A 57,671-nucleotide genomic window follows, 5' to 3' on the forward strand; every position below is an offset into this window, starting at 1 on the left:
GCCGTTGAAGACTACAACGTTGATAGGCAAGATGTGGAAGTGGTGTGAGCCATTAAGCTAACTTGTACTAATTACCCGTGAGGCTTAACCATACAACGCCAAACGCGTTTTATGTGATAGTTTAAGCAAGAAGTTAATAGACTAAAGTAGATACTTGAAGACTTTTATTATCAGAAATTCCAAATTTTAGTAAGCTCGATTAAATCGACCTTACACCAAATTTGCTTGGTGACAATAGCGTTTTGGACCCACCTGACCCCATGCCGAACTCAGTAGTGAAACGAAACAGCGCCGATGATAGTGTAGCATTTGCTATGTGAAAGTAGGACATTACCAGGCTCCAAATAAGAGAAACCCGTTACAGCGATGTAACGGGTTTTTTGCTGTTTGGGATTTAATAAAAAAACCAAGAGCCCATGCCGAACTCATTAGTGGCCGCTCTCGTACATCCTGTACTTCACGGCATTCGTATTCCTATACATCAAACAAAACAGCGCGAAGGCGAGCCCTGCACAAGGTCGCCCCGGCACAATGGTAGTGTCGCATTTGCTATGTGGCTCTCTACCGCTGTGGGCACTACGACATTCTACTGCGTAGCGCACCGAATCCAAATATAAGCAAGCCCGACTCAAAAGAGCCGGGCTTTTTTGCATCTGGAATAAAGTGAAAATACGGGTTCGAGGTATAAGGGTAAATGTGAGGCTAAGGTTTAACGATGAGCCTTAGCACTTTCTTATTTCACGTGCTGGATTGCCGGCAACCACGGTATTTGATGCAATGCTCTTAGTTACCACTGAACCCGCACCAACAACAGTGTTATCACCAATGGTAACACCAGCTAACACAATAACTCCCGCGCCAATCCACACGTTATTACCGATAGTAATCGGCGCAGTAAAGTTTTCTTTATTGAGCCGCTCTATGGGATTAACTGCATGAGATACGGCCAATAGTTGAACGTTTGGGCCAATTAAACAATCACTGCCAATGGTAATTGCACCCTCACTAATAGGGGCATCTAAAACAGTACAGTTAATGTTTATAAAAGTCCGATCACCTATATGCATTTGCGAGCCATAGTCACAATGAAAGCCCGCTTCAATAATTACTCCATCACCACAGTGTGAGCATAATTCTTTTATTCGCTTTAAATTACCTTTACTGGGGCTTTTATTAAATAAGCGGCAAATTTCGTGCACAGCTTTACGCTGCGCTAGATTCTCTTTACTAATACTATTAAATGACTGCATATCAATTTTGTTTAACTTAAATAATGGTGTCTAGCTTAACCTACTTTAAGCATGATGATAATTTGAATAAAACTGCTTTATTTTTATGCATTCACTTGCCATTTATTATGTTTCGTTTAAAATCCCCTAACTTTCGAAACGAAACTTAATAGCAGTTACTTAATGACCAAACGAAACACCCAGCAACGCCGTCATCTGATCCTTAGCCAAGTAAATGAGCTTGGTGAAGTGGCCGTTGAGACTCTTGCTGAACAGTTTCAAACATCAGAAGTAACCATTAGAAAAGACTTAACCGCGCTTGAAAAAAGTGGCTTGTTGCTGCGCCGTTATGGTGGAGCTATTGCGCTACCAAAAGAGATAGTAAGCGATGAGATCGATTCTAAGCGCAAAGTAGCGATTGCTAAGGCAGCAGCGGCGCTTATAAAAGATCATAACCGCATTATTATTGACAGCGGCCGCACTACTGCAGCGATGATCCCTGAGTTGGCTACCAAGCAGGGGTTAGTTGTTATGACTAACGCAATTAAAGTGGCAACACGTTTATTAGCACTTGAAAACGAGCCAACCCTTTTGATGACAGGTGGCACGTGGGATCCGCATTCAGAATCGTTTCAAGGGCAAGTAGCTGAAAATGTTCTATGCTCATATGATTTTGATCAGCTATTTATAGGTGCCGATGGCATTGATGTAGCGCGAGGAACAACCACGTTTAATGAGCTTGTTGGATTAAGCCAAGTGATGGCTAAAGCGGCGCGCGAAGTTATTGTGCTGGTTGAGTCAGAAAAGATTGGCCGAAAAATACCAAATTTAGAATTACCGTGGCAAACAGTAACCACATTAATAACCGACAGTGGCTTAGCAAGTGATAAGCGTGAAGCCATAGAGGCGTGTGGTGTAAAACTAATTTGCGCAGAGATTATGGAATAGCAACTACATCGTGAGTTGCTAGAATTAAAAAATTAATGGAGACACTATGTGTGGAATCGTTGGGGCTGTTGCAGAACGTCCAGTAAATAAAATCTTAGTTGAAGGCCTTAAGCGTCTTGAGTACCGTGGTTATGACTCAGCAGGTGTAGCTTTACTTGAAGGCAATACTCTTAATACAGTTAAAGCAGTAGGTAAGGTTGTAAACTTAGAGTCAGCACTTGAACAAGCTGGTGTTAGCGGTCACACAGGTATTGCACACACTCGTTGGGCAACTCATGGCGGTGTAACTGAAGCCAATGCTCACCCACATGTTTCAAGCAATCAATTGGCGCTTGTACATAATGGTATCATTGAAAACCACGCAAGCTTGCGTGCAGCACTTAAAGGCGACGGTTACGAGTTTTTATCAGACACCGACACTGAAGTCATGGTGCATTTAATTCATCAGTTACGTCAGCAGCACACGACTTTATTAGCGTCAGTTCAAGCAGCTGTTAAACAGTTTGAAGGCGCATTTGGTACCGTTGTGTTTGATAAAGCGAATGATAACGAAATTATTGTAGCGCGCTCAGGTAGCCCATTAGTTATTGGTTTAGGCCTTGGTGAAAACTTTATTGCCTCTGATCAACTTGCATTATTACCGGTGACTCGCAGCTTTATCTTCTTAGAAGAAGGTGATGTAGCGCGCATTACTCGCGACACAGTAGAAATTTTTGATGCCGATGGCAACGCGGTTGAACGTGAGGTTGTTGAATCAAACATCACACAAGATGCATCAGGCAAAGGTGATTACCGTCACTACATGCTAAAAGAAATTTATGAGCAGCCACTTGCAGTACGTAACACCCTTGAAGGACGTTTAAACGATGACCGCGTAGCGATTGATGCCTTTGGCGACAGTGCACAGCAAATATTTAAAGACGTAAAACACGTACAAATTATTGCCTGTGGTACGTCATACCACTCAGGTATGGTTGCTCGTTACTGGCTTGAGCAATTTGCAGGTGTTAGCTGTAACGTAGAAATTGCTTCTGAGTTCCGTTACCGTCAATCGTTTGTACACGAAAATAGTCTGCTAGTAACGATTTCACAGTCAGGTGAAACGGCTGATACTTTAGCTGCACTGCGTTTAGCTAAAGAGCAAGGCTATATGGGGTCAATGACTATTTGTAACGTACCAGGCTCATCGCTTGTACGAGAATCAGACCTTGCCTTTATGACCAAAGCTGGTGCTGAAATTGGTGTAGCCTCTACTAAAGCATTTACTACGCAGCTTGTTGGTTTGTTAATGCTTACTGCGTCTATTGCGCAAGAAAAAGGCTTAGATCAAAGCACGATTGTTAACGCTATTAAACTGCTACCAGCTAAATTAGAGGAAACGCTATTGTTGGCTGATGGTATTGCAGACCTTGCAGAAGAGTTTGCTGATAAGCACCACTCACTGTTTTTAGGTCGCGGTTCACAATACCCAATCGCGATGGAAGGCGCACTTAAGCTTAAAGAGATTTCATACATTCACGCTGAAGCATACGCAGCAGGTGAGCTTAAACACGGCCCATTAGCACTCATTGATGCCGACATGCCAATTATTGTTGTAGCACCAAACAATGAATTGCTTGAAAAGCTTAAATCAAACGTAGAAGAAGTACGTGCACGTGGTGGCATCATCTATGTATTCGCTGATAAAGATTCACACTTTGAGTCAGACGACACCATGCGTGTGATCAACGTAAACCACGTAGATGACGTAATTGCCCCTGTTGTATATACAATTCCACTACAGTTACTATCGTACTATGTAGCGGTCATTAAAGGCACTGACGTTGACCAACCACGTAACTTAGCAAAATCGGTTACAGTTGAGTAAAATCAACAGGTTATAGGTTTTGATTAATGTTAAAAAAGCGCTTAAGGCGCTTTTTTTATGCTTAAAACTCTGTTAGCTTAAATAACTCATTATTCTCTAAGGGATTAGTTATGCGTTTATTAACCGTTATTTGTTTTGTTAGCTTTTTTGCTTTTAGTTCACAAAATGCCTTTGCACAAGCTGGCATTAAACAGCAAAGTACAGATTACTCTGTGCACACGCACACTATTAAATCTACTGTTTTAAATGAAGAACGCACAGTTGTTGTACAGTTACCAAAGAGTTATCAAGCTGAGCCAAATAAGGTATATCCTGTTATATATCGCTTAGATGGGGCGGGTAATATATCGCTTGCTAGTGCTGTTATTGAGCGCTTACAAAATGATAATCGTGCGCCTGAGGTTATTATTGTCGCTATTAAAAACACTAATCGACTTAGAGATATGTATCCTACAGTGAATAAAGAGCCACAAGGGCCTGTCGGTGAAGGGGGCGGTGCTACAACGTTTTTAGCGTTCTTTGAACAAGAGCTCATTCCTTTAGTAAATAAGAACTATCGCACGCATGACTATAAGGTTATATCTGGCGCCTCTGCGGGCGGTGTATTTGCGCTATATGCTTTGCAGGCAAAGCCCGAACTATTTCAAGCGCATATTGCATATAGCCCTGCGGTTTGGTGGAATTATGGCGCATCGGTAAAAAGCACAAAATCGTTTATAACTAAAACGAAAGAACTTAACAATTACGTTTACATTAATATTGGCGAAGAAGCCGGCATAATGCGTGAAAGGTATGATGAATTACAGCAATCACTGCAATCACATAAAGTGCCAGGGTTACGCTTCTCTAGTGATGCGTTTGATGGTATCTCGCATAACTTAACCGCTGCTGCTGGCGTATTTAATGCCTACTACAACTTATTTTTACCTAAACAAATGCCTATAAGTGCTTTAACTGACGATGTAGCTTCTATTGATGGTTATTACAAAACATTATCTCAACAATGGGGCGAGCAGATATCTCCACCAGACCGTGCTGTTAGATTACTTGGTTATAACTTAACGGGCAGCAAGCAGTTTACCCGTGCTATTGAGGTGTTTAAGTACAATTTAAAAAACCACCCAAAATCAGTTAGTGCGATCTCTGCTTTATCTTATGGCTATGAGATGCAAGGTAATATTAGTCAAGCGCTGGCTCATATGGAATCTGCTTTAGCCATTGCAGATGACTCATACCCTTATATAAATTACTTAAAAGAAACAAAAGCTAGGTTACAGGTAGAGCTAGATAAGCGTAACTAGGGTTTTTAGTTACTGTTAAATAAAAACGACGCGCAAGCGTCTTTTTATTAGTTGTAGCTAAATATTATTTAAATCACTAACCCCTACTTAATACGTGCTAAATACGCTAAAATTACAGGCTACTTTTTTAGCAATAAGCCCGTAATAAATATGACCTCAGCCGCAAGCCCTAGCACGTTTACCGAACTTGGCCTTATCCCAGAGCTACTAGCTCGTTTAACCGAGCTGGAATATACCCAGCCTACGCCAATTCAAGCTAAGGCAATACCCAATGTATTAGCGGGCAGTGATCTTATTGCTGGTGCAAATACCGGCTCTGGTAAAACAGCGACCTTTGCATTACCGATATTGCAAAAAATATCACAAGGTGCACTCAAGCGAGATACCAAGGGTAACTATGTATCGGCGCTTATTTTGGTACCTACCCGTGAGCTTGCAACGCAAGTAGCTGATAATGTTAAATCGTATTCTGCTAACTTTAATGGCGCCATTAAAACGGTGGCGGTATTTGGTGGTGTGTCGGTTAATACCCAAATGCAGGCACTACGTGGTGGTGCCGATATTATCGTAGCAACCCCAGGGCGTTTACTCGATTTAATCTCAAGCAATGCGATTAAGCTTGATAAAGTTTCAACCTTAGTGCTTGATGAAGCTGATCGCATGTTAAGCCTTGGCTTTACCGAAGAGCTTGCTGAGCTATTGGCATTAATGCCGGCTAAAAAGCAAACCATGTTGTTTTCAGCAACCTTTCCAGAGCAAGTCACTCAATTAACGCAAGAGCTGTTAACTAACCCTGTTGAAATACAAGTTCAAAGCAAAGACGAAAGCACCTTAGTACAGCGCGTATTTACGGTTAATAAAGGCGAAAAAACCACGGTTTTAGCGCACTTAATTAAAGCGCATCAATGGCGCCAAGCACTTATTTTTGTAAATGCTAAAAAAGATTGTGAGCACTTAGCCAGCAAGCTTGAAAAACGTGGCGTTAACGCGCAAGTATTCCATGGTGATAAAGGCCAAAGTGAACGTACTCGGGTAATCGAAAAATTTAAAGCGGGCGAAATTGAAGTACTGATTGCCACCGATATTGCAGCCCGTGGTTTAGATATTGCCAAACTACCTGTGGTTATAAACTTTAACTTACCACGCAGCCCAGCTGATTACATGCACCGTATTGGCCGAAGCGGCCGTGCTGGTGAAGTAGGCTTAGCGTTATCACTGATTGATTATGAAGACTTTCATCACTTTAAAATTATCGAAAAGAAAAACAAACTTCGCTTAGAGCGCGAAGAGGTAGCAGGCTTTGCAGTAAATCAAGCCAACCTTGATGCGGCTGAGGCGCTAAAAAACGAAAAGCCAATGGCCAAGCCTGAAGGCTCAGGTAAGAAAAAGAAGAAAAAATCCAACCAAGAAGATGACGTATGGAGCGGCTGGAGAAAAAGATAAGCCTTAATACATATAAGTCATTAAACTCGAATTATTAAAAACCCTGCAAATTTGCAGGGTTTTTTTATTAGCTAATATTGCTATGCAGCAAATTAAAAATCAGTAGGTGCTGGTGGCACCACTAAAGGTTGCTTAGGGTTTTCTTTAAGCTCCTTTAATAACTCTTGTACTGCACGCTCTATTGATGGATCTTGGCCTTTATAAATAAGCTCTGGGCGGTCAACCACTTTAATATCAGGTGCAACACCTTCGTTTTCTATGATCCAGTTACCTTGTGTATCTAAAATACGGAATGTAGCAGCAATTACTTGTCCGCCGTCTACAAGGCTTGGGTTACCAGAAATACCAATTAAACCACCCCATGTACGGGTACCAATTAGCTTACCTAGACCAGCTTGGCGGAAGTAGTAAGGAATTGCGTCACCACCAGAACTTGAATAGCCATTTATTAGCATGGCTTTAGGACCATTGTGTGCAAACTGCGGTGTTTTAGTTGGCTCTACACCACGGCGTTTCCAATAGTTAAGCGGTTTACGCGCAAGCCAGGTGATCATATGCTCAGGAATAAAACCGCCGCCATTGTAACGGTCATCAATAATCATGGCGTCTTTGGTTGTTTGCGGCATGTAGTTTTTAAACATGGCGCGGTTACCCTCATAGGCTGTATTTGGCAGGTGCACATAGCCAATACGCCCACTTGATAGCTTATCAACGTAGGCTGCACGCGAATTAACCCAGTCTAAATAACGTAGGCCTTGCTCACTTGCTATCGGTTTTACAGTTATTTGCCATGCGCCTTTGCTACGCGGCTTGTTGTTTAGCACTAGCTCTACTTGCTCGCCTTGGGTGTTTTCAAGGAGTTCGTAAAAGTTAGCAACGTCTTTAACTGAGCGGCCATTTACCGCAATAATGTAATCGCCGTTATGTGCTTTTACACCTGTGGTGCCAAGCGGTGAACGGAAATCGTCATGCCAGTTTTCACCTTTAAAGATTTGTTCTATTTTTACATAACCAGATGGGTCGCTTGCAAGCTTAGCGCCTAATAAACCATGGTTTTTACGCTCTGCTTTAGGCATATCACCCGACTGCACATAAATATGGCCAGAGTTAATTTCACCGGCAATTTCGCTAAGAACATAATCAAGGTCGCTACGATGGCTAATGGCATCAGCCATAGGTTGGTATTTAGCTAAAATAGCATCCCAATCTTGTCCGTGATGGTTTTCGTCGTAGAACCAATCGCGCAGTGTGCGCCAACCTTCTACATACATTTGTTGCCACTCTGCTTGCGGATTAATTTTAAGCGTCATTTTGCTTAAATCGAGCTTATTTGCGTCTAAATCTTGTTTTGGCTTAGGTTCAATTAAGCTGTAACCGCCATCTGTATGTACAAGTAGGTGTTCGCTATTGCTTGAAATGGTGTAATTACTAACGCCTTTGGCGACTGTTTCTAGCTCACTGTTGTGATCGGTGCCTATAAGTTGTAATGCGCCATTAGCAAGAGTCAGTACGCCGTCTTTTACTGCGGTTAAGCTACGGTAATCGCCTGCTGGGGCATTAAGTGCGGTAACACGTTGCATAAAGTCATTGCTTTGCAGTGCATTTTTAACTTTCTTGTTGTCTTCTTTTTCATCTTCTTTATCTTGGACAATCGTGGCTTCGTCACTTTGTAAGGCAATAAGCGGTTTAACGCTATCGTTTACTGCAGCTGCATAAATACGGGTTGCTCGATTAAACATGTAATCAAACTCGTAGCTACTAAATGCCAGATTAAAGTCGCGCTCTGAGCTAAAGTAAAGGTATTGACCATCAGGCGAAAAAGTAGGGTTTTGCTCATTACTCATTTCGTCTGTTAAGCGCGTTACCTTTTTCTTTTTAAGGTTGTAGTGCCATAGCGAGGCATAACGGTTTTCGTTATTTTTAACAAATACAATGTCTTGGCTGTTAGGCGACCAAGTATATTGAGTAATGCCATCTTCGTCGTAAATACCGGTATCAATTTTGTGTTGCTTGCCCGATTTTGCATCTAACCACCAAAGTGTGTTGTTTTTATCTGAAAACAACAATTTAGAGCTATCTGGTGACCAAATGGGCGTAAAGCGCCAAATAGTGCCATTGCTAGTGAGTTGCTTAATAGCATTATTTTTACTGCGATCTTTTAAGTAAATTTCGTACTCGCCGCTTTCATCGCTCATGTAGGCTATGTAGCGCCCATTTGGTGACCAGCTTGCATCTATTTCGCGGCTTTTTTCTGTGTAAGATAAGTTGCGTGTAGGCCCTTGTTTAATTGGTACACTAAACAACTCACCACGGGCAGTAAATACAGCACGTTTACCATCGTGAGAGAGCGACATAGAATCAATAAAATCGCTAACATTTTTGCTATACGGCATTGCGTATTGGCGCACGCCAGCAATGTTAATGCTTAGCTTAGCGCTTTTTTGTGTTTTTGCGTCAAAGCGATATAAATAACCGCCGTTTTCATAAACAATCGCATTTGGGCCAGCTGAAGGCCAAAGTACGTCAAAGTTTTTATAGTTGGTAAGTTTTTTTGGTTCGCTGCCTTTACGGTACTGGTAAAGGTTTAGCGTGTAATCACGGTCAGACACAAAGTAAATATTGTCACCGACCCAAGTTGGTTGCTGGTCGGTTGCACGGTTTGTAGTTAGTTGTTCTGAGGTGTTTTTTTCTAAATCATAAATCCATACATCTTGCGCACGACCACCACGAGTACGTTTCCACGTACGAAACTCTCGGTCAATTGGCGTATAAACATACTTGCTGCCATCTGGAGATAGCATGCCGCCACCAGTTTCTGGAATCGCTAATGGCTGTTCAAGTCCGCCATCTGCAGGAACCATGTAAGGGCGGCCCATACGTTTCCCCCATGGTGTGCGGTTAGCTCTAAATACCACATTTTTACCATCGGCGGTCCAATCTAAAACGCGGTAATCAAAACCTCCACGCGGTGGCATTGGGCCAACGTCATTATAATAAGTAAGTTGCTTTAGGTTTGAACCGTCACTGTTGATCACATAAATTTGTCGGCTACCGTTATACTCGGCTGAAAATGCAATGCGCTTACCGTCAGGGGAAAACTTAGGAAATGTTTCAAAGCCAATATGGTCGGTTAAGCGTTTGCTTTCGCCTGTTTGCGTATTCGCAATATAAATATCGCCACTGTAGACAAAGGTAACGGTTTGGTTATGGATATCTGGAAAGCGGAGTAAACGAGTGTCTTTAGTCTCATAGGCCGATACACCCGGCGCGATTGCTGCAGCCAAGGCAAGAGCCAATGTTGTTAGTTTTTTCATGGAATTACGTCCTATATTAATAGCTATCCCATCATAACAATAAGGTGAAAAATAGCGATGCACTTACGATAAAAGGTCTGTTACAAAATGTGAATAAAAAAGGTTGGCAAAAAGCGCCAACCTTTAAGTAAATACAGATATGAAATTAATGTTCGTGTTCTTTTTCTGCAATACCTAACCAAGTGATCGCGGCTGGTGGGAATGTAAGTTCTAGTTCACCTTCAATCTCTAAGTCTTCTAAGTGTACTTGCACAACGTGTTGGGCTATTGGGTCGGCTACGTAAGCAAACTGACCATTTTGCGCTACTGTCATACTAAACTTCATGCCTTCAGGCATAGTTGTTACGTCTTCTTGTGTAATATCAACTTGACCTGCTAGCTCCCAGTGTATGTGATCGTCGTGCGCATGCGCCTCAAGCACATTTAAAAAGCCTAGGCTGTCTAAAACTAAAAAGTGCTCGCCATTCGCTGAGAAAGAGTAAGAAACAGCGCTTGCGCCATCGGCTAGTTGCCATTCAAATTCTTCCATTTCAGCTTTCGCAGGATTTATACTCACAATCACAGCAGGGCCGCCGCCGTGACCAGATGCAACACCAATAAAGGTTTCGCTGCCCTCATGGCCGTATATACTACCAATGCGTAAGTCGCCGACGGCATCAATATTTATTACTTTTTCAGCGTGGTATTCGTCATCATGCTGGTGGGCTAATAGCACACCGTCACTACAGCCGAACGCTACGTAATCATGGTTTTGTGCTGCGCCGTGCAAATCAGGGCATGTTAACTCTAACGTTTGTTCAAGTTCGTATTCGCCATCATGAAAGTGATAAACCCCCACTTGATCCGGCAGAACTTTAGCGTTTGATGTACTTTCGGCATCATCGCGGCGAATGGTCGCTAATAAATGCTCTCCACGAGGTTCTGCTACACCATGCATATTAATGTCGTAACTAATACCAGGTAAGGTCGCTGTTGAGTTTGTTATGTCGTTATCTGTTAATACTTCAACAGACGCAGTTGTGCCTGATGCTGCATCACCATCGTAAAATACCGCTAATTTACCATCGTGCTTTACCAAGTGAGTAGGGCGACTGCCGCTAGTTAGCTCATAACTGCTAAACTCAGGGCTTTGTTCGTAATCATGAAGGTGTGCGCCGTGATCTTCACGCCATAAGCCACCGTCTATAAAGCCGAGGTAATCTTGAGCGCGGCTAGCAATCACGGCATAACGAAAGTCAGGCGACGACGATAGCGTGTTTGAATCATTAGTAAGAGTGAATGTATCAAGAAGCTCATTGTCGTCTAAGTCGAAAAAGTTCGCTTCGTTGCTATCGCCAGCAAGTATCGCAAGCCTACCTAATGAATCAATAGTGTATTCATCACCGTGGTCGCCACCATCGCCATGATCGTGGCCGTCATCAGGTACTTCTATTGGGTCTTTTTCAACAATGTTTGTTTCTGCATCACCACAAGCGGTGATTAATGTGCTGCTTATTGCCAGTGCAATGAGTTTTAATTTGAATAGTTTAGTCATGTTAATTTCCTTTATTTATAATTTTTTAGCGCTTAAAAGTAACCGCGAATACCTAGTGCAAAGCTACGACCTGGACGTGGTGCTATATTCTTTAAAAATGAGCTATGCACGCGCGCTTCTGTGTCTGTTAAGTTAGTGCCACGTAGATACACAGACACATCTTGATTTAGCACTGATAAGTCATATGAAACGCTGGCATCAAGTATGGTGTAGCCGTTTGTGGTTGTTTCTTCTGGCGCGGTACGGTCTTGATCTTGATAACGAGTTACGTGAAGGTGCGCACTCAGCTTTTCTGTTTGATAGCTAAACTCAGTACCAAAACGTAGCGGTGGTGTGCGTGGTAAATCGCCACCATCTTTAAGGCGGGCGCGAACGTAATCTGAGAATAAATCAACTTTAAACTCATCGGTTAACTGCCATGCAAATTGGGCTTCAAAGCCATGCAAAATTACGTCATCTGTTTTAAATAAATAAACTGGGAGTTCAGATGAGTGATCATGCTCATCACCATGGTCGTGGCCGCTTTCGGCGTATAGGCCTGTGTCGATTTGGTAATAATAATTGTCTACTTGGTTGTAGAAAGCATTAAGAATGAAACCGATATCACCTTGGGTTTTACGAAACGTTAAATCAATATTGTTTGCTGTTTCTAGGTCAAGCGCTTGCTCAGATAAACCAAAATGTCCGTCTTCATGAATATCAAATAGTGCGCCTACTTCATAAGTACCAGTTCCAATGTGAGGGCCGAATGATAATAGCTCCGACACCGAAGGAGCACGCTCAGAACGAGATACCGACAAGCCTAAGTTGTAGCTAGGTGCAAAATCCCACACGACACCTGTTGATAAACTGACAGGAGTGAATTCTTGTTCTACGTCAAATACGCGAGTATTGCCGGCATGTTCTTCATGAGCATGATCGTCATGAACATCGGTGTCATTGTGTGCGTGTGCATCAATGTTAGGTAGTAACACGTTATCAGCATCGATGGTTACCCGTTCAACTCGGCCACCTAATTGCACTAAAAAGTCACCAAAGTGTTTTTCTTCCATCAGTGCTATAGCAAAGCTTTGTGTTTGTGACGGTGGTGTGAATGCCTCTGAGCCTTGCGCTTCAACATCACTGTGTTTGTAATGAAAGCTCAAACCACCATTCCACTGCGCAAACGGGTTATGCATTAAGTCTACGCGTAACTCATTGGTTTCATTTTCAAACGTGGTACCCACTGCGCCATGTTCAATTTCAGCATGTTCGTAATCTGTAAAACCTGCGCGCAGGTTTACTCTATTAAGCCATTTGTTATCAAGGTTATATTCACCTAGCAACTGCACTTTAGTTTGCTCTAAGTCGGCATATACGCTTTCTTCAGCGCTGTGTTCTTCTTCGCCACCATGGGTGTGGCCTGGAATACCGTATTGACGATTAAGTTGCTCAACAGCTATACCTACAAAACCTTGGTCAAATAGATAGCTAGTACCTAAGGTAAAGCCGTCAGACTCTTCATTACTATTTGCAACGGTGTAATCGCCACTATGTTCTTCATGGTTATGGTCATCATGGGCTAATTCAGCGGCCACGGGTATTTGATAGTCATCGGCTTCACGCCAAAAGGCGTCGGCATAAAATGCAAAAGAATCAGTTCCTGTAGTGGCGTTAAACGAGGCTACTTTTTGATTATCAACAGAGTTGTGCTCTACATTCCACTCACCGCGAGTAGTGCTGTCGGTAGGCACCCGATTATCAACTACATTAACCACACCACCAATGGCGCCGCTGCCATAAAATAATGTGGCAGGGCCTCGTAATACTTCGATTTGTTTTGCGGTTGATGCCTCTGATGCGACTGAGTGATCAGGGCCAACGCGAGAAACATCACTGACATCAAGACCATTTTGAGTAATTAGAACACGCGGCCCGCTTAAGCCACGAATAATAGGTGTACTGGCTACTTTTGCATGAAAGTTAGTATTAACCCCCGGGAGTTTTTCAAGGCTATCGCCAAGGGTTGCAGCTTGCTGCCGTCTTAATTGTTCGCCAGATAACACGCTAACGGGAGACGAGGATTCCATTGCCGACATGTGAATAGGCGTCGCTTCAATATCAATTACTTCAATGGGTGAACGTTCTAAGTTAAAGGTAATTGATTGGCTTTTATCATCACTAAATGTGATATCTCGATGCAGATGGGCATAACCAGGGGCGGTAATATGAAGTTCTTTTAAACCACTTTTTAAATCAGTTATTACGAACTTACCGCTTGCATCTGTTACTGCTGTTATATCTGAGCCTTCAACTTCTACAGTTGCGTTGGTCACAACTTTACCTTGGTTGTTTAGAACAACACCTTCGATGGTATTTGCAAGCGTATTTGTTGGTAGTAGGGCTGCTATAAACAAAGCTAATTGAGATTTTCGTGTCATTTGAATTCCTTTGCGAATGTTATATTGTATCAATTGTGCTTGAAATGTTATATTGTATCAATAGTTAATTAACTAAAAATCACTCAGGATATATAATTTGGCTGCTTCATCTACATAATTTAAATTAAATTTATTTAAATTCAGTGCTTTAAGTGTTTCTGTCATTGTTTAGGTGTTGTTCGTGGGGGATCTGTTTGCTGTAAAGCAAAAGTTAGTTGTTACATTTATTTAGCTCTAGTTAATAAATTTTTAGGTAAAACCACAGCGGAGGCATTGAGCAACAAGGATGGCAAAGTTAAAACATCAGCCCACTACATTAGAGTGGGTAATATGAATAAGCAGCAATTTAAAGAGATGATGGGTTTTGCGATAAAAAGATGTGAAGCCTTTGAAAAAAAATTAACGCCAAAACGTCAGCAGGTATTTGAAATTCTATTGAAAGCAAATAAACCTTTGTCTGCTTATGAGTTAACAGATCAATTTAATAAGCAAATAAATACACCGATTTTGGCAATGTCCGTTTATCGGATATTAGGTTTTTTAGAGTCGGTAGGTCTGGTACATAGATTAAAGTTAGAAAATAAGTTTATACCGTGCAGTCACTTTAATGATGATAGAGAGCATCAACTATCGATGTTTTTAATTTGTAGCTCTTGTAATAAAGCAAGTGAGGTGAATGACCTTAACAATTCGGTTAAATCTTTGTTTAGGGAACTGAAAATGAAAGGGTTTACGCCAGCAACTTCGCAATTAGAAATCTCAGGTGTTTGTTTTGGGTGCCAGCAAAGTACCGCTAACACAATTAAAAAGAAGGATAAATAATGAAGCTGACTCAAACGACAGCAGACAAGTTTGCCATTGGGCTTTCGTTAATGTGCACGGTGCATTGTTTTGCAACACCGGTTATTTTAGCGCTGTTGCCAAGCTTTGCTGTACTACAAATAAATGGTGAACAGTTTCACTTATGGGTTCTTGCTGCAGTATTACCAACAAGCTTATTAGCTTTGAGCTTAGGCTGTAAAAAGCACAAACGTACACGTTATATGGCGTGTGGAGTTGTTGGTTTAGCTTTTTTGATAATTGCAGTATTGCTAGGTTACGAAGAGGCCGAAAAAGCACTCACTTTAATTGGCTCCGCTTTTATCGCATTAGCCCATTGGTTTAACTACCAACAGTGTTTTAAAAAAAATAACGAAAATTGCCCCTGTTCAGGTGATAAATCAGACCAACTTGTTTAACACTGCCAGTGTTAAACATAGCGACTATGTGGCATTGTAATTATAAATATCGTTTTTTAGGTAAACTAATTTAGTGAATACTGCTTTAAAGCTTTTGCTGTTACTTTGTGTTTTCATCTGTTTTAAATTAAGCGCAAATACCCCTTACGAAATCCCCAGAAGTACTGTTGTAGAGCTTACAGAGCCCTCAACTAAGCGTGTTTATTCTATTTTTATTCAATTACCTAAGTCATATGCAAAGGAGCCTAATAAAACGTATCCTGTTATTTATTTAACCGATGCGCCGTATGCATTTCCTATTGTTGCCGGTGCCACACGGTTTCCAATGAATAGCGACAAAATGCAACAGGCTATTATTGTGGCGATTGGCTATGAAAAAGGCTCAAGAGGAGCTAGTAGTCGAGTTAGAGATTACACACCGACTCAGGCTCAAAATTGGAAGAAGCAAACGGGTAATGCCAAAGGGCACGTTACGTTTTTGCAAAGTACAGTATTTACTTTTATCGAAAAAAATTACCGAGCAAGCAATACGCAAAGAACGTATATAGGTAACTCGCTAGGCGGCTTATTTGGCGCCACTATTTTATTTATAGCACCTGATTTATTTAGCAATTATATTATTGGCACCCCCTCAGTTTGGTTTGATAACAATGCACTGCTAGCGTTAAAAGTGAATAAGCCCAAAATAGCAATAAAGGTTTATGTATCTGTTGGCGCAAAGGAAACGCCAGCCTTTGGTGAAGGACACAATATGGTTGAAGGCGCAGCGCAACTTGTGCAAAAAATTAATGCGCTTAATAGTGATAATATAAAAATAAAAAGTGTTGTTATTGAGGAAGCGCAGCATGCCACCGCATTCCCAACCACAGCAATACAAGGGCTCGATTGGGTATTGGGAACCAGTCAATAAGCTCGAAAGGGATTCTCGATACTTTTGTAATTAAATAAATGATATTAAAGCGCTTCAATATCGCTTTTCCACTTTACCAGCGCTGCTATGAATTCGGGGCCAATACCACAGCAGCCGCCAATAATTGTCGCGCCTAGGCTATGCCATTGCTTTGCAAACGCTACATACTCAGCGGGTGATAAGTCGCGGTAACCTTGCGAGCCTTCATTGGCTTTATAATCGCTGGCGATTGGTGTAAAACCATTTGCAAAGACCCCTAAATCAACATTTTTATTCTGCTGTTTTAGTACGCGATTAGTGTCGCGTAGCGCTTGTTCAATAACCTCAGGGATAGAGCAGTTAAAGAATATGCCCGCTATATTATATTCGAGTAGTGCTAGGATAGCGTCGGATACTAGTTCACCAGAGCGCAATGTCGCTTGTTCGCTTACTTCATCATTTAAGGTAAATGCGTAATAACATGGTTTGTTTGAATTCTTAAGCACCCTTGCCATAACCCGCGCTTCTTCAATGTTTGATATGGTTTCACCAATCCAAACATCGACATATTCGTCTTGTGCTTTATATAGGGTATCTAAAATAGTAAATGCGCGTTCACTTTGGAAAAAATCAGCACGGTACGAGCCAAATGCGGGTGGCAATGAACCCGCAACTAGCACGTTTTGATTAGTGTTTTGAGCTGCTTTTTTTGCAATTACAGCAGCTTGCTGTGCAAGTGCTGCACCTTGTGCTTGGTAAAGCGTTTCACCTAAATGAAAGGGGACACACGCATAGCTATTTACTGTAATAATTTCTGCCCCCGCATTTATAAAAGCTTGATGCGCTTGAGTTACGCATTGTGGTGCTTCTATTAAAGCTTGTGCACTCCAAAGTGGCTGTGAAAATGGCGCGCCCATGCGCTTGAGTTCACGACCCATGCCGCCATCTAATATTGTTAACTTACTCATAATGGACTTCTATACGTCTAAATAATTAAAGCTATTCAAACATATTTTTTGAAAATTCATAATGAAACTTCATCAGGTTGAGTATGAAAAAAGTTCAACATGTTAAAGCTGTTTTTAAAAGGCACAAAAAAAGCGACTACCCAGTAAGGTGTCGCTTTTCTTTTTACAAGTAAGCTATTACTTGTAAAACGCTTCTACAGTGCCTTTTACTTTCATAAGTAATGGCTGGCCGCGACGGTCTAGCGCTTTAGGTGCCGCCACCTTTATCCAACCTTCGCTGATGCAGTATTCTTCAACGTCAAAACGCTCTTTACCGTTAAGTGTAATACCGATTTCATGCTCAAATACTTCTTCTACATAAAATTTGCTACGTGGGTTGATAGACAGTTGATTTGGTAATTCTGGTTTGTTTGTATCAGTCATATTGGTGATCTGCGTTGAATTAATTATGCGCTATTGTAGGCAATAGCTGGCTTATGCTCAAGCACGACATTCATAAACTGAGCGGCTTTTAGTTTTATCGTTATATGTTTGAGCTTATTGCCTCAGCGGTGCTGTGAGCAAGCTCTATAAAAGCGGCTGTTGCGGCACTTTGGTAAGCATCTTGTCGCTGTAATAACACCGCGGTACGTTTTAATAATGAAGGTGCAAGAGTAATGGCAACTAACTCTTCGTGTTTACTCGCTATGTTAGAGGGAAGCAAAGTAGCTAGTTGTGTATGGCGCACTATTTCAATAACGGCACTGAGTGAATTGGCTTCCATAAGTACATTAGGCTGCACCTTGTGTTGGCGACAATGACGTTCAATTTGTTCGCGAGTTGCAAACTCATTACTGAGCAGCACCAGTGATTGTTCATTTAAAGTGCTCAGGTCAATACGGTGTTTGCTAGCTAAAGCATGGTGTTTATTTACTACTAAAGCGAGTGTCTCTTGTAATAAAGTTTGGGCGTGTATGTCTGCACTATGCTTGCCTTCAAAGGCTATACCTACATCAAACTCATCATCTAACAAACGATTTTCCATGCGTTCTTGCGACATTTCTTCCATGCTTAAGGTGATGTTAGGGTAGTGCTGATGAAATGCGTTGACTAATGGCCCAATAAAATAAGTAGTAAACGTCGGCGTAATAGCCACTCGCAATGAACCTCGGCTGAGGTTTTGTACATCATGAATCGCCCGTTTACCTTCTTCTAAATCCTGCAAGGCTCTGTGTGCATAACGAGCATATACCTCACCCGCATCGGTTAACTTTACGCTGCGCCCTGAGCGGTCAAATAAAGGTGCACCGAGGGTTTCTTCAAGTTGTTTAATTTGTTGCGACAACGCAGGTTGAGACACATATAAGGATGCTGCTGCTTTGGTAAAGTTCTTGTGCTTGGCAACGGCCAAAAAGTAATTGATATGGCGAAGTATCATAGCTAACTATAAGTATTTCTTATCGGGATCATAATATACCAGTCTTTTACCTTATTAAAAAGCGGGCGTAATATTCATCTCATCGACAATATAGAGACACCCGTTATGAAAGATATCATTGAAGGTTTTTTAAAGTTTCAAAGTGATGCATACCCAGAGCGTGCCGATTTATTTAAAAATTTGGCTACTAAGCAAAATCCACGGACTTTGTTTATTTCATGTTCTGATAGTCGTTTAGTGCCTGAGCTCGTAACACAACGTGAACCTGGTGGATTATTTGTTATTCGCAATGCCGGAAACATCGTCCCATCTTACGGGCCTGAGCCTGGCGGGGTTTCTGCATCAGTTGAATATGCAGTTACTGCACTGCAAGTAACCGATGTGGTTATTTGCGGCCATTCTGATTGCGGAGCAATGACGGCAATAGCAACCTGTAAGTGCATGGATCACATGCCTGCTGTTGGCAGTTGGCTGCGTTACGCCGACTCAGCTCGCATTGTTAATGAAGCGCGCAATCACGCAAATGAACGTGATCGCATTGAAGCTATGGTACGCGAAAATGTGATTGCTCAACTAGAAAACATTAAAACTCACCCATCGGTGCGTCTTGCGCTTGGCGAAGGTCGCTTGGCATTACATGGCTGGGTTTATGATATCGAATCTGGCGGCATTGAAGCTTTAAATGGCGCAACGAATACGTTTGTTTCCCTTGCCGAACATACCGATGTTCGTGCATATCCAATTCAGCTTCCTGTAGCTGTATAACCAACCATTGTAAGAGGTACTATTATGATCCAATCTCAAGTGAGCAACACGGCGCGCCTAGCATTAACCGATATAATTATTGCTGCAAAAGCAGAAAAAAATCTGTCGTTTGAACAAATTGCAGAGGGCACAGGTTTAAGCGACGTTTACGTGACGGCGGCTTTATTAGGCCAACACCCATTGCCTGCAGAAGCCGCTGAAAAAGTGGCACAAACGCTGGGCCTTGATGCAAGTGCGGTTGAATTACTTAAAGCTATTCCACTACGTGGTAGTGTAGAAAACAATATGCCAACCGATCCGACTATTTACCGTTTTTATGAAATGATGCAAGTATACGGTACAACGTTTAAGGCATTAGTTCATGAGCAGTTTGGCGACGGTATTATTAGTGCAATTAACTTTAAAGTAGATATGAAAAAAGTTGAAGATCCTGAAGGTGGCTCACGTGCTGTAATTACGCTTGATGGTAAGTTCTTACCTTACAAGCCTTTCTAAACGCTTTATAATATTTGTATATAAACAGTCGGCGCTAAGCGCCGGCTTTTTTTGGTTATTAAGGATGGTTTTTATTGATGAGTAATCACAGCACTTCTACTTCTTCTTATGTATCGGCGCTTTCGCTTTTTTGGCCAATGTTAATCATTGCTGTGCTCGCAATGACCTTACGACCCACGCTTACCTCTACCGGCCCATTACTTGAAGAAATTCGTTTAAGCACTGGGCTTGGTTTACAAGGGGCGTCTTTGTTAACCGTACTCCCTATGTTTTGTATGGGCGTGTTTCCATTATTGCTTCCTTGGCTTGGGCGTTATTTAAGTGAAAATGCGTGGATTGCTGGTGGATTGTTTGCAATTGCATTAGCTGGTTTTTGGCGCTTGTGGCTTGGCAGTGGTTGGGCGTTAATAATCAGTGCGCTATTGGGCGGTACAGGCATTGCAATAGTGCAAGCGATGGCTCCAGGAGTGGTTAAACGTTGGTATCCACAGCGAGTTCCTTTAGCTATGGGGGTATATTCTGCCTCACTTATGGCAGGCGGTGGTATAGCTGCAATATTAACGCCGCGAGTGGCAGTGCATTATGGCAGCTGGCAAGCAGGGCTTGGAGTGTGGCTTATCATTCCTGTTATTGCTCTGTTGCTTTGGTGGTTAAGGCCGCAGGAGCCGATGGACGCAAAGCATAACAGTATTAAGCTTAATTTATTTTTTAACCAGCGAGCATGGTTACTTGCTGCCTATTTTGGACTCGCTAATGGCGGCTATGCATGCATGATTGCTTGGTTACCTAGTTACGCTCAGGATTTAGGATGGAGTGCACAAAATAGTGGGGAGCTTATTGGCGTTATGACTGTTTTTCAGGTAATTGGTGCATTGGGTGCACCGGTACTTTCAGCAAACCGCTTAGACAGGCGACCTTGGTTATTTTTTGCTGTTGCGATTCAGCTAATAGGTTTTATAGGATTAATATTGATGCCCGATTCTATGATGAACGTTTGGGTGGGGATGATAGGGTGTGGTTTAGGTGCTTGTTTTTCGCTAACACTCACCGTGGCGCTCGATCACTTGTCTAATCCAAAATTGGCAGGTGTACTCACTGCGTTTGTCCAAGGTGTTGGCTTTATTATTACCGCTATCGTGCCTTATATAGCAGGTGTTTTACTTGATGTTACTGCAAGCTATCAAGCATCTTGGTTTATGTTGGTGATAACGCTAATTGCAATGCTGTTTATGACAATCCGATTTGCTCCTGCAACGTATGCAAAGGCTATAAATATTACCCATTAACTTTTTAATGGGATTTAAGCTTTTTTAAATCCCATCCCCTTTCACTTTTTCTGCGTTTTATTGCCACCGTCATTTTTTCTTCATCAAAATTACCTTTATTAGTCATATCTCTTTTTTAGAGTACAGCGGTTGATGTTTTTTGTGTTCACACTTTTAAAAATAACCACTACATAATGGGAATTACGGATGAAAATTAAAAAAGTTGCTGCGGCAATCGCACTAACCTGTGCGTTTAGTGCCGTTAGTCATGCCAATGTTTTACCGCAAAGTCAAAAAGACAGCAGCTGGTACAGCGCTGCCCAAGCAAAACTAACAACAAAAACAACGCAAGCGCAGGCAATTAAAAACACTAAAGCTAAAAATGTTATTTTATTTGTAGGCGATGGCATGGGTATTTCTACCTTAACCGCAGCGCGTATTTTACAAGGTCAACGCAATAATCAGCTTGGCGAAGAAGGCTATTTAAGCTTTGAGCAGTTCCCTTACTCTGCGCAAGTTAAAACCTATAATGTGGATGCACAAACGCCAGACTCTGCAGGCACCATGACGGCCATGATCTCAGGTGTAAAAACCGATGTGGGTGTTATTGGTGTTGATGAAGATATTGAGCGCGGTGAGTGCTCAACGGTGGCTGGTAATGAGTTACTTACAGCCACTGAGCTTGCTGAAATTAAAGGCCTAGCAACAGGAATTATCTCTACTGCCCGCATTACCCATGCAACGCCTGCGGCAACCTATGCTAAATCGGCTGATCGCAACTGGGAAGATATCTCAGACATGCCCGAAGCGGCTGTTAATGCTGGCTGTGAAGATATTGCCTCACAGCTGGTTAATTTTGAAAAAAACCTAGAAGCACGCTTTGTCGGAACCGATGTTGATGGCTTAGATTTTGTTATGGGTGGCGGCCGTCGTCACTTTTTACCAAAAGAGGCCGCGGCTAATTCTACTGACGCTATGAGCGCCGTAGAAGGCGATCGTACCGATGAGCGTAATCTTGTTACTGAGTGGCAAACACAGTATCCAAATGGCACTTATGTGATGGATGAAGCCGGTTTTAATAGCATTGCCGATGACGCCACTAAAGTATTTGGTTTATTTAACGAATCGCACATGCAATACGAAGCTGACCGTGCCAACGATATAGCAGGCGAGCCTTCACTTACCGAGATGACCACCAAAGCCATTGATATACTGGGTAAAAACGAAAAAGGGTTTTTCTTAACGGTTGAGTCGGGGCGCATTGACCATGCTCACCATGCGGGTAACGCATATAATGCACTTAATGACACCATTGAATTTGCAAAAGCAGTACAAGCTGCCGTTGATAACACCAATCCAGAAGAAACCCTTATTTTAGTTACTGCCGACCATAGCCATGTATTTACTATTGCAGGTTACCCTAAACGTGGTAACCCAATTTTAGGTAAGGTGGTTGCTGTAGGGCAAACTACACCAACGCTAGCTGCTGATAACATGCCATACACCACAGTAGGTTATGCAAATGGCCTCGGTTTTAGAAACTTAATCGATGAAACGGATGCGGACGCAAGCTATGAAACAGCTGCGGTTGCAGGACGTGTTGAGCTAAATGGTGTTGATACAACAACGCCAGGTTTTCACCAAGAAACCACGGTACCACTGAGCTCTGAAACACACGCAGGTGAAGATATTTCACTGCATGCAACCGGACCGGGTGCTCACCTAGCTCAAGGTGTTATTGAGCAAAACGTTGTATTTCATTTAATTAATCAAGCTCTTGAACTAACTCAGCAATAATGGCGGCTCACATGAATAAATTAACAGTACTTTCTTTAGCAGTAATGGTCGCATTAACGGGGTGTTCGAGTGATGACGACAAAAACAGCAATAATATTTTAGCGGTCGATCTCCCAATTGCTGTAGGCTCAGCACAATGTATCAATGGCGGCGTAGAAACACAAAGCGGTGTTGATACCAATACAAACGGGCAATTAGAGAGCAACGAAGTAACGCACACTAACTTAGTCTGTAACGACCCAGCCACCTCATTAACGAGTGAGCAGCTGGCGTCTCTTAGCAATAACGTATGGTTTAGTGATGCACAAACTAAGCTCGCCGGCGCGCAAGATGCTGCAAGTAAAGTGGTAACTGAATCGGGTAAAGCTAAAAATGTGATCTTGTTTGTTGGCGATGGAATGGGTATTTCTACTGTGACAGCTGCCCGTATTTTAGCGGGGCAATTACAGGGTGAAATGGGTGAAGATCACCAATTAAGCTTTGAAACCATGCCTTACTCTGGGTTTGTAAAAACCTATAACGTGGATGCACAAACGCCAGATTCTGCCGGTACAATGACGGCAATGGCCTCAGGTGTAAAAACCGATGTGGGTGTAATTGGTATAGACGAAGCGGTTGAACGTGGTAGTTGTGCATCAGGCAAAGGACATGAGCTTGTTACATCATTAGAGCTGGCTGAGATTGCCGGTAAGTCTACGGGTATTGTTTCTACTGCACGTATTACCCATGCAACACCTGCGGCAACCTACGCTAAATCGGCAGACCGTAACTGGGAAGATATTTCAGATATGCCTGCTTCTGAGTCAGCTAATTGTGAAGATATTGCCTCACAGCTGGTTAACTTTGAAAAGAACCTAGAAGCACGTTTTAGTGGTATTGATGTAGACGGAATTGAAGTGGTTATGGGTGGCGGGCGTCGTCACTTTTTACCAAAAGATGCCGCGTTTAACTCTGCTGACGCAGTTAGTGCTGTAGAGGGCGATCGTACAGATAATCGCGACTTAACCGCCGAGTGGAAAACGCAATATCCAAATGGGGCTTATGTGATGGATCAAGCGGGTTTTGCTGCGATTGATGCAACCACAACTGAGCGTGTATTTGGTTTATTTAATGAATCTCACATGCAATACGAAGCCGACCGTGGCAATGATATTGCAGGCGAGCCTTCATTATCACAAATGACCGAAAAAGCGATTGATGTGCTTGATAACAACGATAAAGGCTTTTTCTTAACGGTTGAGTCGGGACGTATTGACCACGCGCATCATGCGGGTAATGCATACAACGCACTGAACGATACTGTAGAGCTGGCTAAAGCAGTAAAAGTAGCGATGGAAAACACCAACCCAGAAGAGACGCTAATTGTAGTGACAGCCGATCACAGTCACGTATTTACCATTGCGGGCTACCCTAAACGCGGTAACCCAATTTTAGGTAAAGTGGTTGGTGTAGGGCAAACAGAGCCCAGCCTTGCTGCCGACGATATGCCTTATACTACAGTTGGTTACACTAATGGTTTGGGCTACAGAGACCTAGGTGCAGAAACCGATGCTGATGCATCTTACTTAGCAGCACCCGTTACAGGGCGTGTTGATTTAAGTAATGTTGATACTACAACGCCAGGTTTTCACCAAGAGGCACTTGTGCCACTATCATCAGAAACTCACGCAGGCGAAGATGTAGGTGTGTATGCAATGGGCCCTGGGGCGCATTTAGTAACAGGTACTAATGAGCAAAGCTTTTTATTCCATGTTATGGACTTTGCCGCTGACTTTGTAAAAGCCGCGGATGAAAAAGTAGCGCAATAAACCTTGCGATATAAAACAACCCGCACACTGTGCGGGTTTTTTATGTCATTAAACTGCCATTATTTTTGGTTATGTTAAAGGCAATTAAGCTAAAAGCGATTAACTAAAGAGATAGCCCAATGAAAAAAGTATTTTTAATAATGAGCGCATTATTTAGCGCAAGCAGCTTTGCTGAGCAGTGCGATATAAATCCACAGGTATTAAAAGCCACTTACACTATTATTAATAAGGCTCCACAAACGCTTAAAAATAATAAGGCAAACAGCCAAACTCTCACCCTTTGGCGAAATGAGCAACAAGTGGCGCACCAAAGCCAAGTTATAACAGAGCTTTGGCAGCATACGAGCAACAATCAAATACGGCCTATTCGTTATTTTAATGCGCAGCAGCGCGGTATTGAATATCAGCCCTCAGAGGTGCAAGGAGTGCAAAACTGGAGTGCAAAAGTACAGCTGGTAGATAATCATCTCATTGAAAAAATGACATTAGTGAGCACCGAAGGCGAAGGCTGCAACGAAATAAAAAATTACAGCTTAGAAGAAAATAACTCTCAGTATAACTTGGCATTTTTTACCCATTCAAAACTGGTAAAAACATTTAGTATTAGTAACCTAGCGAATAAAGCAAGCATGTCACTTAGCTTAGACGCGGTGCAAAATGACACACCAGCGATTAAGGCTCAGTTTGCAAAATGGGATAACTTTCAAACCACCGACTATGCCGACATTGGCGATAACGAAAGCGACCCATTTTTAGCAAAAATGATTAACCTAGGCTTTATAGAGCACGGCGCCACCGGTTTTTATAATCCTCAAGGTGAGGCTATTCAAGGTGGGCATCATCATTAGGTCGTTTTTTAGGCTTAGCAGAGTCTTCTGTTAAGCCATTTTCATAATCGTTGGCATCACAGGTATTTAAATTTTGCTGTGCTTGCTTATCTTGCTGTAATACCTGTTTTAAATCTTCCATACGTTGGCGTACTGCAACGCCGTAGCTGGCATCATCTCCCCAAAGCTCAGAAAGTTGTAACACAGATGCACGGTCATGATCCCTAAATAATTTACCAGCACGCTCAGCGTCTTCTTTGCTATTGCCAAGTAGCTGCAGTGATTCTATGGCTAAGTTAATGGCTGAGTCGACGGTTTCGCGGTTAAATGCATCCACTTTTAGATTCAGTAATTGATACGCATGGCGACGATCGATTGCGCGCGCCACTATTTTTAATTGTGGGTAGTTTTTATGTGCCAGCTTAATAATTTCAATGGTTTTATCTGGGTTATCAATCGCAACAACCAGCATTTGTGCTGTATGCGCGCCTGCGGCTTCAAGCAGTTCCTGGCGAGCAGCATCACCGTAAAATACGGTGTTACCAAAGCGGCGCAGCAGTTCTATTTGGCTTGGGCTGTGATCAAGTACGGTAATTTCGTAGCCTTGTGCATGTAATAAACGCCCCATAATTTGCCCAAAGCGGCCATAGCCCGCAATAATTACATGTTTAGCGGTATTTATTTGTTCTGGTTTATCAAACTCAGGCTTAGTGCTACTACTGCGTTTTTGTATTTGCTCATACAGCATCAGTAATAAAGGGGCTATCAACATAGATACCGCAACCACTAAGGTCACTAGACTGGTTTGTTCTCGGGTTAAAATACTTAATGTGGTGGTCACGCTTAAAAGTACAAAAGCAAATTCACCACCTTGTGCTAGTGCCAATGTAAACAATAGTTTTTGCTTTGAGCTAATTTTAAATGTGACAGCAAGGGCAAACAAAATGCAGGCTTTAATGACAATTAATAAGGCAACTAAAGCAACCACGGTACTAAATTGATTAAATAATAGCTCAAAATTAATTGAAGCCCCTACAGTGATAAAAAATAGTCCTAGCAATAGGCCTTTAAAGGGCTCTATGTCGGCTTCTAATTCGTGTCTAAATTCACTTTCGGCCAATACTACACCGGCTAAAAAAGTACCTAAAGCAGGTGATAGGCCAATACTGTGCATTACAAGCGAAATAGCCACGACTAAAAACAATGCAAAAATAGTGAATATTTCACGCATGTGAGTTTGTGCGATGTATCTAAACAGTGGCGCAGAAACATATTTACCGCCGGCAATAATAGCGGCAATAACAGCTACAGAAACGCCTACTTGTTGCCAAACAGGCCAGTCAGCAATGATTGAATCGCTAATTTGTTTTGAACTACTTGGTGCAGCAAAGGCCAGTAAGGGGAGTAGCGCTAAAATAGGAATAATGGCAATATCTTGAAATAATAAAACCGAAAATGCATTTTGCCCAGCTTCTTGCTTTAACCAGCCTTTTTCTTCGAGGCTTTGCAATACAATCGCGGTAGAAGAAAGTGCCAGCATTAAACCAATGGCCAATGCGGTTTGCCAATGCATGGTAAAAAACCAATAACAAAAGGCAAAAATAACCGCCGCAGTTAGCACCACCTGTAAGCCACCAAGCCCTAAAATAGAGTGCCGAAGCTTCCATAGTCGTGAGGGTTGTAGTTCAAGTCCGACCAAAAATAGCATCATCACTACGCCAAATTCGGCAAAATGCATTACATCGGTTTGATCCCCTACGACTCCCAATGCATATGGGCCTATCAAAATGCCAGCAATTAAATAACCCAGTACTGATCCTAAGCCAAGTCGTTTGGCAATAGGAACAGCCACAATGGCGGCGGCTAAATAAATTAAAGCAATTTCTAGCATGGGGTGCTCTCTTGAGGTTAGGAGTTATTTATATTTTGATACTACTATAAATTAAGTTTGAGTTAATTGTGAAAGAAACATTCTTAACGCATACTAATCCGCAATACTATTTAATCATTTTGAAGGGGTAAACCAGATGTTAGTTGCGTTAAAAACTTCTCTTTTAGAACAACTAAATAACAAAGTTTTACCTTGCTATCGACACGATTGCCTTCCCTCAAAATAGCTCACTTAATTAAGCGAATTGGTATTACTTTATTGTGTACCATTAAATTTAATAATATGTTTTTTATAGGAACTAAAATGAGTATTAAGCTGCTTTTAAAAATTATGCTGACCACTGTGTTTGCTGCGGTATTTACACAAACGGTGCAAGCTCAACAGTACAAGGTTGAGTTTGAACCACAGCAAGCTGAGCTTGCACAGCAAATTACTGGTGATGAATTTAATGACTATTTAGTTAGTGCAAAAGCAGGTGATATCCTGAATGTGACTCTGACTCCTTCAAATTTAAGTAACTACTTTAATATTTTGCCCTTAGACAGTAATGAAGCCGTATTTATTGGCTCAATAGAAGGGCATGAAGCTAAATATCAACTCAGCACAGATGGAGATTATATTGTGCGAGTTTATTTAATGCGTAATGCAGCGAGACGTGGTGAAACAAGTGATTATAAGTTAACCATCATTAAACATGCAGGTGTAGCCGTGCCTGTAAAAACTATGCACTCAAGCTGGGATAGCGATGGCGATGGAATAAATGATTGTGAAAACGATGGCAGTTGTGACCACACCATTGATTATACAAAACCAAAAACGGTCAATTAATTGACCGTTTTATATGATTTAAAAGTAAGATTAGATTTTTAGTCTAGCTTTACTGAACCAGATATATTATCAATACTGACATCACCCGAGCCTGCTTCTGTAATAGTTAGCGCTTTAGCGTAATTAACGCGAATATCGCCAGAGCCATCTTCAATCGTCACGCTTGAGCCAATATGTTCAATCAACATATCTCCTGAGTTATCGTCTACGGTGACTGCGCCTTTAATATGTTTAATAGTTATGCCGCCCGAGCCATCTTCAACATTTAATACGCCTGTTACGTTAGCAACGTGCATTTCGCCAGAGCCATCTTCAATAGCGACATTACCACTGACATTATCAATATCAATGCTGCCTGAGCCGTCATTTAATACTAAGTCGCCGACTACATTTTTTACGTAAATACTGCCCGAGCCATCATCAATATTTAGGTTTTTAGCACCATTGATAGATAAGCTGCCAGAACCATCTTTTACATCAATATTGCTTTGCATCTCGTTAATAACAATATCGCCTGAGCCGTCGTTAATATCTAAATTTAGGGTGTTAGGTACGGTAACAACTAAATTGATACTTGGTGATTGCCCGCTGTAAAAGCTAATCCCATTATTACTTTTATTTTGTGCAACAAGTTTTGCTTGTGTACCGCTTTTCTCAAGGGTGAGTTCGTATTCATCGTCAATGTCGGCGGTGTAAATGATGGCATCAACGCTAATATTGGTTGCAGTATTAGAGCCCTGAATATCGAGCGAACCGGCACCACTTAATATCGTTAGGTACTCAAGGTTATTGCTTGGTAGTGAAAGCTGCTGGGTTTGTTTAACTGATGCGACACTGGGCGATATGTGAAATACACAACCGCTGAGTAATAAAATGCCACTAATTAATGAAACGGGCTTAGTGAAGTTCAATAGAGTTGATGCGCTCATGTTTAGTCCTTTGATATTGATTATTTTAGTTAATATACAAAGTATAGAGCAAAATTGAGGCCGAAATGTAAGTTGTTGTTTTATATGAGGTGGAAGCAGTAATTAAAAAGTTAAATGCCAAAATATGGTTAAAAATACTAAATGTTAATAAAAAGGATGCACACTGCATCCTTTTGTAATTACTCGATTGTTAATGGGCGTTTTACTTAAAAATTGTAAGTAATGTTACCGTATAAAAAGCGCCCATCTAAACTGTAGGGTGTGTAAGGCGTGTACGGAAATATTTGGCCAAAGTTAGAGTAGCCAATATTATCTACCGTTGCTTGAGGGTACTGATCAAATAGGTTATTCGCACCTACTGCAAACTTCCACGCTTCGTTAGGACGATAAGCGACTTCTAAATCAGCAATCCATTTAGCATCTAAATATTCATCACCCTCGCTGGTGGTTGAAATATCTGCCACTTCCCCATAGCGAGTTGCACGCAAGGTTGTTTGCCATTGGTTAAAGCTCCAAACAGCCGAGAGGTTTAGTTTGTTATCGGGTGTGCCTTGCTCAAAACGGCCTACTTCACGACGGGCAAATACCACGTAGTCATCGTCTAAAGAATTTAGCTCACTTGGGTTTGCATCTACATGAGTCACTTCGGTATCGTTAATGTTTGCCGCCGCATTTAAGCGCACATCACCCAATGTATTTAAATCAAGTGTGTACGTTGCCACAATATCAACACCTTGCGTGCGCGAATTGATGGCGTTGGTAAAGTAACGAACACTTTCGGTATTTAGCTCGCCAGCATTCGCTAGAATTTGCTGCACAGCGTCACCGCTTAAGTTTTCAGAGAGTACAATCCGGTCATCAATATCAATGCGGTACGCATCAACTGTTAAGCTAAAGCCACCTTGAGTGTAAACAAATCCAGCGGTAACGTTAACTGAGTCTTCTGCATCGAGCTGTTTTGCACCTAACGCTTGCGCTGCAGGAGCAGAGCTTGGAAATAGGCCAACTTCAAAAGGCTGGTTATTTTCGAGAATAGTCGATATTTGACGGTACGAGCTTTGTGCAAGTGACGGCGCACGAAAGCCAGTACTTGCCGCACCACGTAACGATAGGTTGTCGTTAATACTGTAACGCGTGGCTAATTTTGAAGTAAATGTGTTACCAAAATCGCTGTAATCTTCATAGCGACTGGCTAAAACAACATTCCATTTATCAGTTAAGTAAGTATCAAATTCAGCAAATACAGCAACATTATGACGACTTTCATTGGTTGCGCTTTGCGGCCCAAACCCAGGAAGCACTTGCGCACCGCCAGCAGCAATTGGGTTGCCGTTGTTATCAAGCGCAGTAATATAAGAGGCTTCCTCGCCTTGCTCTATTTTATAGCTTTCACGGCGGTATTCAGCACCAATAGTGAAAAACACATCATCGGGTAGACCAAAATCAATGCTGGTATTGGCATCAAAATTAACTAAAAATTGATCGTAAACCATGGCGCCGTTATCAAACTCAGTTTGGCTGTTAGTACCTAACGAAGTATTGAGGCTATTTACAACCCCTAAACCAAAGTCATTTCGGCCGTAGTTGGTACTTACATCCCAAGTCCAGTCGCCACTATCGCCTTGTAAACCAAGTGCCAGCGAGTAATCTTTTACGTCGGTAGCAATTTGTGGCAAAAAGCCATTAGGGTATAGCTCTAAAACATTGCGGCTGTCTTTTGCACGACGGTAAAATCCGCCCGAGTTACCTTCACGCTCTGAATAGCTACCAAACGAATAAACATTAAAGCCATTCTCTAAATCGTATCCCATATTGTAAAACAAAGCGTAGTCTTCCAGCGCTGCTTTACCAAAACGGTGATTGTAGCGATCAATTGTAAATTCGCGTGGGTCTAGGCTGCCATCATCTAGGCGGTTGTATTGTTCGCGTGGATCAAAACCAGAGCGTTGAGTTGAGTCGTTATCACGGTATTCAATTGATACATTTACAAAACCATTGTCTGTTAATGAAAAACCTGAGTTTGCGCTAATTGTGCGGGTATTACCGTCGTTAACGTGACGATCGTCGCCTAAATTAAATGCAAGGTTGCCGTTATCATCCGCATAAGTGCTATTTAGTTGCGGTACACCGGCCATTTGGCTGTCGTATTGGCCATAAGTTACACTAACACTGCCGCCTTCGGTGGCATCTTTTAAAACAATATTGATTACTCCCGCAATGGCGTCAGAGCCATATTGTGCTGCAGCCCCATCGCGCAGTACTTCAACACGCTTAATTGCAGAGGTTGGGATCATGTTTAAATCAACCGCGGTAGAGCCGCGACCAACCGTGCCCCCTAAGTTTAATAACGCACCAGAGTGGCGACGCTTACCGTTAATAAGGACTAAGGTGTGATCGGGTGCAAGGCCTCTTAAAACCGCTGGGCGAGCATGATCTGTGCCATCAGAGAGTGTGGCACTTGGGTAGTTAAAGCTCGGGACTTGGTTAGCGAGCACTTGGCTAATTTCAAGTTGCCCCGTACTTGCCATATCGTCACTGCTAATAATATCTACAGGCACAGTACTTTGCGCAATACTACGCAAACTGCGACGCGTGCCTGTTACTGAAATTACTTCGATATTTTCTTCGACTTGGTTAGTTTGCTCAGCCGCATTAGCAGCTGAAAAAGAGGCGCTAAGTGCGGTGGAAATAGCCAAGCTAAGTGCTAATTTTTTATTAGCTGATAAATGCTGAAAAGTCATTAAGCGTGCCTTGAAGATTTTGAAAAGGGCGCATCATATATAAGCGGCTAGTGCATCGCAAAGATCTAAATTGACTAAGTTATTCAACTATTCTTATAAAAAAAAGTGATCGGAATAATAGATTGAAACAGGAACAGACAAGGAGGGTAAAAATATAGGATTATGCTTATTTAGGTAGTGAAAATGGCTAACTTGGTTTAAAGCTTTGCTAAAGGGGTTTAATTATAAAGAAGCTACAGGCCAAACGATTAATGTGGCCTGTAGGGAATTAAAAAGTTATTCAGGTGCTACTTCAAGGGTTGTAAATAATACATAGCGGCTGGCGTCTACACCTTTTTCGTTTACTGTCACTTTTTGAGAGGTTTCGATTAGGTATAGGCCTGGCTCTTTCCACGTTGTGCTAAACATGCCGTTTTTGTCGGTCGTTACTTTTATTTCGCCACGTTCGTTACGGTAGCGTGTATCGCCTTTTAAAATGCTTACTTCAATGCCTTCGCCAACCGGCTTTCCATCGCTTATTAGCTGAAAGCGCGCTTGCTCGCCAACAAATAAATCGTTTGGATGCGTTGGGCCGCTAAGCTCTAAGCCTTGACCTAATTGTGCTGGTTTAGAGGTACCATTATGACTAACAAAGGTATCAACAGTAGAGATGGTTTTAATTGTAGTGATGTCGCTGGCGTCTTTAGGTAGATTGGCATCTGCTTTTTTGGCGAATACACGGCTTCGCTCACCTGCTGTATTTTTGTAGAATGTCATGTACATAGGTTTTTGCGTCATCGCAATATGATAGGTGCCTTGTTGCTGAAGTTTTACTGCAGCAGAGCTTTTGCGTTGTAGGTAATAGGCACGAATGGTATCGGTAACTTGCTCGCCATTTGGGGCAAGTGCCATAAGCAGAGTATCGTCGTATTCAGCGCCTTTTGTGCTTGGACGAAATGCTTTATCAGGTGCAAAAATTTCGTTAGAAATACTCGCATCAATCATTACATAATGGGCTTTATCCCCTGATAGCGAGGTATGCGAAGGTAGTAACCAGCGGCCATGTGCACTTGCAGCTGTTGATACCAGCGCTGATAAACTCAGTGCGCCAATGAGTGCTGTTTTTAATAAATTAACGTTCATTATTTTTCCTTTAAATTTGAATGATAAGTAGGGACTACCTAGCGGATACAGTGACAAAGCTGGTTGAAAATTCGTTTTTGCCATCAATGGTTATTTTTCCTGATTGGGTTAAATCAAGCTCAATACGGCTGTAATCACGCCCGCCTTCTTCACGAACAACTTCAACATTTAACAGGTATTTTCCTGCGATAACTGATTTGCCATTAAGATCGTTTCCGTCCCAATTAATGGTATAAGTGCCTGCGCGTTTGGTTGCGCTACTAACCCCATCGAAGTTTGCATCACTTTTACCTGCTTTACGCCACCATTGGCGTAGGTCTTTAAACCATTCCGCTTTTTGTACCCAAAGCGCTAAAGTTGTGACATGTTTTCGCTCTGGTGTTTCCAGCCAAACTGCAACATAAGGGCGATGATAGGGCTGCACATCTAACTCAGGTAGAGTTAATTCGATTTCTAATTGGGGCGATTGCGCTGCCACCGAAGTGTGAAAACACACGGCAATTAACAGCAATACGGTGTTAATTAAAGATTTAAACTTGAACATTAAAATACTCCTTTAATTTGTGGAACCCAGCATAAATAAATAACCAATGGTGTTGCGATTCCTAATACGGTTATCCATATTCCTGCTAAGCGTTTTTTTCTGTTTTGAAATAAAATAATCATGCCGGTGATGGCAAATAGAATCATCAGCACCGCTGATATATCAATAACCCAGCTCCATACTTCTCCTGAATGACGACCTTTGTGCAAATCACTGATAACACTTAAAAAGCCACCGGTTTGATAATCGAGTAACAATTCGCCACTGATAAAATCAAACTCTGCATAGGCATAGCCTGCTGGTAATGGGTAGTCGAGCATAACCAGTGAATCTTGCTTTTCCCATTCAATGCTTTTTACTTTATTAAGCCCATAGTGTTTGGCTAAGTAAGCTTCAATTTGGGGGTAAATAGCAGGCAGGCTATTTAATTGTGTATTTGCTTGAGTAAGCAGATCTTGGGGGATTTGGACCGTAATTTGGCCATTGTTTTTATCGTTTTTTAACCAGTCAACATGGTTTAGCACTATACCGCTTACACAAAATAGAATAAGTAAAAAAAACAAAGCGGTGGAAATATAGATATGTAGAGTACGACTTGTACTATATAAAGTGCGTTTATTAACAAAGGGCATAAAAGGTACAAACTTATTTAATTTATACGGATGATAATGATTTGCATTAGCTGTTACAAATTTATTTACCAAACTTTACACTTTATTTTTTAGGAGGAGCTGAGGGCTTAGAAATTAAGTAAGCCATAACCAGCACTTCAACAACCGCCACTAGGGCAATAATCCAAGCTGGAGGGCTGGTGTATAATAAAAATATAAAGCCTATTAGCATACCTATACCCGCAGCATACTTTGCCTTTACAGGAACCACTTGATGGGCGCGCCAATGTTGTAATGTTGTGCCAAAGCGAGGGTGGTTTAATAGCCAAGACTCAAGCGCTGCGGATGAGCGAGCAAAACAGGCTAAGGCTAAAATTAAAAACGGCGTGGTTGGCATAACCGGTAGGGCAACACCAATAATGCCGAGTAATACACACAGTAGCCCCAGCAATTTAAAGCCGAAATTTTTATAATAAATAAAAACGTTTTTTATGCTCACTTTAGCTCTTTTTTAATTAATTAAACGGTAAAAGGGTAAGCTAATTAAAAGGTAAAATGAAGAGAAAATGGCTTAGTTGCATGTTATCAACTAAGCCATTTAGGGTTAGCAAAGGAAAAGAATTTCCTGATTGCACTACCTATTAAAAATAATAGCCTAAATTAATATTAAAACGGCGCTCGGTATCGCCATCACCAATAATGGTACCGCCAATAAAGGGTTGATTGCGGGCTTGTACGAAATCAACATAACTAAAGAATCCGCCAGCAGTAATGCTCATACCGGTTACATTCATCCAAGTATTGGCGCTATTATCTGACTTGTTGTAGATGATCCCATAGTCGTTATAAAACTGCAGGTTGGTAACTGGGCCCCATTCTAGTGCGTAGTCATAGGCAATATTAAAGTTGGTCATTATGGCTTGGCTCGATACACTGTCATAATAGTCAAAAGCACCCACCGCAAAGCGGTTATTACCATCGTCTAAGTCGTAGTCATATTCACCGTGTTGCAATTGAATATTCCAGTTATTAATGTTGCTGTTTAAGTGAACAGCCCAAGCACTGTAATTACCAGCGCGCTCTTCACCGTCGTGAAGTCCGCCACTGAGTAACGATACCCCGATGTCAGTGGTGATATTTTTACTATGCTCAAGCTGATAAGTAGCGCGACCAGCAAAGGTGTTGTATTCACCAAGCTGCTTTGCTGGTTCAGCATAGATGCCTTCGTTTGCAGGACGACTACCAACAATATCATAAGAGTAACGATGATTTTTGTCTGATGCTGAGCCATCAACTCCACCTAGTTCATCATTTTTGAAAAAGCCTAAATCAAGTGTCCAGTTGTCTTTAAGTTTGCGCTTAGCAACCACACCTAAATCAAAATCATCTTCTAGGCCCACATAGTAGTTAGTGCTAAAAAAGTAGCTGTGAGAATTATAAGGACCGTTACCAAACGGCACGGCTGTTATGCCTGCCTGAGCTTCCCAGCCATCAATAAATTCGTACCCTAAGTAAGCGTACTTTACGACAGTCATATAATCGTAAAAGCGTATTTCACCATTGACTGAAATATCATTAATTTCGCCAGAGACATTTAACCGGAAAATATCAAAATCAAAGTCACCACCGCGATCTTCATTGTCTTCATCGTAAGAGTTTATACCGTAGTTAGCGCGAATAGCACCTCCTACCTTTATTCCAGATGATTGCTTTTCTTGCTGTGCAGTGTCTGTAGAAGTAGCTTGCAACTGTTTACTAACTTGCTCTACTTGCTGAGACTTTTTTTCAGCGAGTTTGCTTTCAAGTTTATCTACTTGTTGCTTTAACTGCGTTAATTGGCTTTGGAGAGGTTGAAGGTTTGATGCATAAGAATTGCTAGCAACACCACTTAAAATTAATGCGAGTGTTAGTTTTGAGAGTTTAGTCATAATAGCCGTTTTGATTGTGATTAAAAAAATAAAGGCGCAACGATGCGCCTCTTAGTGTGGAAAAAGGAGAAAATGGCAGACTAATTTAGTTTATTGTTTTTATACTGCGTTTTATTCTTTAGTAGAAGTTTGAAACAGTGCGCCTACTTCTAAAAGAGGAGAGGCATCTAGCTTATCTGCATCCATCATTGCGGCAATACGTTGCATTGATGAAAGTAGTAGACTCTGTTCCCATTCAGCAAGCGCTGAAAATTTTTCGATAAAGTGTTCTTGCAAGGGCTGAGGCGCTTTTTCGAGTAACTCTTTACCTTGTTCAGTAAGGTATAAGCTGACCCGGCGTTTGTCCATTTGACTACGAACGCGTGTTACCAAATTCTTGCTTTCTATTCGGTCAAGAATATTTGTGACCGTTGCCGGACTTAAATTGACGTTTTGCGCAATACGACTGGCGGTAATACCATCAGTTTGAGACACTTCTTGCATAATAAGCAGTTGTGGTCCAGTTAAACCCGCTGTTTTATTAAGTTGTTTTGAATGTAAGTCAATCGCACGGATCACCTTGCGTAAAGAAACTAGTAACTCGTCATATTTTTGCATTTGTTTGTCTCATGAAAGGCGAATCAGTTGCCGTAATCACGAAATGTTACACATCAAATAAATTGAATTCAAATGATATATGTTGTTTTAGCCCGCTGTTATTAGTTTTTATTGGTTTTTATTAATTTGAGCAGTAATTAAAATGGCATTTATTATCTTTATTTTATTAAAAGTTAATAACACTCTGTTTGCTAAGGCTGCGCACCTTACGTAAGTTAAAAGCGATACGCAAGCCACAGGTTTAAAACTTTAGTCGTAATTGAGCCGTTGATGTGGCATAAAAATATAGTAACTAACTCAATTTAAATAACTATTCTATGTAGCTTATGCTTTAAGCATGCATTATTGTTTGTGTACAGTAACCTGAACTCAGGTTAAGTACTAAAAAATTAGTCTCAGTGTTAAAGGAAATAAAATGCAATTATCACCCTCAGTATGTATTGAGCGTACACATAGCGGTTTGGAATTTATTAGTATTAATAGTCGCCAATGTAAGGCGAAGATATTTTTACAAGGTGGGCAAATAACTGAGTTTACACCCAAAGGAAAATTGCCACTATTGTGGGTGTCTGGGGATGAAACCTTTAGCGAAGGGAAGGGCATTCGTGGCGGTATTCCTATTTGCTGGCCTTGGTTTGGTCAACATGAAAATAAAGACTTTCCAGCACATGGTTTTGCGCGCACGCACGTATGGCAAGCCGATGAAGTGCATGAAACCGAGAACGAGATTACTGTTAGTCTTAAATTACCAATGAAGCAGATAGATTCTACCTTTTGGCCTCATCAATCTTCTTTAAGGGTTGAGTTTATTTTATCTGAGCAGTTAGAGGTGCGTTTAACCACCTGTAATTTAGGTAACACCCCATTTAGTTATACACAGGCGCTGCATACTTACTTTCCAACTGATGATATTAATAATACTCGCGTAATAGGGCTGCAAGGGGCGCAATACATAGAATTTGGCCAAGGGCCTTATCAGCAAAGTGATGTGGTTGGTTTTACCCGTGAAACCGATATGGTTTATACCCAAGCCGCGGCTGTGCAAACCATTGAAACTCCTCAAGGGATGATCAGCGTTAGCAGAGAAAACTCGCGCTCGTGCGTGTTATGGAATCCATGGATTGAAAAATCAAAGCGACTATCAAATTTTGCCGATGATGATTATAAAAGTATGTTATGCCTAGAGGCTGCGAATGTACTTGAAGATGCGGTTACGCTTGAGCCAAAACAAAGTCATACCCTAGTAACAACAATTAAGTGGCTTGGCTAAGCCTACCATACGCGTAATGGAGCAAAGTGTGTTTACTAATCAACAAATAACCGACCTACCGCAACATAAAAGCATAGTGTTTGAGCCGCTTGCGGACAAAGCATTGTTGCATGCACAATTGAATTGGTTGTTATTTTTCATTCCTTTTTGCTTAGTACTAGCGGCTGTTTGCTATTTTAATACAGACTTTGCTGCTATGGCGCAAGGTTACTTATTGGTTGCTGTTCCGCTATTAATTTTACTGTGTATGTTATATAGCGTGTTCAGCATAAAATTACAGGGCAGCGCGTTGCGTACCCACGATATTGCTTTTAAAAAAGGCATTATTTGGCAGCAGGTGACAATTTTACCGTTAGCGCGTGTGCAGCATATTGAAATACACCGTGGGCCCATAGAGCGAAAGCTTGGTTTAGCCAGTTTAAGACTTTATAGCGCCGGCGGTATGAGTGCCGATTTACAAATTAGCGGCCTGACCCACGAAAAATGCAAAAATATTCGTCAGTTTGTACAAAGCTATCGCCACGATGAAACCGCAAGCGAGGTAGCTGCCAGTGAGTGTTGATGCTGCGCAAATAACGTCACCTTCACTTAATTGGCAAAAAGTGTCGCCTTGGGCGCTGGCTTATTTTGTAATGCATTTTAGTGTGCGCTTCATAAAAGACGGCTTATTTAATTTACTGCCCGTGTTGGTGGTATTTGTTACCCAAGTAGAAAATAAACTATTTTGGGGGCAAGTTGGGCTCGCGGTTGCTTTGACTTCATTGCTTGCCTATTGTTTTTTGTATTACCGTAGTTTTCGTTTTTGTATTACTGACGATCATGAAATTTTACTTAATAAAGGCGTATTTAAAAAAGAGCGACTTACCTTAAAATTTTCTCGAGTGCAAAACGTCAATATAGCGGAGCCATTTTACTTCACCCCCATAGGGTTAGTTAATTGTATTTTTGATGCGGCAGGCAGTGTTGCTCAAGAAGCTGTTTTGCCAGGGGTAACTAAAGATTACGCGCAACAAATGCGTAAACGAGTGTTTGACTATAAAGCGCAGCAGCAACCATCAGTAGAGCTCGCTGATACAGCGCAATCTCATATTGAAGAGCAGAGCGAAAATAGCTTACTCATCGCAAATAAAGAAATAGCTAAGTTTGGTTTAATGTCGAATATGGCTATTTTGGCACTTGCGGCAATTGCCCCTTTTATGAATGTGGCCATCGACTTTTTAGAGCAGCAATTTATAACAAAAATAGAGAGTTATTATCAACAAGAGCTCGGTTTGATGGCTAATGCAGCTGTGTTTGCAATAATTACTCTGATCATTATTTTGGTATTTATAGCGGTACTTTTATCGGTAACTATGTCGCTCATTCGTTTTTATAACTATCAGCTTTACTTTAAAAATAATAAATTCAAACGTATTGCAGGGCTGTTAGAGCGTCATCAACTATCAATTAGTTTAGACAAAGTACAGTCAATCGTTATTAAGCAAAACCTAGTTGCTAGGCTATTAAAACGCTTTACTGTGGAGTGTTTGCAAGCCAGTAGCGGCGGTGCTGCAAGCATGGCGAAAAAGAATAAACAAACCTTAGTGCTGCCTGTGCTCACGCAGGAGCAAGTTGATAATGTGTGTCAGTGGATTTATCCGTGGTTTGACAGTAAAAAGCTGGCATTCAATGCGGTAGAAAGGGCGTTGTTATATAAAAACACGGTGTTTTATGCTTTGCTACCGAGCGTTGCTTCTGGTTTTTTTATTAGCTTTATGCAACTTAATATATTAATTGCATTAGCATTATTCTTGGTACTAGCCGCGTTAGTGTTTTTATCTTATAAACGTTATGGGTATTACCTTCATCAACAAGATGGGCGTTTTTATTTGGTGGTACGCAAAGGTATGATTGGTGTGCATTACCGGGTATTTGAGCTGTACAAAGCACAAAGCGCTCGCAGTGTGAGCACCTTTTTTATGCGTCGTTCTGGCTTAAAAAGCCTGTATATACAACTTGCTGCAGGCGGTGCGTACGTCCCATATTTAAAACAGCAAGATGCTGACTTCATTATAGATTTTACACTTATGCAGGCTGAGTCAGACCCTCGCAGTTGGATGTAACTTCCTTTGTTCAAAACTCAGATTAAATAATAAAGCGGGTGTAAATACACATTTGCACATGCTTTATTACACTTTTTTACTGCCCGTTTTTTCCATTTGATAATACTCTAAACATTATCAAATGTACTATTTAAGGGATTATTGTGAAAAAGTCACTCATTGCATCAGCCTTATTATTGGCTGCACCTAGCTTTGCTGGAAATTGTTCGCACTAAAGTGCTTGAGCAACAAAACCGTGCGCTTGATAAAATCGTCGATGTGGTGGTGTTTGACCCTCTAAATGCAGCGAATGGCTTTGCCTTACCAACCTCTAATAATCCTGTTATGGCGCTTTTTACTACGCCACCGCAGTCGGATACCGTGATATCAAATTCATCGGGTTGGCAGCAATTGTTGGTGCTGCACGAATACATTCATTTAGTCCATTTAGCGCAGCCAACCCGTAACGACTGGCAGCAAAAGATTCGCGGTGTATGGGATATATACGATTTAACCTATGGTGATACACCGCGCTGGGTAGCCGAAGGGTACGCCACTTTAATCGAATCAAAAATGACAGGTCGAGGGCGCTTATTTGATAACTATGCTGAGGCAATACTTAGAGAGTTTGCTCAGCAGGGAGCGCTTCCCACCTATGGGCAACTAAATAGCGATGAGGGCTTTATGGCGGGCTCTATGGCATATTTAATGGGAAGTCGTTTTTTATATTGGCTAGAGCAAAATTACTCAGAGCAGCTACTCGATAATATATGGGTTCGTATGCGAGCAGTGAAATCACGAGATTTTGACGACGCATTTTCTGGTGTATTTGGGCAAAGCGCTGCAAGGTTATATCGTCGATTTATTGCAGAGTATACCTATAAAGCGATGCAACAAGAGCAAACCGAATCACCACTTAATAGCAAGCTTTGGTTAGAACTTGATTTATACGCTAGCAATCCAGCTCTTTCAAATGATGGTAGCAAAATTGCGATAGTTGAACGTGATGAAAAGAGTAAAACAAAACTAATAATTTACAGTACAGAAGACAACACCAAAGCACGAGATAAGTTTACTAAGGTGCAAAAGGAGCTCCTAGAGAACGATAAGCAAGATGTTCCTGATACCCCGCCAATCGTGTTTAAGCGCGAACAAAAACAAGTACTAAATCAAATTAATCGCGCAGGTATTGCTAACCCGCAATGGGTAAATAACAACACACTTTATTTTAATGCCTACAGTAGTGAAGGATCGGGAACTTATAACAAAGTGTCTGACATTTTTAGCTACAACACCGACACTGGCAACATAGAGCAACTTACAGAGCTGGCCGGTATTCGCCGTTTTAGTGTTACCCGTGATGGTGAAACACTTTACGGTGAGCAAATAAGAGCTGGGTATTCTGAATTAGTAAAAGTCGATCTTAATACACAAACTATAACGCCGCTTTTCAGCAAGAGCTTAAAAACCACGTATGATTACCCGACGCTTAGCCCCGATGAAACAAAATTAGCTTATTTATCAGCGTCATTAAACGAAAATTGGCAATTGTATATACAAGGTGTGGGCGGTGACACTAGAGAGTCAGTCCCAATGCCTAACGGGTATCAATACTTAAGCCAACCGAGCTTTAGTCAAAACGGGGAGTCTATCTATTTTGTTGCTGGCCTAAATAATAAGACTGATATTTATAATTATCATATAAAAAATAACACCCTCACCCGCTTAACTAACGGGCAAGAAGCGCTCGCATACCCGATTGAGGCTGAAGGTGGCTCACTACTTTATTTCTCTATTAATGCCGATGGCCCTGATGTAAAAACGCTAACAACAAAAAACCGCACAGCCGTGACTGATTTCGCTGTAAACAGTGAAGCTCCATTGTTGATGGTAAATAAGCATACCCTGCCACCGGCAAAAATATATACCGATGAGATAGCAGAACAAAGCGATTACGCAGTACTTGATCAGCAAGCGACGTTTGCCTTGGGAACTCAGTATTATTCAGCGTCAACCAGTATATTAAATGTAGGTATAAAAAGTAGCGATTTATTAAAGCAGCTCGATTTACAGGTAGGGTATAGTGCCGACGTGCATGATGGCGCATTACATGGCGGTTTTGTGCAAGCAAAATACAATGCGTTAAATACAAAGTTTAAGCTTGCGCTATTTGATTATAATTTGGATACATCACGTCAATATCAACCTAGCTTAAACGCTGATATTGACGCCCGAGGTGGTTTTGTTGCAATAAGCCACCCATTGAAATTTGGCCAGCTTCAGTTAACCCCAGAATTGGCCTATAACTATACAGATTATAAAAATAGCCATAAAAATTGGACACGGTTGAGTATTGCTCAAAGCTGGCAACATGACCGCCAAGCATTTGCTATTGGGCAGAGTATTTATGCCAGCATTTATGATGGGCAGAATCACAGTAGTCATTGGCAAGGTTATGACTTGGCAGCAAAAATATTTGGTAAAGCGTTTGATATACCACTTTTTGTTAACTTTGAGCAAAAGCAAAGAGATGACAGTAGCCTGACATTAGGCGGCTTTAGTTCTAATTTAATTAATCAGCAGCAAAGTAGTGAATTTGTGCTTGCTGCTGAACTGCCTTTTTATAGTGCAACCACTGAGCGCTACCAAGGGTATGGTGGTGGCGTTAGCTTTAAAGAGGGGATGCCTTGGCTTTATTACAAACAACATCAATTAGATAGCAACGTTTATGCACAAAGTTACGGCTTAAAATACCAAGGTGACTTTAGCTTCGGGATGGGGCCTGCAGGCGTAAACGACCTAACTTTTAATGCTGGGCTGTCGCGTGTTGAAGGTGACAGCTTTGAAGATGAAATGCGCGCGTGGTTAAGTTTTTACTACTCTCTTTAATACTATGGGTAATACACTTTTAAATATGTATTACCCAAAAGCAACCTACTTTGGCTTAGTAAGCGATGCTAACTTTGCTTGGTATATATTGAGCTTTTCATTGTCTCGCTCATATTTAATGGCTTGTTCAAGCAAGGCTTGTGTTTGTTTAGACTTACCTTGTTGATAACGAATTTTTGCAAGCTCTAAGTAAAGCTCTGATATATATGGTGCTTTTGCAATTGCTGACTCAAGGTGGTTTTTAGCTTGAGTTACCTTTCCTTCCTGCAGGTTGTTTTTAGCAATAACCAATAGCTCGTAAGGGTCTTTTTCTTCATTAATTAATTGGCTTGTTAATTGTTTTTCTAGCTCTGTATCGCCAAGATCTTTTGCGAGTAGCCGATAGTTATTGATTAAGTTTATACTTATATCGTTTCTATTTAGTGCGGTTTGGTAAATCAGTTGAGCGCTTTTTAAATCGCCTGCACGGCGATGTAATATACCCGTAATATTGAACAATTCAGGATCGTTAGGAGTAAAAGAATTAGCTTTCAAAATAAGAGAGTAGGCTGTATTGAGTTTATTTTTAGCTAATGCTTCCGCCGCTAAATTGCTGTAAAACTTATTGAGTAAATCATTATAGGTGGCGCTGCCAGCATAAAAGCTGCCGCGGGTTGGGAAGTAATCTATTAAAGTGCCTGGGCGAATAAATACAATAAAGTTATCATCAGTTTCTTCTTCCGGTGCGTAAACTTTGGTTCTAAAATGGTTGGCTATGTAAACTAAACTTCCCTCTTTGGCATACACAGGTTCGCTGGTCATTTCTTGAAAACTGGTGTCAAGATCTAAAAGCGTGGCGTAGCTTTGTGTTAATATAGCTAAGCTAATACAGTTGCCTTGTGAGCGTTCAATAGTTTGTTTGGATGTTAGTGTATCACCGTGATACTTAAAGTTTGTAAGCTGGTTTTCTAGGTAGTTAAAAACAATTTCATCAGCACGTATCTCATTTAAGCGCTTCTGTGCATAAGCTAAAAACTTTTCTTTTTCAGGTTCTGAAAGCTCAAAAACACTGTGTTCATTAGGGGTTTCAACACGCTTGAAAAGAGAGTGGTTAATTACTTGTGTAAGCTGTACCTTTTTAATTTGCACTGCTGGTTGAGTACTACTGCATGCAGCTAAAAAAAAGCTAAGTGTAAAAACTAGATATTTCATAAATCACCTCACTGTGACTTTTAAGATTACAATGAGGTGACTTTATAATCAAGCACTTACAGTGCGATGCTTACTTAAGCGATTTTTGTGTGATTGCTTTTTACGTTTACGGCGTGTGAGCCATAAATAAAAGCCTGTACCAGCGAGCCATACAGGGCTAAGGCCAACAATACACCATAGTATTTTACTGATAAGCCCAGCAAAATAACCAAAGTGTAGTTTTCTAAAACTGTCTATTACTTGCCAACCAGCACCAGCCTCTCGAATATCCCAGTTAGCGATGTGTTCACCTGTTTGCTTATTATAGGTTATGGTATTGGCATATTCACTGGTAAGTGGGTTACTGGTATTTACTTCGCCATAAAGAGTGATATTTTCATCGGGCTCTCGTGGAAAAACTAAAAAAGTTGTATTAAAAGTGGGTATTTGCAGCTTGCTATCATTAAGAATCCGCTCAAAAGAGATGTCGTCACTATATAATTTATTTGTAATAGTGTGGTGCTCTTCTTCTGCGTGTTCTATTACTTCGTGATACCACACTGCACCATTAAAATAACCACCTGTAATCGCTAAAACGATAAGGATAGGTGAGCCTAAAACACCGGTCACCTTATGAATGTCACTGAGTACTATTTGTAACGTTGCGCGCCAGCGTACGCTAAATAGTCGCTGCCAAAATTTGCGGTAAATAATTAAGCCAGTAATACCTAAAGTTAATAAAAATAAAGCAAAAAAGAACCCTAATACGGTGCCTGTTTGCCCTGGTAAACTTTTTAAGTCGTTAAGTAAAAAGGTGTAATGGAGCTCTAAAAACCAGTCGGTAAAATAATGAGTTGTGCTTACGGGTTCTGATAAAACTTCTCCTGTGTATTGGTCTAAATGCAACTTATACCAATCGTCAGTGCCACGCTTAACCAAATAAAGCCGGTCGGCGGTGGTGTTATTAAAAAGCTCCCAGCTTCCTACTACATACTCAGGAAAGGCTGCTTCGGCTTTATCTATTAATGAGTCCATAGGTAAGCGAGCAGCTTGCTGCTGTACCACAAAGTGTTTGTCAGGCATCAGTAAGCCGTCTATTTCACTTTTAAACACTAAAACACTGCCAGTAATGCTAATAACAATTAAAGGAATAATGGCAATTAGCGCCAACCAACTATGAATTTTAAACAGTGTTTTTCTCATTATTTTAGCTTGTATGTTAAATTACACGTATGCGCATGATAACAGTTATCATTTGTATTGCAATTAGTTGAAGTGGCGTGCTGTGAAGTTTTAGTAACGGTTTTTGTATACTCAAGTTGCCATCATTAAAAACTAAAGTAAGCATGAAGCTTGTATAAAACCTAGCCAGCCCTACAATGCGCGCACACAAATAAAGCCTTTAAAAACAGATGTTTAAAAAATGTTTTATTTCTTCCTTTTTATTAACAACAATGTAACGAGCGAGGTTTGCTTTGGCGTATTATTTGCCTATTTTGTCAGTGTTTATTTTGGTTTTTAGTTTTTTACCGTTACTTAATAAAATTATTAAAAACCGCAGTGTATCGGGTGTATCACTGCTAATGATGACATTTGGTTTAGCGCAAAGTGTGTACTTTATTAGCTACAATCTTTATTTTGCTCGCTTTTATATTGCCTTGCCGTTTTTTGCGACAGGATTGTTGAGTGGTTTAATTTTATACTTTTTTGCCCGTTATAATGCCGCTAAACGTCAGAAGCTGCAGTTACTTGGCATGCTTAGCTTTTCGTTATTACCTTTTTTGTTGCTGTTAAACCCTAACCTAGATACTGCCTCTGTGCTAAACGGCTTAACTTATGTGGGCTTAATTATGAGTTCGGTTCGGGTTATGCCACAAACCTATAAAACACTGCGAACAGGGAATATTAGTAACCTGAGTGCGCGCTATTTTAGTTTGCAATTTATAGCAGGTATCTGTGGTTTGTTTGCAGAGCTAGCCATGCCAGTGCAAAGTACTTCGCATATATTAATGTTTATTATGATATTGCTTACTAATGCGCTGCAATTTGCGTGTATGCAGTATTATCGCGTACGTCCTGTGTTGGCATAAAATTATAGTGACCGTTAATTTCATTTGTGGCACTTTGAGTGACCAATAAATAAAAAGTGCCCACTATGAAATTAACTATCCATCAAATCGATGCGTTCAGCAGTGAACTGTTTAAAGGTAATTATGCTGCCGTGATCCCATTGGAGTCTTGGCTTAGTGATGATCTTATGCTGAATATAGCTTCGGAAAACAATGTGTCTGAAACCGCTTTTACTTGTCAGTCGGCAGATGGAAGCTTTGCGATACGTTGGTTTTCGCCATTAATGGAGATTGATTTTTGCGGCCATGCTACTTTAGCGGCGGCCTATGTGCTTTGTGAGCAACATAGTATATCGCAGGTGTGCTTTAGCGCAGAGGCGGTGGACAAACTGATTGTTAATAAAAATAACGATGGCAGCTTTGCTATGACCTTTCCTAAACAAGCCCCTGAAGAGGTTCAGCTCATCCCTGATGCTCTATTAGCTGGCCTGTCTATACAACCTGTTAAAGTGCTGAAAAACCGCCAAGCTTATTTTGCTATTTATGATAATGAGCAGCAGGTTGTAGATCTGAAAACAACCAATGAACAACTAAAAAAATTAGCCCCATTAGATGTGGTTGCAACAGCACCGAGTGTTGAGTACGACTTTATTTCTCGTTATTTTTGGCCTGCCAGTGGGGGTGATGAAGACTTTGTAACCGGCTCAATTCATACTGGGCTTGCCCCTTATTGGGCAGGGCAGTTTGGAAAAAATTCTCTCAGTGCTTATCAAGCCTCACAACGAGGTGGGAAGCTACACTGTGAAGTGGGCAATACAACAGTGACATTAACGGGTCATGCCGTAAGGTACCTTAAAGGCACTATTTACCTTTGAGTTAGTGTAAAAAAGGCCACGTATGACGTGGCCTTGGTTTACTCAGTGTTATTTATGCTTCTAGCGCTTTGCTAATTAAGCGGTCGATATATTTTTTATGTGCTTTGGTTGCGGTATCAGCGCCCCATGCAACCTTTTTATCGGCTATTTGAGTTAGCTGATATAGCGCGGCTGTTTTCGCTAAGTTATCGTATTTACTTGCTTTTTCTAGGCCTGCAATCGCAATTAACTGATTAACATATTCAATCTGTAAATTATGACTGACTGAATTAGCGGTTTTACTATCAACAAAGATACTTGCAGTTAAATCCTCCATAAATTGCGTAAGGCTGTATTCATTACCATATAAAGCAGTATCTGAAATACGCAGTAACACAGCAGGATGTAGTAGTTGCGCTAGTACACTCTTTTGCATACCTAAAATCATTTTATGCGGTTTAGGGTCTTCGTTTTTACCGTAATGATTAAACCCACGACGCTGCTGCTGCATAAAGTTATACAATGGCTGCATGCTTTGCAGTACATTTGGAGCAAACACATACTCAGCTAAAATAGCCATTGCTTGGGTTTGACGCTCAAGTGGTACCGGTGTAAAAGGCTTTGCTGCATTTTCATCGCCCACGACGGCACGCTCTACATACACGCCACCAATTTGACGAGATACCACGCCTGCTTGTGCACGATACTGGCCAAATAGGCTGTTAGCTGAAGTAACAAGCTGTTGGTAAGACTCACCTTTTACTGTAGCTTTGTCTTTAAGTTCTGCAAAGAGCGTATTGATCAGTGCCATTCTATCTGCGCCGTAAGCTGCAGGGTTAGACGACAAGTCACCTATCATCACGCGAGGGTCTATGTGGCGGCCAGGGGCACGCATGTCGTCGGCATCGTTACCAAAGGAAAGCGCATGTTCGCTTGAGCGAGCGAGTATTTTATCAAGGCGAGCTTGCTCTGCAGCTTCATCTTTAAGCGCTGCGCTGTAGCCGTAATTTATTGCCCAATCATCGTATGGACCTGGTTTAGTTTGGAAAATATCGCCTTGAGTCACACCCGTTGGCGCTATATTTGCTGGCGCATAGTCCATTACCGAGCCGGTAACTATGCCTTGGGTTTTACTTTTGTCGTGAACTTCTTTCTCATCCCACAAAATAGAAGACTTCATGTTGTGATTAAGACCTAGAGTATGCCCTACTTCATGTAAAACCAGCTGAGTTAAGCCTTGGCGCAACATTTGGGTATCTTCAATATCAGCGCCATTTGCTAAGCCCTTGGCCATTATTAGGCTTTGCTGTAATTCATGACCTAAAGAGCAATTGAGTTCTGAATAGTTGGTTGGCTGTGTATGGCTCATCGTGCCTTGAGTATACAGTGTGTCGTATATCCAGCGGTTTTTCATAAATACAAACTCAAGCATAATGTCTGAGCCTAAAATTTCACCGGTTAACGGGTTCGCTAATGCTGGCCCATACCCACCAAACGGTGGTTTGGGTGATGAAGTCCAGCGTAGTACGTTATAGTTAATATCGCCGGCATCCCAATCGGCATCGTCAGGTTGAATTTTCACTTCAAGTGCATTTTTAAAGCCTGCTTTTTCAAATGAGGTGTTCCAAGCAAGTACGGCATCACGCACGGTGTCACGCCATTCAACCGGTGTGGTGTTTTCTATCCACCAGGTAATCGGTTTTACTGGTTCTGAAAGTGCAGCGTTTGGATCTTTCTTTTGTAAATCCCAGCGCTTAATGACATCTTGGTATGGCGCCCAGTCGGTTGACGTCATTTTATCAAACTGATTGGTGAAATAACCAATACGTGCATCATCAAAGCGAGGTTGGTAATTGTTTTCTGGTAAAGCCACAAATGAATGTTGTACTTTTACCGACACACTTCGGGGGTCGCTTACAGCACCTGAACCTCGAACGGTTGGGCTGCTATTGGTAAAAACATAATCAACAACCACATCTAGGTTGTTAGGGTATGGGCGCTGTTTGATGATGCGTGATTTTTTATCGTCTAACTTACCTACTTTAAAACGCTTTTTAGCATTTTTATCGTTCGGGTTAGGCGTAGGAGATACTTTATGTAGCGCTTCACTTAAAAAAAGCTCGTTTACATTAAAGGCTATTTTCCCTTCTTCTTGTTTTTCAATTTTTATACTTGCAAGCACGGCTTCGCTGATATTAGCTTCGCTGGCTTTGGCAAGTGCGCTATTTTCATTAAATAAGTAGCGAGGGGTTTTACTAATGATGTCGATGCGATCAAAGTATTTTCTAAATTCAATCAGCTTTGTTTCACGATACGACCCACGGAAATGACCCGCATCAGTTACACCATCAATGGTATGTGCAAAGTACACAAAAGGCGTATCGAGCTGTGACTCATTTATCACCATTAAGTGATCGCCGGTTTTTTCATCTTGGTAAAGATTAAAAATACCCGCAAATTCGGTTTGCCCTTTAATCATTTCAGTTAATGTTTGTGGTTTCTTTTCTTCTTTTTTTTCTGCTGCAACAGCATAGCTGCCACTAAACGCTATACTCAGCGCCAAGGTAAGTGTGGTTAATTTCATTGTTTAGTCTTTTTTAGTTGTTAATGTAATTTTACTGTACGGTGTGTCATGCTTTTTGGCACAGTATGATTAATAAATACTAACCTAAAGTGATTAGCTTTATGATTTATAATGGTAAAAGATTGTAACAATACATTTATAAAGCGACTTAACAGTGCTTTTGACTTACCTTTTATTCGCTGAAGCAGACCTTTTTTATACTTTTTTGTAACAGTTGCTTACAAATGTCACGTTAATGTTTCATTAAGCTTTGGTATCATAGTGCTAATAGTAATTTGGGAGAAATAAACAGATGCAAGGTAATGTACTTAGATGGGCTTTTCCATTTGTAGCACTGGCATTAGGTGTTGCTGGTTTTGTTGCAATTAATGCGATTGCAAAAGAGTCAGACAAAAAAGAAGTCATAGACACTCGACCAACGGTGCAAGTTGAAGCCGTTTCCGCTAACGATCATCAAGTTATCATTAATAGTTATGGTGAAGTGCAGCCACTAGAAAATACCCAACTTTCAGCGCAAGTGTCAGGTGAAGTCGTCAGCTGGCATCCAAGCTTTGTGGCGGGTGGTGTTGTGGGTCGCGGCGAAACCTTATTTACTATTGAAAAAGATAACTACGAGGCTGCGGTATTGCAAGCTGAAGCTGAACTTGCCCGCGCTCAAGCGATGTTAATTGAAGAGCAAGCGCAAGCCAAAGTAGCAGAAGACGAAGCAAAACGTTTCCCAAATAAAGCACGTACAGATTTATTTTTACGCAAACCACAAGTGCTGAGTGCGCAAGCATCAGTTAAGTCGGCGCAAGCAGCATTAAAAAGAGCCCAACGCGATTTAGACAATTGTGAAATCACCGCACCTTACGATGCATTAGTGGTTAGTCGGAATGTGGGGGTTGGCCAGTTTGTTAGTATGGGCGCTCAAGTTGCCGAGCTGAATAATATTGAAACCGCTGAAGTGATTATTCCGATCGCAGGTTTTGACAGTGTGTTTTTACCTGAGCGCGTTAAAGGGGTAACGGCAACCGTTATTAAAACAGGATTCAATGGGTTTACTCGCCAAGCAGTAATAGACCGCGATTTAGGGATTGTTGATAACGCGACTCGCATGAGCAGTTTAGTGGTAAGAATTGAAGATCCTTACGGACTGACTAATCAGCAGCCTGCAATTAAATTTGGCACTTATGTACAAGTAAACTTTGCCGGCACTATGCTCAATAATATTTATCGTTTACCGCAAGAGTTAGTAAATAACCAAACCGTGTGGATAGTTAATGATGAGCAACAGTTAGAGCCGCGTAAAGTAAAAGTGATTCGTGAAGAAGGCGAATATTTTTATATTAGCGATGGCTTACAAGCCAACGATAAGCTCGTTACCACCTTACCGGAATACCCTCAAAAAGGCATGGCAGTAAAAATAGCCGGTTTAACAGAGACTAAAAATACAGATGCAGCAGAAAATGCATCCACTGAAAAACTTTAAGGTAGGGTGAGTTATGAATAACACAGAACAGCCCAATACAACCAAACAAACAGGGTTAATTGCGTATTTTGCTAACAACTCTGTTGCTGCCAATTTAATGATGTTTTTTATTATTGTAATGGGGCTTATAAGCTACTTTACCATTCAGCGACAAATGTTCCCTAATATAGAAGTTAACTATATTACTGTAAATGCAAACTACCCGGGGGCGTCGCCACAAGAAATTGAAGAAAGTATCTTAATAAAAATTGAAGAGTCGCTAAAAGATATAACTGAGATAAAAAAAGGGGTATATCGCGCTTTTCGTAATGGGGGTTCTGCCAGCCTTGAAATTAATACTGACGCAGAGCTTACCGACGTTCTCGATAAGGTAAAACTGCGAGTAGATGGTATCGCGACTTTTCCTGCAGGAATGGAGCCGGTTACCATTAGTCAAATAGAGTTTCGCCAAGATGTAATTGGTATGACGCTCGTGGCTGACCTACCGCTAAATGAGCTTAAGCCAATCGCAAATCAGGTTGAAGATGAACTCTTGCAGTTATCGAATGTATCTTTAGTGGTAAACGATGTGCCACTGGATGAAATTGCCATAGAAATAGAGCCCGACACACTGCGCCAATATAATTTAACTTTATCGGATGTAGCGAACGCGGTACGTCGTTATTCGGCTAACTTTTCAGCCGGACAACTAAAAACTGATGCGGGTGTTATTTCGGTTCGAGTAGAAAATCAGTTTTATTCTGGTGAAGAGTTTAGGCAAATTCCGGTAAAAATTGGCGCCAATGGTGCCAAAGTGTTGCTACAAGATATTGCTATAATCAAAGATCAGTTCGTTGAAGGTGAGCGTTACTTTAAATTTAATGGCGAAAACGCGGTTTATTTATCGGTAAAAGCCACCGAAGATCAAAACATTATTCCGGTGGCCGATTCGGTTAAAGCGTATATTGATCAAAAAAATAAAGAACTGCCATTGGGTGTACGTATAGAGCCGCTAATGGACTTTACTTACTATCTAAATGCACGCTTAGACATGATGAAAGCTAATTTGCTGCAAGGTGCAATTTTAGTCGCTATTATGCTTTCGTTATTTTTACGTTTTAAGCTCGCACTGTGGGTAATGATTGGTTTACCAGTGTGCTTTTTAGGTGCGATGATGCTGATGCCGTTATTTGGTATCACAATTAATATTGTGTCTTTATTTGCCTTTATTATGGTGCTGGGGATTGTGGTGGATGATGCCATTGTCATAGGTGAAAGTGCCTACACCGAAATAGAAAAAAAAGGCGGCGGTGTTGTTAATGTGGTTAATGGCGCTAAACGAGTGGCAACCCCTGCCACCTTTGGTGTACTAACAACCATTGCGGTATTTGCGCCGTTTACGCTTTCAAGCGGCCCTGAAAGTTCCTTTTTTATAGGTATTTCAGTGGTGGTGATTTTATGTTTAATATTTAGCTTGATTGAATCTAAGCTGATATTACCGGCACACATTGCGCATACTCACTTTTCTCCTATTAACCCTGACGGTTGGCGAGCACGCTTTAATAAGCGCTTTTTTGGCTTTGTAAATGGGCCGTATAGGCAGTTTATTGTTAATTGTATAAAGTGGCGTTGGACGGTGCTGTTTAGTTTTATTGCGCTACTAATTTTCACCTTTGCGTTAATATCGTCAAATCAGGTGAGAATGATCCCATCGCCTAAAGTGCCGCATGACTTCCCGCAAATTAATGTTGAGATGAACGATAACGTATCAGACATTCAAACTATTAATGCTATTCGCCAAATCGAAGCCATGGTGCTTGAAATAGATAAGCAAACCGAGCGCGAAGAAGGGCAAAAGATGATTCGCGATGTATTGGTATTTAACCAAGGTCGTACAGAGGCGCAGTTATTAGCGCCATTGGTTGATGAAGATTTACGCCCTTATAATGCCTTTGAGCTTTCGCGCCGCTGGCGTGAAGCGATGCCTAATATTGCGGGCGTTAAATCGTTAACTATTCAGGATGATGTTGGCGGTGGAGGTGGCGGCGGTAACGGTGAGTTTGGTTACTTGCTGTATGGCTCTGATATCGATACATTGAATGAAGCAGGGCGTCGCTTTATTGGATTATTGCAGCAGCAAGAAGGCTTATTTGATATAAGCTCTACCATTGATCCTGCTAGCAAAGAAGTACAAATGAGCTTAAAACCAGTCGCCTTTGACTTAGGGTTAGATTTGGCCTCAATTGCAAATCAAGTCGGTGCCAGTTTTTATGGTGGCGAGGCGCAACGTGTTATTCGTCGCGGTGAAGAAGTACGGGTGATGGTACGTTACCCTAAGCTTACTCGCGAAGCGTTTTCATCGCTTAAACACGCGGTTATCACCACGCCCCAAGGCAAAGAAGTATTGCTAGGAGATGTGGTTGAGTTAACTGAAACCCCTGGTATTAGTTATATTCGTCGTGAAGGCGGTTATCGCACTGTTTATGTGTATGGCAACATTGATGAGGAAGTGATTGAGCCAGGCGAAGTGGTTAAGCAAGTAAAAGAAAATTTACTACCACAATTGTTGGACGAATACCCAAGTGTTAAGTCAGAACTAGGTGGCGCAATTGAAGAACAGCAGGCGCAAGCTAATGAGCAACTGCTATTTTTTGCTGGTGGTATGATTTTAGTTTATATATTACTTGCCGTGCCGTTAAAAAGTTACTCACAACCTCTCATTGTAATGTCGGTTATTCCATTTAGTTTAACGGGGGCAATATGGGGTCATTTTTGGTTTGGTTTAGATATTAGTTTAATGTCGGGCTTTGGTTTAATTGCTGCTGCAGGGGTGGTTATTAACGACTCCTTAGTGATGACTGATTTTATTAATCAGGCGCGTCGAGCTGGTATCACTATAAAAGATGCGGTTATTGAAGCAGGCTGTGCACGCTTTAGGCCCATATTACTTACCTCAATTACGACCTTTGCAGGGGTATTGCCGATTATGTTTGAGACCAGTTTACAAGCCAAATTTGTAATACCTATGGCGGTAGCTCTGGGCTTTGCGGTTATGTTTGCAACACTGATCACCCTTATTTTGGTGCCGTGTTTGTATATTATTTTAACCGACATAGGCGCGCTATTTAAGCGCCCGTTCGCAAGTAAAAAAGCGAGCGTAAGTTAACATCACCCAGATCATGTAGCTGAAAAAAGCCAACCGTTTATAAAGCGGTTGGCTTTTTTGTTTTATGCTCATTAGTGCAAACTTTAGTATTGTTTTTAAACTCTGGTTACATTCTTTTGTTTGATTATTGCAACATTGCGAATTACAATCAGTCGGTATTGGTATTACACAATGGTTTTTAACCTAATACTTTAGTTAACGCATATTAGCTCATGAGCTAGTTTGCCTGTTGAAAGCCATATGATATGGGCGACGTTTGACTCTTTAAGGTGTTGCAGTGTTTATACATTCATCATTAACATGTGGAGAATGGTTAACTATTGGTTGTCTTGGGCTCGATCAGTATAGCCAGCTCTTTGTTGGTGATACGGTTAGTGTGAGCTTTTACGATGAGCATGGCGAATTAACTCAGCTAGCGTTTGATTATGAAATACTCTCTCCAGAGCAGGGCGAACCGCATGCTTGGAGTTTGCTGGTGGTTGAGCATATTAATATGCATATTCCGCTTGTGTGCGCTGGTAGAATGACAGAGCAAGGATTGGTGGTTGCGTACCGACATAACAAAATATTTGCACTTGAAAGCAGTGGTATTTGTAGCGCGGTGGTTCACTTTAATCGCGCTGAAAAAAATAAAAAATTAATCACAGTCAATAGCCTTGGATACGACGCGGTTTATCCTCAAAATGGCGATATGTACAGTGCGGGCACCAAAGTATTACAGCCAAAAACAGGGCATATATACCAGTGTAAGGCATGGCCATTTAGTGAGTTTTGCCGTGTGAATGAGAATAGCGCTATGTTTGAGCCAGGCGTTGGTGAAAGCTGGGCGATGGCTTGGCAGCAAATACAGTAAATCAACTTCCCTTAGGTATAACGACAACAATAAAAATTCTCGTAGTTTTTAGTTATCGAATTTATACCGCTTTAGCCCACTCAACTATGAGTGGGCTTTTTTATTTTTATGATAAACTGACCGCCATTGTTATTTTTTAAGCGGTTTTTTTGTGTCTTCTTCTGATTATTCTTTAAGCTTATTACCTAATTTCCCTGTTGCTAAAAAGCAAGCTCATGCGCTGACTACTCATGCTAAAACACGCAGTGATGATTATTATTGGATGCGCGATGATGAGCGACAAAATGCCGATATACTCGCACATTTAGCGCAAGAAAATGCCTATTGTGATGCACAATTAGCTGCCATTAAGCCACTACAAAATACATTATATGAGGAGCTTAAAGGTCGTATTGTAAAAGACGATAACACTGTACCGGTAAAAGACGGCCAGTATTGGTATCACTCAGAGGTTCGCGGAGATGATGAATATGCGCGTCATTATCGCAGCCGCAGTATGGCAATGGCTGATAAAGAACTACTACTTGATGTTAATGAACTTGCCAATGGCTATGAATTTTATGAGTTAGGGGAAGTGGCACTGAGCCCCAACGAGCAATTAATGGCTTACTCTGAAGATACCGACGGCAGACGGATATACACAGTACGGTTTAAAGATTTAAGCAGCAATAAAATGCTCGACGATGTACTTGAGATTACCGAGGGGCAAGTTGTTTGGGCGAACGACAATAAAACCGTATTTTATGTAAAAAAGGATTTAAAAACCTTATTGGGTTATCAAGTTTTTAGACATGAACTAGGGACTGAGCAACACCAAGATGTACTGGTATACGAAGAGCAAGACAGCAGCTTTTTTATGGGCTTAGGTAAAAGCCGTGATGAAAGCTTAATTATTATTGATTTGGCGAGCACAGAAACTAACGACATGTGGGTGCTTGATGCCAATCAACCGCAAGGTGAGTTTACCGCTTTAATGCCGCGCGAAGAGGGGCATGAATTTGATATCGATAAGCTTGGTGATATTTTTTATATAGTAACTAACTGGCAGGCCAAAAACTTTAGATTAATGACCGCAACAAGCGACACCATTGCTGATAAAAACCAGTGGCAAACACATACCCCTCATCGTGAAACTGTATTATTAGAAGGCGTTGAACTATTTAACGACTTTTTAGTGCTTAGCGAGCGCGAACAAGGCCAAGCACGCTTTGTTGTGGTTAATAAAAACGGCGAGCGAATGAACCTTGAGTTTGATGATCCTTGTTACTACGCCGCTATTGCGATGAACCCAGAGCCAAGTGTAACCCATGCACGCATTTACTATTCAAGCTTAACAACGCCAGGTTCGCTCTATAATGTTGATTTAACCACAGGCGAAAAAACCTTACTTAAACAACAAAAAGTACTCGGTGATTTTAACGCAGAAGACTACCAGTCAGAGCGGCTTATGGTAAGCGCTCGAGATGGGGTGAAAGTGCCGGTGTCGTTGGTATATCGTAAAGATAGCTTCAAAAAAGATGGCTCAAATCCGTTGTTTCAATATGGTTATGGCGCGTATGGGATCACCATAGATCCTAGTTTTTCGAGTACATCACTGAGTTTACTCGACCGTGGTTTTGTCTATGCGATTGCGCATGTGCGTGGTAGCGAAATGCTAGGGCGTTCATGGTACGAACATGGTAAAAAACAGCATAAACAAAATAGCTTTAATGACTTTATAGATGTAACTAAAGCGCTCACTGAGCAAGGATATGGCAACAAAAGTAAAGTGTTTGCCTCTGGTGGCAGTGCTGGGGGGTTATTAATGGGAGCTGTGGTAAATCAAGCGCCTGAACTTTACTGTGGAGTGGGCTGCCATGTGCCATTTTTAGATGTGCTCACCACAATGTTAGATGAAAGCATTCCGCTTACAACAAATGAGTATGATGAATGGGGTAACCCAAATGACCCCCATTTTTACGACATTATTGAAGCTTATTCACCGTACGACAATATTAGTGCGCAACACTACCCCAATATATTGGTGACAACCGGCTTGCACGACTCACAAGTACAGTATTGGGAACCAATGAAATGGGTGGCTAAAATGCGTGAATATAAAACCGATGATAATATTTTAGTGTTTAAAACCGACATGGATGCAGGGCATGGTGGGGCATCGGGTCGCTTTAAGAGCTTAGAAGAAAAAGCGCTAGAAATGGCCTTTTTTATCGCTTTGTCATAGCCCGTAAATGATTGTTACAAAAAAGCCTCAGTAATAACTGAGGCTTTCTATTTTTTAAAATAACTTAATCTAGGTAGGCTTTTAACATCCACACTAGTTTTTCTTGCTCTTTAATGTAGTCACTCATTAATGACGCGGTACCTTCATCATCAGCTTCAGCGGCTTGTGCAAGAATATCGCGCTGCATTTTAATTAAGCTGCTGTATCCGGCAAGTAAGTTCTCTACTGCGGTTACGCCGTCGCTGATCCCTTTTGCTTCTTTAATTTCGCTTACTTCTAAGTAATCTGAAAATGCATGTAGCGGTGCACCATCAAGCGTTAAAATACGTTCTGCGATTTCATCTA

At 41.4% G+C, this 57,671-nt stretch carries 43 protein-coding genes, 2 rRNA genes and 1 pseudogene (1 of these 46 running past the window's edge); 26 read left to right on the forward strand and 20 right to left on the reverse strand.

Translation table 11 applies throughout. The annotated features are described in order from the left end of the window. Positions 1-92, forward strand: a 23S ribosomal RNA gene (locus QL986_RS12725); the annotation flags it as partial. Between the two features lie 132 nt (positions 93-224). Continuing rightward, positions 225-339 (forward strand): 5S ribosomal RNA (gene rrf, locus QL986_RS12730). Between the two features lie 383 nt (positions 340-722). Here rrf and QL986_RS12735 read toward each other — a convergent pair. Then, positions 723-1,250, reverse strand: a complete 528-nt coding sequence (locus tag QL986_RS12735) for a sugar O-acetyltransferase (RefSeq protein ID WP_290191604.1) — start codon at positions 1,248-1,250, stop codon at positions 723-725. A gap of 162 nt (positions 1,251-1,412) precedes the next feature. Between QL986_RS12735 and QL986_RS12740 the strand changes: the two genes are divergently transcribed. The 4 genes from QL986_RS12740 (at position 1,413) to QL986_RS12755 (ending at position 6,788) form a co-directional block, all read left to right on the forward strand. Beyond that, a complete protein-coding gene (locus tag QL986_RS12740) occupies positions 1,413-2,177 on the forward strand; it encodes a DeoR family transcriptional regulator (RefSeq protein ID WP_138686685.1) in 765 nt (254 codons plus the stop codon). A gap of 46 nt (positions 2,178-2,223) precedes the next feature. Continuing rightward, positions 2,224-4,044 (forward strand): glutamine--fructose-6-phosphate transaminase (isomerizing), encoded by a 1,821-nt coding sequence (glmS, locus tag QL986_RS12745; RefSeq protein WP_008112790.1) that lies wholly within the window; start codon positions 2,224-2,226, stop codon positions 4,042-4,044. Between the two features lie 110 nt (positions 4,045-4,154). Further along, positions 4,155-5,345 carry an alpha/beta hydrolase-fold protein gene (locus QL986_RS12750; RefSeq protein ID WP_138686684.1) on the forward strand — a complete coding sequence of 397 codons (1,191 nt, stop codon included), beginning with the start codon at positions 4,155-4,157 and terminating at the stop codon, positions 5,343-5,345. 150 nt (positions 5,346-5,495) lie between these two features. Then, positions 5,496-6,788 (forward strand): DEAD/DEAH box helicase, encoded by a 1,293-nt coding sequence (locus QL986_RS12755; protein ID WP_138686683.1) that lies wholly within the window; start codon positions 5,496-5,498, stop codon positions 6,786-6,788. 92 nt (positions 6,789-6,880) lie between these two features. On the opposite strand, the gene QL986_RS12760 is transcribed toward QL986_RS12755, so the two are convergent. From QL986_RS12760 to QL986_RS12770, 3 genes are all read right to left on the reverse strand, one after another. After that, complete coding sequence (locus QL986_RS12760) at positions 6,881-10,102, reverse strand: S41 family peptidase (protein WP_138686682.1); 3,222 nt, start codon at positions 10,100-10,102, stop codon at positions 6,881-6,883. A 145-nt stretch (positions 10,103-10,247) separates the two neighbouring features. After that, complete coding sequence (locus QL986_RS12765; protein WP_138686681.1) at positions 10,248-11,636, reverse strand: 5-methyltetrahydrofolate--homocysteine methyltransferase; 1,389 nt, start codon at positions 11,634-11,636, stop codon at positions 10,248-10,250. 32 nt (positions 11,637-11,668) lie between these two features. Beyond that, on the reverse strand, positions 11,669-14,056 hold the full coding sequence (locus QL986_RS12770; RefSeq protein WP_138686680.1) for a TonB-dependent receptor: 2,388 nt from the start codon (positions 14,054-14,056) through the stop codon (positions 11,669-11,671). 330 nt (positions 14,057-14,386) lie between these two features. Between QL986_RS12770 and QL986_RS12775 the strand changes: the two genes are divergently transcribed. From QL986_RS12775 to QL986_RS12785, 3 genes are all read left to right on the forward strand, one after another. Then, complete coding sequence (locus QL986_RS12775) at positions 14,387-14,878, forward strand: transcriptional repressor (protein WP_138686679.1); 492 nt, start codon at positions 14,387-14,389, stop codon at positions 14,876-14,878. After that, a complete protein-coding gene (locus QL986_RS12780; protein ID WP_138686678.1) occupies positions 14,878-15,294 on the forward strand; it encodes a MerC domain-containing protein in 417 nt (138 codons plus the stop codon). The genes QL986_RS12775 and QL986_RS12780 overlap by 1 nt, the downstream gene beginning before the upstream one ends. Positions 15,295-15,367: 73 nt before the next feature. Continuing rightward, on the forward strand, positions 15,368-16,204 hold the full coding sequence (locus QL986_RS12785; protein ID WP_138686677.1) for an alpha/beta hydrolase-fold protein: 837 nt from the start codon (positions 15,368-15,370) through the stop codon (positions 16,202-16,204). A gap of 44 nt (positions 16,205-16,248) precedes the next feature. On the opposite strand, the gene QL986_RS12790 is transcribed toward QL986_RS12785, so the two are convergent. The 3 genes from QL986_RS12790 to cynR all read right to left on the reverse strand — a co-directional run bounded on the left by QL986_RS12790 (position 16,249) and on the right by cynR (position 18,568). Next, complete coding sequence (locus QL986_RS12790; RefSeq protein WP_138686676.1) at positions 16,249-17,151, reverse strand: homocysteine S-methyltransferase family protein; 903 nt, start codon at positions 17,149-17,151, stop codon at positions 16,249-16,251. A 177-nt stretch (positions 17,152-17,328) separates the two neighbouring features. After that, positions 17,329-17,574: a DUF3297 family protein gene (locus tag QL986_RS12795; protein ID WP_008112798.1), complete on the reverse strand. Its 246-nt coding sequence runs from the start codon at positions 17,572-17,574 to the stop codon at positions 17,329-17,331. A 100-nt stretch (positions 17,575-17,674) separates the two neighbouring features. After that, the gene (gene cynR, locus QL986_RS12800; protein ID WP_138686675.1) at positions 17,675-18,568 is read right to left on the reverse strand and encodes a transcriptional regulator CynR; all 894 of its coding nucleotides are present in this window, start codon (positions 18,566-18,568) and stop codon (positions 17,675-17,677) included. Between the two features lie 105 nt (positions 18,569-18,673). Between cynR and QL986_RS12805 the strand changes: the two genes are divergently transcribed. The 6 genes from QL986_RS12805 to QL986_RS12830 all read left to right on the forward strand — a co-directional run bounded on the left by QL986_RS12805 (position 18,674) and on the right by QL986_RS12830 (position 25,546). Then, positions 18,674-19,333: a carbonic anhydrase gene (locus QL986_RS12805; RefSeq protein ID WP_033103575.1), complete on the forward strand. Its 660-nt coding sequence runs from the start codon at positions 18,674-18,676 to the stop codon at positions 19,331-19,333. Positions 19,334-19,357: 24 nt separating this feature from the next. After that, positions 19,358-19,828, forward strand: coding sequence for a cyanase (gene cynS / locus QL986_RS12810; protein ID WP_028834723.1), 471 nt, complete (start codon positions 19,358-19,360; stop codon positions 19,826-19,828). Between the two features lie 77 nt (positions 19,829-19,905). Next, positions 19,906-21,114 carry a CynX/NimT family MFS transporter gene (locus tag QL986_RS12815; protein WP_290191605.1) on the forward strand — a complete coding sequence of 403 codons (1,209 nt, stop codon included), beginning with the start codon at positions 19,906-19,908 and terminating at the stop codon, positions 21,112-21,114. A 186-nt stretch (positions 21,115-21,300) separates the two neighbouring features. Further along, complete coding sequence (locus tag QL986_RS12820) at positions 21,301-22,890, forward strand: alkaline phosphatase (protein WP_290191606.1); 1,590 nt, start codon at positions 21,301-21,303, stop codon at positions 22,888-22,890. A gap of 11 nt (positions 22,891-22,901) precedes the next feature. Further along, positions 22,902-24,698: an alkaline phosphatase gene (locus tag QL986_RS12825; RefSeq protein ID WP_016899002.1), complete on the forward strand. Its 1,797-nt coding sequence runs from the start codon at positions 22,902-22,904 to the stop codon at positions 24,696-24,698. A gap of 119 nt (positions 24,699-24,817) precedes the next feature. Next, positions 24,818-25,546 (forward strand): hypothetical protein, encoded by a 729-nt coding sequence (locus tag QL986_RS12830; protein ID WP_290191607.1) that lies wholly within the window; start codon positions 24,818-24,820, stop codon positions 25,544-25,546. Here QL986_RS12830 and QL986_RS12835 read toward each other — a convergent pair. Further along, complete coding sequence (locus QL986_RS12835) at positions 25,521-27,416, reverse strand: monovalent cation:proton antiporter-2 (CPA2) family protein (protein ID WP_290191608.1); 1,896 nt, start codon at positions 27,414-27,416, stop codon at positions 25,521-25,523. The two genes, QL986_RS12830 and QL986_RS12835, sit on opposite strands and share 26 nt — an antisense overlap. 303 nt (positions 27,417-27,719) lie before the next feature. Between QL986_RS12835 and QL986_RS12840 the strand changes: the two genes are divergently transcribed. After that, positions 27,720-28,244 (forward strand): hypothetical protein, encoded by a 525-nt coding sequence (locus QL986_RS12840; RefSeq protein ID WP_290191609.1) that lies wholly within the window; start codon positions 27,720-27,722, stop codon positions 28,242-28,244. A 38-nt stretch (positions 28,245-28,282) separates the two neighbouring features. On the opposite strand, the gene QL986_RS12845 is transcribed toward QL986_RS12840, so the two are convergent. The 8 genes from QL986_RS12845 to QL986_RS12880 form a co-directional block, all read right to left on the reverse strand. After that, positions 28,283-29,173 carry a hypothetical protein gene (locus QL986_RS12845; RefSeq protein WP_290191610.1) on the reverse strand — a complete coding sequence of 297 codons (891 nt, stop codon included), beginning with the start codon at positions 29,171-29,173 and terminating at the stop codon, positions 28,283-28,285. Between the two features lie 206 nt (positions 29,174-29,379). Beyond that, entirely contained in the window at positions 29,380-31,914 is a 2,535-nt protein-coding gene (locus QL986_RS12850; protein ID WP_290191611.1) for a TonB-dependent receptor, read from the reverse strand. Between the two features lie 276 nt (positions 31,915-32,190). Next, positions 32,191-33,036: a DUF4198 domain-containing protein gene (locus QL986_RS12855; RefSeq protein ID WP_090495128.1), complete on the reverse strand. Its 846-nt coding sequence runs from the start codon at positions 33,034-33,036 to the stop codon at positions 32,191-32,193. 34 nt (positions 33,037-33,070) lie between these two features. Continuing rightward, entirely contained in the window at positions 33,071-33,580 is a 510-nt protein-coding gene (locus tag QL986_RS12860) for a DUF2271 domain-containing protein (RefSeq protein WP_090495126.1), read from the reverse strand. Continuing rightward, entirely contained in the window at positions 33,580-34,212 is a 633-nt protein-coding gene (locus QL986_RS12865; RefSeq protein WP_013466239.1) for a PepSY-associated TM helix domain-containing protein, read from the reverse strand. The genes QL986_RS12860 and QL986_RS12865 overlap by 1 nt, the downstream gene beginning before the upstream one ends. A gap of 82 nt (positions 34,213-34,294) precedes the next feature. Then, entirely contained in the window at positions 34,295-34,690 is a 396-nt protein-coding gene (locus QL986_RS12870; protein WP_290191612.1) for a YbaN family protein, read from the reverse strand. A 142-nt stretch (positions 34,691-34,832) separates the two neighbouring features. After that, complete coding sequence (locus QL986_RS12875; RefSeq protein WP_290191613.1) at positions 34,833-36,119, reverse strand: porin; 1,287 nt, start codon at positions 36,117-36,119, stop codon at positions 34,833-34,835. A gap of 111 nt (positions 36,120-36,230) precedes the next feature. Continuing rightward, entirely contained in the window at positions 36,231-36,716 is a 486-nt protein-coding gene (locus tag QL986_RS12880; RefSeq protein WP_008466785.1) for a MarR family transcriptional regulator, read from the reverse strand. Positions 36,717-37,131: 415 nt separating this feature from the next. On the opposite strand from QL986_RS12880, the gene QL986_RS12885 reads away from it, so the two are divergent. From QL986_RS12885 to QL986_RS12900, 4 genes and pseudogenes are all read left to right on the forward strand, one after another. After that, positions 37,132-37,986 carry a D-hexose-6-phosphate mutarotase gene (locus tag QL986_RS12885; RefSeq protein ID WP_290191614.1) on the forward strand — a complete coding sequence of 285 codons (855 nt, stop codon included), beginning with the start codon at positions 37,132-37,134 and terminating at the stop codon, positions 37,984-37,986. 16 nt (positions 37,987-38,002) lie between these two features. Continuing rightward, the gene (locus tag QL986_RS12890) at positions 38,003-38,548 is read left to right on the forward strand and encodes a PH domain-containing protein (RefSeq protein WP_036950028.1); all 546 of its coding nucleotides are present in this window, start codon (positions 38,003-38,005) and stop codon (positions 38,546-38,548) included. After that, complete coding sequence (locus QL986_RS12895; RefSeq protein ID WP_138686753.1) at positions 38,538-40,088, forward strand: PH domain-containing protein; 1,551 nt, start codon at positions 38,538-38,540, stop codon at positions 40,086-40,088. Before QL986_RS12890 ends, QL986_RS12895 begins: the two co-directional genes overlap by 11 nt. Before the next feature lie 143 nt (positions 40,089-40,231). Further along, positions 40,232-42,956, forward strand: a pseudogene (locus QL986_RS12900) (hypothetical protein). Positions 42,957-43,001: 45 nt separating this feature from the next. Here the strand turns inward: QL986_RS12900 and QL986_RS12905 are convergent. Then, on the reverse strand, positions 43,002-44,147 hold the full coding sequence (locus tag QL986_RS12905) for a tetratricopeptide repeat protein (RefSeq protein WP_138686754.1): 1,146 nt from the start codon (positions 44,145-44,147) through the stop codon (positions 43,002-43,004). Positions 44,148-44,195: 48 nt separating this feature from the next. Next, the gene (locus QL986_RS12910) at positions 44,196-45,329 is read right to left on the reverse strand and encodes a PepSY-associated TM helix domain-containing protein (RefSeq protein WP_138765035.1); all 1,134 of its coding nucleotides are present in this window, start codon (positions 45,327-45,329) and stop codon (positions 44,196-44,198) included. Between the two features lie 272 nt (positions 45,330-45,601). Between QL986_RS12910 and QL986_RS12915 the strand changes: the two genes are divergently transcribed. After that, the gene (locus tag QL986_RS12915) at positions 45,602-46,216 is read left to right on the forward strand and encodes a PQ-loop domain-containing transporter (RefSeq protein ID WP_016899022.1); all 615 of its coding nucleotides are present in this window, start codon (positions 45,602-45,604) and stop codon (positions 46,214-46,216) included. 65 nt (positions 46,217-46,281) lie between these two features. Then, on the forward strand, positions 46,282-47,070 hold the full coding sequence (locus QL986_RS12920; RefSeq protein WP_138765036.1) for a PhzF family phenazine biosynthesis protein: 789 nt from the start codon (positions 46,282-46,284) through the stop codon (positions 47,068-47,070). A gap of 52 nt (positions 47,071-47,122) precedes the next feature. Here QL986_RS12920 and QL986_RS12925 read toward each other — a convergent pair whose 3' ends face one another. Next, on the reverse strand, positions 47,123-49,633 hold the full coding sequence (locus QL986_RS12925) for a zinc-dependent metalloprotease (RefSeq protein ID WP_138765037.1): 2,511 nt from the start codon (positions 49,631-49,633) through the stop codon (positions 47,123-47,125). A gap of 292 nt (positions 49,634-49,925) precedes the next feature. On the opposite strand from QL986_RS12925, the gene QL986_RS12930 reads away from it, so the two are divergent. The 4 genes from QL986_RS12930 (at position 49,926) to QL986_RS12945 (ending at position 57,326) form a co-directional block, all read left to right on the forward strand. Then, positions 49,926-51,104, forward strand: a complete 1,179-nt coding sequence (locus QL986_RS12930) for an efflux RND transporter periplasmic adaptor subunit (RefSeq protein WP_028834707.1) — start codon at positions 49,926-49,928, stop codon at positions 51,102-51,104. Between the two features lie 13 nt (positions 51,105-51,117). Continuing rightward, positions 51,118-54,249 carry an efflux RND transporter permease subunit gene (locus QL986_RS12935; RefSeq protein ID WP_138765038.1) on the forward strand — a complete coding sequence of 1,044 codons (3,132 nt, stop codon included), beginning with the start codon at positions 51,118-51,120 and terminating at the stop codon, positions 54,247-54,249. 277 nt (positions 54,250-54,526) lie between these two features. Next, entirely contained in the window at positions 54,527-55,102 is a 576-nt protein-coding gene (locus tag QL986_RS12940; protein WP_013466224.1) for a hypothetical protein, read from the forward strand. A gap of 151 nt (positions 55,103-55,253) precedes the next feature. After that, a complete protein-coding gene (locus QL986_RS12945; protein ID WP_138686758.1) occupies positions 55,254-57,326 on the forward strand; it encodes a S9 family peptidase in 2,073 nt (690 codons plus the stop codon). A gap of 64 nt (positions 57,327-57,390) precedes the next feature. Here QL986_RS12945 and QL986_RS12950 read toward each other — a convergent pair whose 3' ends face one another. Beyond that, positions 57,391-57,671, reverse strand: partial view of a Dps family protein gene (locus tag QL986_RS12950; RefSeq protein WP_008112861.1) — the 3' portion only. The gene runs 193 nt beyond the window's last position; only the last 281 of its 474 coding nucleotides appear in the window; its start codon lies beyond the right edge, outside the window; the stop codon is at positions 57,391-57,393.

It is taken from the genome of Pseudoalteromonas sp. APC 3250 (assembly GCF_030407915.1).
Lineage (GTDB): Bacteria > Pseudomonadota > Gammaproteobacteria > Enterobacterales > Alteromonadaceae > Pseudoalteromonas > Pseudoalteromonas tetraodonis.

Bases quoted from the DNA above. Each gene is read 5' to 3' on its own strand.
- QL986_RS12920 (WP_138765036.1), top strand. From the start codon at position 46,282: ATGAAATTAACTATCCATCAAATCGATGCGTTCAGCAGTGAACTGTTT.
- QL986_RS12805 (WP_033103575.1), top strand. From the start codon at position 18,674: ATGAAAGATATCATTGAAGGTTTTTTAAAGTTTCAAAGTGATGCATAC.
- QL986_RS12750 (WP_138686684.1), top strand. From the start codon at position 4,155: ATGCGTTTATTAACCGTTATTTGTTTTGTTAGCTTTTTTGCTTTTAGT.
- QL986_RS12855 (WP_090495128.1), bottom strand. From the start codon at position 33,036: ATGAACGTTAATTTATTAAAAACAGCACTCATTGGCGCACTGAGTTTA.
- QL986_RS12910 (WP_138765035.1), bottom strand. From the start codon at position 45,329: ATGAGAAAAACACTGTTTAAAATTCATAGTTGGTTGGCGCTAATTGCC.
- QL986_RS12935 (WP_138765038.1), top strand. From the start codon at position 51,118: ATGAATAACACAGAACAGCCCAATACAACCAAACAAACAGGGTTAATT.
- QL986_RS12825 (WP_016899002.1), top strand. From the start codon at position 22,902: ATGAATAAATTAACAGTACTTTCTTTAGCAGTAATGGTCGCATTAACG.
- QL986_RS12735 (WP_290191604.1), bottom strand. From the start codon at position 1,250: ATGCAGTCATTTAATAGTATTAGTAAAGAGAATCTAGCGCAGCGTAAA.
- QL986_RS12770 (WP_138686680.1), bottom strand. From the start codon at position 14,056: ATGACACGAAAATCTCAATTAGCTTTGTTTATAGCAGCCCTACTACCA.
- QL986_RS12780 (WP_138686678.1), top strand. From the start codon at position 14,878: ATGAAGCTGACTCAAACGACAGCAGACAAGTTTGCCATTGGGCTTTCG.
- QL986_RS12755 (WP_138686683.1), top strand. From the start codon at position 5,496: ATGACCTCAGCCGCAAGCCCTAGCACGTTTACCGAACTTGGCCTTATC.
- QL986_RS12815 (WP_290191605.1), top strand. From the start codon at position 19,906: ATGAGTAATCACAGCACTTCTACTTCTTCTTATGTATCGGCGCTTTCG.
- QL986_RS12830 (WP_290191607.1), top strand. From the start codon at position 24,818: ATGAAAAAAGTATTTTTAATAATGAGCGCATTATTTAGCGCAAGCAGC.
- QL986_RS12905 (WP_138686754.1), bottom strand. From the start codon at position 44,147: ATGAAATATCTAGTTTTTACACTTAGCTTTTTTTTAGCTGCATGCAGT.
- QL986_RS12865 (WP_013466239.1), bottom strand. From the start codon at position 34,212: ATGCCCTTTGTTAATAAACGCACTTTATATAGTACAAGTCGTACTCTA.
- QL986_RS12885 (WP_290191614.1), top strand. From the start codon at position 37,132: ATGCAATTATCACCCTCAGTATGTATTGAGCGTACACATAGCGGTTTG.
- cynR (WP_138686675.1), bottom strand. From the start codon at position 18,568: ATGATACTTCGCCATATCAATTACTTTTTGGCCGTTGCCAAGCACAAG.
- QL986_RS12890 (WP_036950028.1), top strand. From the start codon at position 38,003: ATGGAGCAAAGTGTGTTTACTAATCAACAAATAACCGACCTACCGCAA.
- QL986_RS12790 (WP_138686676.1), bottom strand. From the start codon at position 17,151: ATGAGTAAGTTAACAATATTAGATGGCGGCATGGGTCGTGAACTCAAG.
- QL986_RS12845 (WP_290191610.1), bottom strand. From the start codon at position 29,173: ATGAGCGCATCAACTCTATTGAACTTCACTAAGCCCGTTTCATTAATT.
- QL986_RS12760 (WP_138686682.1), bottom strand. From the start codon at position 10,102: ATGAAAAAACTAACAACATTGGCTCTTGCCTTGGCTGCAGCAATCGCG.
- QL986_RS12840 (WP_290191609.1), top strand. From the start codon at position 27,720: ATGAGTATTAAGCTGCTTTTAAAAATTATGCTGACCACTGTGTTTGCT.
- QL986_RS12775 (WP_138686679.1), top strand. From the start codon at position 14,387: ATGAATAAGCAGCAATTTAAAGAGATGATGGGTTTTGCGATAAAAAGA.
- QL986_RS12740 (WP_138686685.1), top strand. From the start codon at position 1,413: ATGACCAAACGAAACACCCAGCAACGCCGTCATCTGATCCTTAGCCAA.
- QL986_RS12835 (WP_290191608.1), bottom strand. From the start codon at position 27,416: ATGCTAGAAATTGCTTTAATTTATTTAGCCGCCGCCATTGTGGCTGTT.
- QL986_RS12850 (WP_290191611.1), bottom strand. From the start codon at position 31,914: ATGACTTTTCAGCATTTATCAGCTAATAAAAAATTAGCACTTAGCTTG.
- glmS (WP_008112790.1), top strand. From the start codon at position 2,224: ATGTGTGGAATCGTTGGGGCTGTTGCAGAACGTCCAGTAAATAAAATC.
- QL986_RS12795 (WP_008112798.1), bottom strand. From the start codon at position 17,574: ATGACTGATACAAACAAACCAGAATTACCAAATCAACTGTCTATCAAC.
- QL986_RS12880 (WP_008466785.1), bottom strand. From the start codon at position 36,716: ATGCAAAAATATGACGAGTTACTAGTTTCTTTACGCAAGGTGATCCGT.
- QL986_RS12925 (WP_138765037.1), bottom strand. From the start codon at position 49,633: ATGAAATTAACCACACTTACCTTGGCGCTGAGTATAGCGTTTAGTGGC.
- QL986_RS12765 (WP_138686681.1), bottom strand. From the start codon at position 11,636: ATGACTAAACTATTCAAATTAAAACTCATTGCACTGGCAATAAGCAGC.
- QL986_RS12820 (WP_290191606.1), top strand. From the start codon at position 21,301: ATGAAAATTAAAAAAGTTGCTGCGGCAATCGCACTAACCTGTGCGTTT.
- QL986_RS12875 (WP_290191613.1), bottom strand. From the start codon at position 36,119: ATGACTAAACTCTCAAAACTAACACTCGCATTAATTTTAAGTGGTGTT.
- QL986_RS12930 (WP_028834707.1), top strand. From the start codon at position 49,926: ATGCAAGGTAATGTACTTAGATGGGCTTTTCCATTTGTAGCACTGGCA.
- QL986_RS12860 (WP_090495126.1), bottom strand. From the start codon at position 33,580: ATGTTCAAGTTTAAATCTTTAATTAACACCGTATTGCTGTTAATTGCC.
- cynS (WP_028834723.1), top strand. From the start codon at position 19,358: ATGATCCAATCTCAAGTGAGCAACACGGCGCGCCTAGCATTAACCGAT.